At 70.2% G+C, this 55794-nt stretch carries 58 protein-coding genes (1 of these 58 only partly in view); 27 read left to right on the forward strand and 31 right to left on the reverse strand.

Annotated features, from left to right (window positions below):
* Both ADX84_RS09870 and ADX84_RS09875 read right to left on the reverse strand, forming a co-directional pair.
* Nucleotides 1-1424, reverse strand: a 1424-nt coding sequence (locus ADX84_RS09870) for a trehalase-like domain-containing protein (RefSeq protein WP_234003903.1), incomplete at its 3' end; no start/stop codon positions are given.
* Between the two features lie 410 nt (nt 1425-1834).
* Nucleotides 1835-2551 (reverse strand): class I SAM-dependent methyltransferase, encoded by a 717-nt coding sequence (locus tag ADX84_RS09875; RefSeq protein WP_049570986.1) that lies wholly within the window; start codon nt 2549-2551, stop codon nt 1835-1837.
* Nucleotides 2552-2723: 172 nt separating this feature from the next.
* Between ADX84_RS09875 and ADX84_RS09880 the strand changes: the two genes are divergently transcribed.
* The 3 genes from ADX84_RS09880 to hisG all read left to right on the forward strand — a co-directional run bounded on the left by ADX84_RS09880 (nt 2724) and on the right by hisG (nt 4859).
* Nucleotides 2724-3554 (forward strand): SDR family oxidoreductase, encoded by an 831-nt coding sequence (locus ADX84_RS09880; protein WP_049570989.1) that lies wholly within the window; start codon nt 2724-2726, stop codon nt 3552-3554.
* A 99-nt stretch (nt 3555-3653) separates the two neighbouring features.
* Nucleotides 3654-3917 carry a phosphoribosyl-ATP diphosphatase gene (locus ADX84_RS09885; RefSeq protein ID WP_017546893.1) on the forward strand — a complete coding sequence of 88 codons (264 nt, stop codon included), beginning with the start codon at nt 3654-3656 and terminating at the stop codon, nt 3915-3917.
* An 87-nt stretch (nt 3918-4004) separates the two neighbouring features.
* Nucleotides 4005-4859 (forward strand): ATP phosphoribosyltransferase, encoded by an 855-nt coding sequence (hisG, locus tag ADX84_RS09890; RefSeq protein WP_049570993.1) that lies wholly within the window; start codon nt 4005-4007, stop codon nt 4857-4859.
* Nucleotides 4860-4874: 15 nt separating this feature from the next.
* Here the strand turns inward: hisG and ADX84_RS09895 are convergent, their stop codons facing one another.
* Entirely contained in the window at nt 4875-6341 is a 1467-nt protein-coding gene (locus tag ADX84_RS09895) for a cellulase family glycosylhydrolase (RefSeq protein ID WP_049570998.1), read from the reverse strand.
* A gap of 33 nt (nt 6342-6374) precedes the next feature.
* Between ADX84_RS09895 and ADX84_RS09900 the strand changes: the two genes are divergently transcribed.
* Nucleotides 6375-6923: a hypothetical protein gene (locus tag ADX84_RS09900; RefSeq protein WP_049571000.1), complete on the forward strand. Its 549-nt coding sequence runs from the start codon at nt 6375-6377 to the stop codon at nt 6921-6923.
* Between the two features lie 106 nt (nt 6924-7029).
* Nucleotides 7030-7542: a hypothetical protein gene (locus tag ADX84_RS09905; RefSeq protein WP_049571002.1), complete on the forward strand. Its 513-nt coding sequence runs from the start codon at nt 7030-7032 to the stop codon at nt 7540-7542.
* Between the two features lie 59 nt (nt 7543-7601).
* Here ADX84_RS09905 and ADX84_RS09910 read toward each other — a convergent pair whose 3' ends face one another.
* Entirely contained in the window at nt 7602-8009 is a 408-nt protein-coding gene (locus ADX84_RS09910; RefSeq protein ID WP_049571006.1) for a DoxX family protein, read from the reverse strand.
* A 95-nt stretch (nt 8010-8104) separates the two neighbouring features.
* Between ADX84_RS09910 and ADX84_RS09915 the strand changes: the two genes are divergently transcribed.
* Nucleotides 8105-8824, forward strand: a complete 720-nt coding sequence (locus ADX84_RS09915; RefSeq protein WP_234003908.1) for a spermidine synthase — start codon at nt 8105-8107, stop codon at nt 8822-8824.
* Between the two features lie 2 nt (nt 8825-8826).
* On the opposite strand, the gene ADX84_RS09920 is transcribed toward ADX84_RS09915, so the two are convergent.
* From ADX84_RS09920 to trxA, 7 genes are all read right to left on the reverse strand, one after another.
* Nucleotides 8827-9045, reverse strand: a complete 219-nt coding sequence (locus ADX84_RS09920) for an EF-hand domain-containing protein (RefSeq protein WP_049571013.1) — start codon at nt 9043-9045, stop codon at nt 8827-8829.
* Nucleotides 9046-9353: 308 nt separating this feature from the next.
* Nucleotides 9354-10262, reverse strand: coding sequence for a phosphate ABC transporter permease PstA (gene pstA / locus ADX84_RS09925; protein WP_049571015.1), 909 nt, complete (start codon nt 10260-10262; stop codon nt 9354-9356).
* Nucleotides 10259-11269 (reverse strand): phosphate ABC transporter permease subunit PstC, encoded by a 1011-nt coding sequence (gene pstC, locus ADX84_RS09930; RefSeq protein ID WP_049571018.1) that lies wholly within the window; start codon nt 11267-11269, stop codon nt 10259-10261. Before pstC ends, pstA begins: the two co-directional genes overlap by 4 nt.
* 105 nt (nt 11270-11374) lie before the next feature.
* Nucleotides 11375-12520, reverse strand: coding sequence for a phosphate ABC transporter substrate-binding protein PstS (gene pstS, locus ADX84_RS09935; protein ID WP_049571020.1), 1146 nt, complete (start codon nt 12518-12520; stop codon nt 11375-11377).
* 401 nt (nt 12521-12921) lie between these two features.
* On the reverse strand, nt 12922-13707 hold the full coding sequence (locus ADX84_RS09940) for a response regulator transcription factor (protein ID WP_049571024.1): 786 nt from the start codon (nt 13705-13707) through the stop codon (nt 12922-12924).
* Between the two features lie 56 nt (nt 13708-13763).
* Nucleotides 13764-14636, reverse strand: a complete 873-nt coding sequence (pstB, locus tag ADX84_RS09945) for a phosphate ABC transporter ATP-binding protein PstB (protein ID WP_049571031.1) — start codon at nt 14634-14636, stop codon at nt 13764-13766.
* A gap of 304 nt (nt 14637-14940) precedes the next feature.
* Nucleotides 14941-15315, reverse strand: coding sequence for a thioredoxin (gene trxA / locus ADX84_RS09950; protein ID WP_049571034.1), 375 nt, complete (start codon nt 15313-15315; stop codon nt 14941-14943).
* A gap of 273 nt (nt 15316-15588) precedes the next feature.
* Between trxA and ADX84_RS09955 the strand changes: the two genes are divergently transcribed.
* Together ADX84_RS09955 and ADX84_RS09960 are read left to right on the forward strand one after the other, a co-directional pair.
* Complete coding sequence (locus ADX84_RS09955) at nt 15589-15936, forward strand: YidH family protein (protein WP_049571037.1); 348 nt, start codon at nt 15589-15591, stop codon at nt 15934-15936.
* Entirely contained in the window at nt 15933-16304 is a 372-nt protein-coding gene (locus tag ADX84_RS09960) for a DUF202 domain-containing protein (protein WP_049571040.1), read from the forward strand. The genes ADX84_RS09955 and ADX84_RS09960 overlap by 4 nt, the downstream gene beginning before the upstream one ends.
* Nucleotides 16305-16403: 99 nt before the next feature.
* On the opposite strand, the gene ADX84_RS09965 is transcribed toward ADX84_RS09960, so the two are convergent.
* From ADX84_RS09965 to ADX84_RS09975, 3 genes are all read right to left on the reverse strand, one after another.
* Nucleotides 16404-17387: an NAD(P)-dependent oxidoreductase gene (locus ADX84_RS09965; RefSeq protein WP_049571043.1), complete on the reverse strand. Its 984-nt coding sequence runs from the start codon at nt 17385-17387 to the stop codon at nt 16404-16406.
* Nucleotides 17388-17495: 108 nt separating this feature from the next.
* Complete coding sequence (locus ADX84_RS09970; protein WP_049571047.1) at nt 17496-18209, reverse strand: PIG-L deacetylase family protein; 714 nt, start codon at nt 18207-18209, stop codon at nt 17496-17498.
* Nucleotides 18210-18314: 105 nt separating this feature from the next.
* Nucleotides 18315-19025, reverse strand: a complete 711-nt coding sequence (locus tag ADX84_RS09975; RefSeq protein WP_049571179.1) for a WbqC family protein — start codon at nt 19023-19025, stop codon at nt 18315-18317.
* 376 nt (nt 19026-19401) lie between these two features.
* On the opposite strand from ADX84_RS09975, the gene ADX84_RS09980 reads away from it, so the two are divergent.
* Both ADX84_RS09980 and ADX84_RS09985 read left to right on the forward strand, forming a co-directional pair.
* Nucleotides 19402-20946 carry a glycosyltransferase gene (locus ADX84_RS09980; protein ID WP_049571051.1) on the forward strand — a complete coding sequence of 515 codons (1545 nt, stop codon included), beginning with the start codon at nt 19402-19404 and terminating at the stop codon, nt 20944-20946.
* Nucleotides 20947-21065: 119 nt separating this feature from the next.
* Nucleotides 21066-21500: a DUF3817 domain-containing protein gene (locus tag ADX84_RS09985; protein ID WP_199776542.1), complete on the forward strand. Its 435-nt coding sequence runs from the start codon at nt 21066-21068 to the stop codon at nt 21498-21500.
* On the opposite strand, the gene ADX84_RS09990 is transcribed toward ADX84_RS09985, so the two are convergent.
* The 3 genes from ADX84_RS09990 to ADX84_RS10000 form a co-directional block, all read right to left on the reverse strand.
* Nucleotides 21476-22246 carry an SURF1 family protein gene (locus ADX84_RS09990; protein WP_049571055.1) on the reverse strand — a complete coding sequence of 257 codons (771 nt, stop codon included), beginning with the start codon at nt 22244-22246 and terminating at the stop codon, nt 21476-21478. The genes ADX84_RS09985 and ADX84_RS09990 overlap by 25 nt on opposite strands.
* Before the next feature lie 442 nt (nt 22247-22688).
* Nucleotides 22689-22886 (reverse strand): type II toxin-antitoxin system VapB family antitoxin, encoded by a 198-nt coding sequence (locus ADX84_RS09995; RefSeq protein WP_049571059.1) that lies wholly within the window; start codon nt 22884-22886, stop codon nt 22689-22691.
* Nucleotides 22887-22977: 91 nt separating this feature from the next.
* On the reverse strand, nt 22978-23508 hold the full coding sequence (locus tag ADX84_RS10000) for a DinB family protein (RefSeq protein ID WP_049571062.1): 531 nt from the start codon (nt 23506-23508) through the stop codon (nt 22978-22980).
* A 147-nt stretch (nt 23509-23655) separates the two neighbouring features.
* Here ADX84_RS10000 and ADX84_RS10005 point away from each other — a divergent pair, with 147 nt between their 5' ends.
* On the forward strand, nt 23656-24423 hold the full coding sequence (locus ADX84_RS10005; protein WP_049571065.1) for an alpha/beta fold hydrolase: 768 nt from the start codon (nt 23656-23658) through the stop codon (nt 24421-24423).
* Between the two features lies 1 nt (nt 24424).
* Here ADX84_RS10005 and ADX84_RS10010 read toward each other — a convergent pair whose 3' ends face one another.
* The gene (locus tag ADX84_RS10010; RefSeq protein WP_049571066.1) at nt 24425-24835 is read right to left on the reverse strand and encodes a VOC family protein; all 411 of its coding nucleotides are present in this window, start codon (nt 24833-24835) and stop codon (nt 24425-24427) included.
* 276 nt (nt 24836-25111) lie between these two features.
* On the opposite strand from ADX84_RS10010, the gene ADX84_RS10015 reads away from it, so the two are divergent.
* Genes ADX84_RS10015 through ADX84_RS10025 form a run of 3 tightly spaced genes read left to right on the forward strand, consistent with a single transcriptional unit; the run spans nt 25112 to nt 27184 of the window.
* A complete protein-coding gene (locus ADX84_RS10015) occupies nt 25112-26077 on the forward strand; it encodes an ABC transporter ATP-binding protein (RefSeq protein ID WP_049571070.1) in 966 nt (321 codons plus the stop codon).
* Entirely contained in the window at nt 26074-26928 is an 855-nt protein-coding gene (locus tag ADX84_RS10020) for an ABC transporter permease (protein WP_049571072.1), read from the forward strand. Before ADX84_RS10015 ends, ADX84_RS10020 begins: the two co-directional genes overlap by 4 nt.
* A complete protein-coding gene (locus tag ADX84_RS10025; RefSeq protein WP_049571074.1) occupies nt 26918-27184 on the forward strand; it encodes a helix-turn-helix transcriptional regulator in 267 nt (88 codons plus the stop codon). The genes ADX84_RS10020 and ADX84_RS10025 overlap by 11 nt, the downstream gene beginning before the upstream one ends.
* Before the next feature lie 55 nt (nt 27185-27239).
* On the opposite strand, the gene ADX84_RS10030 is transcribed toward ADX84_RS10025, so the two are convergent.
* From ADX84_RS10030 to ADX84_RS10040, 3 genes are all read right to left on the reverse strand, one after another.
* On the reverse strand, nt 27240-27905 hold the full coding sequence (locus ADX84_RS10030; protein WP_049571079.1) for a class II aldolase/adducin family protein: 666 nt from the start codon (nt 27903-27905) through the stop codon (nt 27240-27242).
* A gap of 103 nt (nt 27906-28008) precedes the next feature.
* A complete protein-coding gene (locus tag ADX84_RS10035) occupies nt 28009-28662 on the reverse strand; it encodes a response regulator transcription factor (RefSeq protein WP_049571082.1) in 654 nt (217 codons plus the stop codon).
* The gene (locus ADX84_RS10040) at nt 28659-29795 is read right to left on the reverse strand and encodes a sensor histidine kinase (protein WP_049571184.1); all 1137 of its coding nucleotides are present in this window, start codon (nt 29793-29795) and stop codon (nt 28659-28661) included. Before ADX84_RS10040 ends, ADX84_RS10035 begins: the two co-directional genes overlap by 4 nt.
* Before the next feature lie 178 nt (nt 29796-29973).
* Between ADX84_RS10040 and ADX84_RS10045 the strand changes: the two genes are divergently transcribed.
* From ADX84_RS10045 to ADX84_RS10075, 7 genes are all read left to right on the forward strand, one after another.
* Nucleotides 29974-30912: an alpha/beta fold hydrolase gene (locus ADX84_RS10045; RefSeq protein WP_049571084.1), complete on the forward strand. Its 939-nt coding sequence runs from the start codon at nt 29974-29976 to the stop codon at nt 30910-30912.
* A gap of 281 nt (nt 30913-31193) precedes the next feature.
* Complete coding sequence (locus tag ADX84_RS10050; protein ID WP_049571087.1) at nt 31194-32720, forward strand: aldehyde dehydrogenase family protein; 1527 nt, start codon at nt 31194-31196, stop codon at nt 32718-32720.
* 208 nt (nt 32721-32928) lie between these two features.
* On the forward strand, nt 32929-34506 hold the full coding sequence (locus tag ADX84_RS10055; protein WP_049571091.1) for a GMC family oxidoreductase: 1578 nt from the start codon (nt 32929-32931) through the stop codon (nt 34504-34506).
* Nucleotides 34503-35675, forward strand: coding sequence for a glycine betaine/L-proline ABC transporter ATP-binding protein (locus ADX84_RS10060; RefSeq protein WP_049571093.1), 1173 nt, complete (start codon nt 34503-34505; stop codon nt 35673-35675). Before ADX84_RS10055 ends, ADX84_RS10060 begins: the two co-directional genes overlap by 4 nt.
* A gap of 1 nt (nt 35676) precedes the next feature.
* A complete protein-coding gene (locus tag ADX84_RS10065) occupies nt 35677-37638 on the forward strand; it encodes a proline/glycine betaine ABC transporter permease (protein WP_049571096.1) in 1962 nt (653 codons plus the stop codon).
* Nucleotides 37631-38602, forward strand: a complete 972-nt coding sequence (locus tag ADX84_RS10070) for a glycine betaine ABC transporter substrate-binding protein (protein ID WP_049571100.1) — start codon at nt 37631-37633, stop codon at nt 38600-38602. The genes ADX84_RS10065 and ADX84_RS10070 overlap by 8 nt, the downstream gene beginning before the upstream one ends.
* Before the next feature lie 112 nt (nt 38603-38714).
* On the forward strand, nt 38715-40619 hold the full coding sequence (locus ADX84_RS10075) for an endonuclease/exonuclease/phosphatase family protein (RefSeq protein ID WP_049571102.1): 1905 nt from the start codon (nt 38715-38717) through the stop codon (nt 40617-40619).
* A gap of 31 nt (nt 40620-40650) precedes the next feature.
* Here ADX84_RS10075 and ADX84_RS10080 read toward each other — a convergent pair whose 3' ends face one another.
* From ADX84_RS10080 to ADX84_RS10090, 3 genes are read right to left on the reverse strand one after another with little or no spacing between them, the layout of a single operon-like run.
* Nucleotides 40651-41655 (reverse strand): GNAT family N-acetyltransferase, encoded by a 1005-nt coding sequence (locus tag ADX84_RS10080; protein WP_156208059.1) that lies wholly within the window; start codon nt 41653-41655, stop codon nt 40651-40653.
* A 20-nt stretch (nt 41656-41675) separates the two neighbouring features.
* Entirely contained in the window at nt 41676-42722 is a 1047-nt protein-coding gene (gene tdh, locus ADX84_RS10085) for an L-threonine 3-dehydrogenase (RefSeq protein WP_234003904.1), read from the reverse strand.
* The gene (locus ADX84_RS10090) at nt 42719-43228 is read right to left on the reverse strand and encodes a pyridoxamine 5'-phosphate oxidase family protein (protein WP_049571108.1); all 510 of its coding nucleotides are present in this window, start codon (nt 43226-43228) and stop codon (nt 42719-42721) included. Before ADX84_RS10090 ends, tdh begins: the two co-directional genes overlap by 4 nt.
* 280 nt (nt 43229-43508) lie before the next feature.
* On the opposite strand from ADX84_RS10090, the gene ADX84_RS10095 reads away from it, so the two are divergent.
* The gene (locus ADX84_RS10095) at nt 43509-44237 is read left to right on the forward strand and encodes a class I SAM-dependent methyltransferase (RefSeq protein WP_049571111.1); all 729 of its coding nucleotides are present in this window, start codon (nt 43509-43511) and stop codon (nt 44235-44237) included.
* 115 nt (nt 44238-44352) lie between these two features.
* Here ADX84_RS10095 and ADX84_RS10100 read toward each other — a convergent pair whose 3' ends face one another.
* Nucleotides 44353-44598: a hypothetical protein gene (locus tag ADX84_RS10100; RefSeq protein WP_049571120.1), complete on the reverse strand. Its 246-nt coding sequence runs from the start codon at nt 44596-44598 to the stop codon at nt 44353-44355.
* Nucleotides 44599-44729: 131 nt separating this feature from the next.
* Between ADX84_RS10100 and ADX84_RS10105 the strand changes: the two genes are divergently transcribed.
* Complete coding sequence (locus tag ADX84_RS10105; protein WP_049571122.1) at nt 44730-45239, forward strand: hypothetical protein; 510 nt, start codon at nt 44730-44732, stop codon at nt 45237-45239.
* 78 nt (nt 45240-45317) lie between these two features.
* Here the strand turns inward: ADX84_RS10105 and purL are convergent, their stop codons facing one another.
* From purL to purS, 5 genes are all read right to left on the reverse strand, one after another.
* Nucleotides 45318-47612, reverse strand: coding sequence for a phosphoribosylformylglycinamidine synthase subunit PurL (gene purL / locus ADX84_RS10110; protein WP_049571127.1), 2295 nt, complete (start codon nt 47610-47612; stop codon nt 45318-45320).
* 81 nt (nt 47613-47693) lie between these two features.
* Nucleotides 47694-48218, reverse strand: a complete 525-nt coding sequence (locus ADX84_RS10115; RefSeq protein WP_049571129.1) for a hypothetical protein — start codon at nt 48216-48218, stop codon at nt 47694-47696.
* Between the two features lie 43 nt (nt 48219-48261).
* The gene (gene purQ / locus ADX84_RS10120) at nt 48262-48951 is read right to left on the reverse strand and encodes a phosphoribosylformylglycinamidine synthase subunit PurQ (protein WP_049571132.1); all 690 of its coding nucleotides are present in this window, start codon (nt 48949-48951) and stop codon (nt 48262-48264) included.
* A 346-nt stretch (nt 48952-49297) separates the two neighbouring features.
* The gene (locus tag ADX84_RS10125) at nt 49298-49777 is read right to left on the reverse strand and encodes an ATP-binding protein (RefSeq protein WP_049571136.1); all 480 of its coding nucleotides are present in this window, start codon (nt 49775-49777) and stop codon (nt 49298-49300) included.
* 224 nt (nt 49778-50001) lie between these two features.
* On the reverse strand, nt 50002-50244 hold the full coding sequence (gene purS / locus ADX84_RS10130; protein WP_017546939.1) for a phosphoribosylformylglycinamidine synthase subunit PurS: 243 nt from the start codon (nt 50242-50244) through the stop codon (nt 50002-50004).
* A gap of 277 nt (nt 50245-50521) precedes the next feature.
* Here purS and ADX84_RS10135 point away from each other — a divergent pair, with 277 nt between their 5' ends.
* Nucleotides 50522-51157: a sigma-70 family RNA polymerase sigma factor gene (locus ADX84_RS10135; RefSeq protein WP_049571140.1), complete on the forward strand. Its 636-nt coding sequence runs from the start codon at nt 50522-50524 to the stop codon at nt 51155-51157.
* Between the two features lie 268 nt (nt 51158-51425).
* On the opposite strand, the gene ADX84_RS10140 is transcribed toward ADX84_RS10135, so the two are convergent.
* Nucleotides 51426-52526, reverse strand: a complete 1101-nt coding sequence (locus ADX84_RS10140; protein ID WP_049571142.1) for a CPBP family intramembrane glutamic endopeptidase — start codon at nt 52524-52526, stop codon at nt 51426-51428.
* Nucleotides 52527-52925: 399 nt separating this feature from the next.
* On the opposite strand from ADX84_RS10140, the gene pdhA reads away from it, so the two are divergent.
* The 3 genes in view from pdhA to ADX84_RS10155 are tightly spaced (at most 19 nt apart) and all read left to right on the forward strand, a layout consistent with a single transcriptional unit that may run on beyond the window.
* Nucleotides 52926-54041, forward strand: coding sequence for a pyruvate dehydrogenase (acetyl-transferring) E1 component subunit alpha (gene pdhA / locus ADX84_RS10145; RefSeq protein ID WP_049571145.1), 1116 nt, complete (start codon nt 52926-52928; stop codon nt 54039-54041).
* Nucleotides 54042-54044: 3 nt separating this feature from the next.
* Complete coding sequence (locus tag ADX84_RS10150; RefSeq protein WP_049571150.1) at nt 54045-55025, forward strand: alpha-ketoacid dehydrogenase subunit beta; 981 nt, start codon at nt 54045-54047, stop codon at nt 55023-55025.
* A gap of 19 nt (nt 55026-55044) precedes the next feature.
* Nucleotides 55045-55794: the 5' portion of a dihydrolipoamide acetyltransferase family protein gene (locus tag ADX84_RS10155; RefSeq protein WP_049571153.1), read on the forward strand. It continues 681 nt past the right edge of the window; 750 of the gene's 1431 nt are visible here — the first part of the coding sequence; it begins with the start codon at nt 55045-55047; its stop codon lies off the right edge, out of view.

A 55794-nucleotide genomic window follows, 5' to 3' on the forward strand; every position in this document is an offset into this window, starting at 1 on the left:
CCGTCGCGGAGCCAGCAGTAGCGGTAGTCCCAGTTACGGACGCCGCCGATCTCCTCGGGCAGGGAGGTGGTCGCGGCGGCCATGACACCGCCGGTGGGGGTGCACAGACCCCGCAGAGTCAGCGCGGAGCGCGCGGCGAGGACGTTCTCGGTGCGCGGCAGGTCCAGGTCCCGCACCCAGGAGGACCAGTGGAGGGCGGCCTGTTCCTGGCGCTGCGCCTCGGTGGCCTCCTCGGCGGTCAGGGAGTCGGTGCCGCAGCGCAGCTCCAGCACCACGGGGCGCTCGGACCTCGGGTGGACGGTCGCGCGGGCGACGTCGTCGGTGCCGTCGTGGTCCACCCGCCACTCCACGCCGGGGGAGCGCAGGACCATCGGGAAGTCGGCGCCCTGGACGCGCAGGCCCTCGGGCTCGACGGTGATGCGGATGGGGGCGCGGCCGAAGTCGGGACGCGGGGCGAACTCGACGGTGGCGGGGGTGACGCCGCCGATCACCCGGACGAGGTCGGTGCGTCCGGGCTCGGTGTCGTGGGCGAGGTAGTCGGTGACCTCCAGGCGGGACCAGCGGGTGCGCACGGTCATCGTGCCCGGTAGGTAGCGCTGGCCGAGGGGGAGGCCGCCGTGGGCGGGCGAGATCGCGAAGACCCCGGCCTGACGGCCACCCAGGACCTCGGCGAACAGGGCGTTGGAGTCCGGCTCGGGGTGGCAGAACCAGGACAGGCGCGCGTCCGGGCCCAGCAGTGCCACGGAGGCCTGGTTGGAGAGCATCGACATGCGCTCGATGGGGGTGGGGCGCTCCCCGAAGACCCAGGAGCGGCGTTCGGTGGCCAGGAGGGTGAGCAGGGCCGCGGCGGTGGGGGTGTCGGGGACGCTGTGCGCGGCCACCGTGTGCTCCTCGCCGACCCGCACGCCCGCGTCGGCCCCGGCGTTCAGGTTCGCGAACACCGGCTCCTCGCCCTCGCCGCCGCCGATGTAGAGGATCGCGGTGGCCTCGACCTGCTCGCGCAGGAGTTCGAGCGCGGCGGACTTGTCGGCGGGCGGGGCGTCGGGGCCGGTGCCGGGGTGACGGGGGTCGATCGTGAGATCGGTGTCGAACTCGGTGCCGTAGGCGCCCACGAGGCGGACCTCCGAGGGCAGCCTGGAGAGGGCGGCCAGGTCACGCAGGGCCCTGGCGGAGATGACCGCGCACACGGTGCCGGGCAGGTCCGCGAGGTCGCGCAGGGCCCTGACGGCCTCGGGGAGGGGACCCCGGTGGTCGGATGCCACCGGTGCGAGAGCACCGTCGTAGTCGCAGGCCACGAGCAGGCGCGAGGTGCGGGCCAGCGCGGAGACGCGCTGCCGGACGTCGAGGGGCATGGTCTCCAGGGTCGTGTCCGTTGGTCCCTGCGGGACCGCCGGAGTCGCCTTGACCACCTGGGTGAGCGTCACGTTGCCTCCTCCACTGGTCCATTACCGACCTGGGAAATAGGTGAGATGTAGGACTCCGCGCGCATGTGTCTGGATCACATGGATCTCGTAGGGAAAACGTAGACCCAGGGACGTATGGCGCGGGATGAACTTCACGGGCCTTTGAGTAGACCTAAAGAACATTTGGCATTCAAACGGATAAACCGGGCATCCGTGCTGTTCTGTAAAAGGTCAGGTGCCTCAGAAGTCAACGCGAGACTACCCGCGCCGCGCACGTGCGCGTGCACGAGAAGCAAGTGATGCAGATCACTCATACGGAACGGGTCCGTATGTGCCAGACCCCGCCCGCGGGCCGTGGAAGGGAGTCCACGGCCTGTGGACGGGGTGAGCGGAACCGGGGAGGTGTGGGGGGTGCGCGCCGAAGCGCCGGGTCAGGAGCTCGACGACTCCCATTCCGGCTTGCGCAGATGGTGCACCCACGCGGGCGGGAGGTTGGCGAACACCTTCTCCGAGCCGATCCCGTAACGGTCCAGCCAGTCCTGCACCACCCAACTGGTCCGCGCCTGGCGCAGGTAGTCCTCGCGGCGGGCGATCACCGCCTTGACCTCCTTCGTGTACAGGTAGCCGTAGAAGGAGAGCGTCCCGCCCGGGCGGAGCACGGTGAAGTAGTAGTCGAGGATGCCGCGCACGGTGTCGGCGGTGAAGTTGGCGAACGGCAGGCCGGAGACGATCACGTCGTAGGTGCGGTCGGTGCCCATCTCGTCGACCAGACAGGCGTGCACCTCCGCACTGTCCGCGATCGGCGACATCTGGGGGTCGGTCTCCAACAGGTGCTCGACGTAGGCCGCGAACTCCGGGTTGGCCTCCACGAGGTCCACGGTGTCACCGGGGCGCATCGCGTCGGCGATCCCGCGGCTGATGGCGCCGGTTCCGGCGCCCGCCTCCAGAATGCGCAGCGGTTCGTCGGGATCGGGTCGGTGGCGGATGTGCTCGGCCATGGCGTGCGCCAGGGCACTGCTGCTGGGCACGATGGAACCCGTCGCATGGAAGGTGCGCAGCGCCTGGCTGAAGAAGAGTCTGGTGTCACGCAGACGTTCCTCCAGCCTGAGGGCGGCCAGGGGTCCGGTGGGGCTCTGGGTCTCGGACATGACTGAACGCTAACGCGTCGGTGTGCCCCTGGGGAGACCGCGCGGCCCTTTGTCCCGGAAACACCGCGTGGCCATGAACACCGCCGGGATGGGAACCCCGGCGCCGGGTCCGCGCCCCGAGGGGCGCTCCCGCCCCCGGACGGCCACGGCGCCACGCCCTACTCTGAGGGGCATGAGTGACGCCGACGCCACCCCCGAGACCCCCGCCCACACCCGGACCGCGCTGGTCACCGGGGCCTCCGGCGGGATCGGGGAGGAGTACGCCCGGCGTCTCGCCCAGCGCGGGTACGCCCTCGTCGTGGTCGCGCGCCGCCACGACCTCCTGGCCGACCTCGCTGACGACGTCCGTGAGCGGTACGGGACCGCGGTCGAGGTCCTGCGCGCGGACCTCGGCACATCCGAGGGCGTCGCAGCCGTCGCCGCGCGGCTGGTCGAGGATGGCACCGGCGAGCTCGCGCCCGTGGACCTGCTCGTCAACAACGCCGGGCGCGGCGACGGGGGCACCTTCGCCGAGCAGGATCCCGCCGAGATCGACGCGATGATCGACCTCAACGTCCGCGCCGTCCTCAAGCTGGCCCGCGCCGTCCTGCCCGTGCAGATCGCCCGTCGCGCGAACGGGTACAAGGAGGGGCTGGGCGTGGTCAACGTCGCCTCGATGGCCGGGGAGATCCCCGTCAACCCGGGGGGTTCCGTGTACGGCGCGGGCAAGAAGTTCGTGACCCTGTGGAGCGAGAGCGTCGCCGCCGAGGTGCGCGGACACGGCGTCCACGTCACCGTGGTCCTGCCCGGATTCGTGCGCACCGACATGACCCGCGGCGTCCAGGAACAGGGGATGCCCGCCTTCGCGTTCGTGCCCAAGGAGCACATCGTCCGCGACTCCCTCATCGCCTGGTCCGCCGGGCGTTCGGCGGTCGTCTCCGGACCCCAGTACAGGGCCGCCGACGGCCTCCTGCGCCTCCTGCCCCGCCCGCTGATCCGCGCCGTCGCCCGCCGCATGGCCTGACCTGGCCCTCTCACATACTGGGACATTCGGTCCCCGGTTGGTCACCGGGCGTCGGTTGCGCCTACCCTGGTAGCGCACTGTCGGTCGAGGAAAGAGACCATGAAGACCTTCGAAGAGCTGTTCGCCGAGCTGTCCGAGAAGGCACGCTCCCGCCCCGAGGGGTCCGGGACCGTCGCCCAACTCGACGCTGGCGTCCATGCCATCGGCAAGAAGGTCGTCGAGGAGGCCGCTGAGGTCTGGATGGCCGCCGAGTACGAGTCGGACGAAGACGCCGCCGAAGAGATCTCGCAGCTCCTCTACCACCTCCAGGTCCTGATGCTGGCCCGTGGCCTGCGGCTCGAGGACGTCTACAAGCATCTGTAGGCCGGTACCGCGCGCCCCTCGCCGGGCGCGTGCGCGGACCGGCCCACCGACGTCCCCGAACCACGCCAGAGCTGACAAGGAATCCCAATGCCCGACATGCTCCGCATCGCCGTGCCCAACAAGGGCCAGCTGTCCGAACCCGCCGTCCAGATGCTCCGCGAGGCCGGGTACCGGCAGCGCAAGAGCAGCCGCGACCTCGTGCTGGTCGACCCGGACAACAACACCGAGTTCTTCTTCCTCCGCCCCAAGGACATCGCCGTCTACGTCGGCGAGGGCATCCTCCAGGCCGGGATCACCGGCCGCGACATGCTGCTGGACTCCGGAGCCCCGGTCGACGAGGTCCTCGCACTGGGCTTCGGCGGCTCCACCTTCCGCTTCGCCGCGCCCGGCGGCGGCGGGATGGACGTCTCCGACCTCAACGGCAAGCGCATCGCCACGTCCTTCGACGAGCTGCTCCGCGCGTACCTGGAGGAGCGCGGCATCGACGCGCGCGTCATCCACCTGGACGGGGCCGTGGAGAGCTCGGTACAGCTCGGCGTGGCCGACGCGGTGGCCGACGTCGTCTCCACCGGCACCACGCTGCGCAACGCGGGGATGGAGACCTTCGGCGACCCGATCCTGATCTCGGAGGCCGTGGTCATCCGGCCCACGGACGCCCCCGAGGACCGGCAGATCGACCAGCTGCTGCGCCGCCTGCGCGGCGTCCTCGTGGCCCGCGACTACGTGATGATGGACTACGACGTGCACGCCGAGAACCTGGAGGCGGCTGTCGCCCTCACTCCCGGCATGGAGGGGCCCACGGTCTCCCCGCTGCACCGTGAGGGCTGGGTCGCGGTTCGCTCGATGGTGCCCCGCAAGGATGCCCAGCGGATCATGGACGACCTCTGGCAGCTCGGCGCCCGCGCCATCCTGGTCACCGACATCTACGCCTGCCGCCTGTAGCCACGGCGGCCCCGGTCAGGAGGGGGCGACGGTCAGGACGGTCTCGTCGCCGTCGGCGGCGCCAGTGACGGTGACGTGCAGGATCCGTCTCCCGCCGTCCCAGCGCGACGTCCAGCCGTCGTCCCCGGCGGGGGTGTCCACGGTGAGGTCGAACCCCTGCCCAAAGACGTCCTCGGGCAGGTAGAGCTCGGTCGCCCCGGACGCCCCGTTCTCGGCGTAGCGCACCGACAGCGCACCGTCGGCGTCGTGGGGTCCCAGTTCCAGGGGTCGGCCCGCCACGGCGCGCGGGTAGGCCCGGTTCATCACGTGGGCGAGCGGGCCGGGCGTGAGGTCCTCGCCCTCCGCCCGCTCCTCCCATGGTCCCCAGCCGTCGTGGTCGTTGGACCAGTAGACGCGTCCGGCCGCCATCGACTCGGTCTCCGCCAGCATCCGGGAGACGAACTCCGGCGCGCCCGGCCCGGACATGTCCAGGCCGAACTCGCCCAGCACGATCGGTGCCTCCAGGCGTTCGCCCACCACCCGGACGTTGCGCGACCACAGTTCCACGCTGGCGTCGATCCGCTCCAGCGCCGCGCCCTCGTAGGGCTGGCCCAGGTCCATGGGCAGGGCGTACATGTGCGGCGCGTAGACGATCCTCGGTTCACCCTCGCGGGGGTCGTCCAGCCTGGGCAGAAACGAGGGCAGGCCCCAGTTCACGCCCACGGCCTGGCCCTCCACGAAGATCCACGTGTCCTGGTCGACCTCCCGGACCCGTGCGACGGACCGGCGGTACAGCTCGGCCAGCGGACCGGCCTCGAAGTCGGGTCCCTGGAGGCTGCCGCCGAACGGTTCGTTCATGAGGTCGTAGCCGATCACCGCCGGATGGCCGGAGAAACGCTCGGCCACGTGGCGCCAGGCGTCGGCGTAGGCGTCCATCAGCCCGGGGTGTTCGCCGGTGGTCCCCCAGAAGTGGTCGAAGGAGCGCACCACTCCGGGCTCCAGGTAGACCAGTTCCCACATCTCGTGGCTCTCCACCCGCAGGCCGTCGTTGTGGGTGGCCCACTCGGGGGCGCCGTTGCCGGAGTGCTCCTCGGGGCTGGTGTGGCGGCCGTACAGGTCCTGGTGCATGTCGAGCAGCACGTGGTAGCCGCGGTCGGCGTACCACTCGACCCGCTCGGCGACGGCGTCCAGGTACGCCTCGTCGTAGACGCCCTCTTCGGGTTCCAGGGCCTGCCACTGGATGAGGAAGCGGACGAAGTTGGTGCCCATCGCGTCGTACTCGGCCTGGACGTCGTCCTCGGTGATCCACGGCAGCCGGTCGGGGTCGCCCTTGGCGGAGCCTGAGGTGTTGAGCCCGTGGAGGAAGAGCGCCCTGCCCCGGTCGTCGGTGAGGTACCGGGTGGGCCCCGGCTCGTGCCGGGTGAGCGCGGCGACGAGGCCGAGCACCAGCACGAGCACTGTCAGTGCGGCCGTGACGAGCCCGCGCTTGCCGGTGCGCTGCAATCTCGCTCCTGGGGTGAGAGCTGGATCACTATCATGCAGAAGGTGAATGTTGTTCGCAATGCCCCCACCGCCCTCGTACCGTCCGTCGCAGGGGTCACGACCCTCCTCCCCTGCCTGCTCTTCGGGAGCGCAGCGTTCCTCACCTGGCTGGGGTCACGCGCCGCCTGGCTGACCCTGCCCACGGCACTCGGCGTCCCCTTCGCCTTCCCCAGGCTCAGTCTCACCACCGTCGTCGGACAGCCCGACTGGCACCTGGCGACCGAGATCGTCGCCGCCGCGGCACTGGCCGCCGTCACCGGGTGGTGGGTCCGACGGGCACTCCGGGTGCGTCCCGAGGCGAACGCCTGGCGGGTCCTGCTGTCCGCCTGGGCCGGTGTGCTCCTTGGGTTGGCCCTGGCCAACGCCCTGCGCGCGGTCGCCGCCGTGCTGGCCGTGGGCGCCGGGCCGGTGGCCCTGTTCGCCTACGCGCTCGCCGGGGCCCTGACGGGCCTGCTCTGGGCGGTCTGCCTGGGTTGGGTCTGCGCGGTTCCGGCGGCCCTGGTACACCGGTTCACCGCGCGAACCAGCGCCGACTCGGCGTAGTTCCCTCAGTCACCGTCGCGCCGTCCCCCCGGGCCCCGGGGGGACGGTTCGACCGCGTCCTCCGGGGGATCAACCCCACTCGCCCCCCACAGGAAGCAGGTCTTCGGTGGACACTGATCCGAGCATCCTTCCCACCTGGACCCCCTGGGTCCTCGTCGTGGCGACCACGGTCCTGGTGACGTTCGCCGTCCGCATGCGGGTCACCCCCGAGCGCGGATACACCCGGGGCCAGGTCCACCGCGAACGCCTGATCGACCGGGCCCCGTACTTCTCGCGGCTTCGCCGCAGGGCCGCGCGCGTGATCCGTGCGGGCGAACGGGTGAGCGATCCGGAGCTGGGCCGGGTGGTCTACCTGCTGGCGTGGGAACGCCACTGGTACACGTTCAACCCCTGGCAGCCGCGTGGAATCGGGTCCCTGACCATCGCGATGCTGGCCCTGTCCCTGGTCGGCGCCGGGTTCGCGACCGATCCCGCGTACGGGACGCTCGCGGCGGTCCCAGCCCTGCTCCTGGCGGCGTACGCGGTCTACGAGATGGCGGTCCCCCGACGACGGGCCGCCGAGTCGATGGCCGCCCACCGGGGACACGCCACGGCCGAGGATCCGGAGCCCGGGGTCTGAGGTGCACCCACCCGGACCACCGGACCGCTCGCCACAGGTGCCCTAAGGGTCCTCAGCGGTCAGCCACCGGGGTTGTCCCGCTTGGGGCGGGACTGGAGGGCGGCCCAGATCAGGGGGGCCTGGAGCGGGACGCGGCCCCAGGCGACCGCCTTGTTGTCGGCCACCGACGGCAGCCGTCCCGACCCCGAGTCCAGCGCCATCTGGACGTTGGCGGGCCACACGGCCAGCAGCAGTGCGGCGCTGGCCGGTCCGGCCCACCTCCGGCGGGTCAGCAGGCCCACGCCGCAGGCCAGTTCGGCCGCGCCGCTCCCGTAGACGAACGCCCGGTGAGCGGGCAGCCGACGCGGCATGATCGACTCGAACGGCCTCGGGGCCACGAAGTGCAGCACCCCCGAACCCACGAACATCGCCCCCAGCGCGAGCGGGGCCGCTCCGCGCAGCCTGTCCAGGCGTTTTCCCATGGTCATGCACTCCTCTCGTGACGCGCCGGAACCCAACCTACTGATGAGTCAACAAGTGGTACTTCACCGGCCCGCCGCGCGGGAACATGATCGGGGGCACAATGTGGTGCATGAACCAGCCAACGCGAGACCCCGAAGTCGAGGGTGAATCCGTCACCGTCGCCAGAGTGACGGGTGAGACCGGCGGTGACCTGGTACTTCGCCAGGTGGGTGCCCACTACGAGATCTATTCCAACGGCCTTTTCCTCATGGACACCCGCGACGGCACCTCCGAGCGCGAGATGGTGCGCCTGAGCCTGGCCGAGCTTCCCCCGGGGCGCTCACACGCCCGCGTGCTGGTCGGCGGGCTGGGCGTGGGCTTCTCCGCCCGAGAGGCGCTCGACAACCCCCGGGTGTCCCGCGTGGACGTGGTGGAGCTCGAACCCCAGGTGATCGCCTGGCACGAGGGCGAGCTCGGTGAGGCCGCCGAGTACGTCCACCGCGACCCCCGCTGCCGAGTGCACAACGCCGACATCGTCGCCTGGATCGCCGAGGCCTCGGCCGCCGACCAGCCCGGCCGCTTCGACGTCATCTGCCTGGACACCGACAACGGCCCGGACTGGACCGTGGTCGAGAACAACAACCGTCTGTACGAGGCGGCCGGGCTCGAACAGCTGACCCGGCTGCTCACCCCCGGCGGGGTGCTCTCCTTCTGGAGCGCCAACAGCGTGGACAGCTTCGAGGCCCTGCTGCGGACCCGCTTCGGCACGGTGGAGGTCGCGGAGGTGGTGGTGGCCCGGGGCATCCCGGACGTGGTCTACCTGGCCTCGAACCCCCTCTGAGATCAGCCCTGGTCGCGGGACATGTAGCGGGCGAACTCCTCCAGGGAGATCCGCTCGTCGCCGTCGCTGTCCATCGCGCGCACGACCTCGGCGGCCTGCTCGTCGGTGGTCTGGTCGCCGAGGTTGCGCATCAGCGAGGCCAGCTCCTGGGCGGAGATGAGGCCGTCGTTGTCTGTGTCCACGAGGGTGAAGGTGGCGGCGTACTCGGTGGTGTCGGCCATCGGGGGCTCTCCGGATCTGCTGGGGAACGAACTCGCGCCAGGCTATCGAGGCACGCCCCGCCGGGGCCACCGGGAGGCCCCGGCCGCCGGGCGGTTGGCCGTCCCATGCCTTCCGGGTGACGGTGCCGACGTGCGGGTTCGGGGGCGGTCGTGTGTCGGAGACGGCACGAAGAGAGCCCGGGTCGCAGGGAGCCGGGCCTGTGACCGCGTACCGCGGCAGGAACGCGCGAGAGGGGCCGTGCCCCGTCCGGTGGACGGTGGCGGCGGCCCCTCTGGGGGAGACGTGCCTGACAGCGGGTCAGCGGGGGTCAGTGCGTGTTCGTGGAGGCCTTCGAGCCGACCCAGCGGGCGACCACCGTGAAGGCCAGCACCAGGATGAACAGGCACAGCGCGGCGCCCCAAGCGCGGTCGATACCGGACTCGAAGGGCTGCGTGGCGCCCCGGTACAGCTGCATCGGGACGGCGCCCTGCGGGCTGCCCTGGAAGCTCGTCACGATCAGACCCGTACCGAAGGCCGTCAGCAGCAGCGGCGCGGTCTCACCGATCCCGCGCGCGATCGCCAGCATCGAACCCGTGGTCAGACCGGGCGCGGCGGCGGGCAGCACCGTGTGCACGATGGTCTGCCACTTGCGCGCCCCCAGACCGTAGCTGGCGTTGCGCATCTCGTTCGGAACCAGCCGCAGCATCTCCTCGGAGGACCGCGTCACGATCGGCAGCATCATCACCGCGATGGCCACCGCGCCGACGAAGGTACCGAAGCCCATGCCGCCCCAGCCGATCACCAGCAGGCCGTACACGAACAGACCCACGAAGATCGACGGGATGCCGGTCATCACGTCGGTGAAGAAGCGGATCGCGGAAGTGAGGCGGTTGGGCCCGTACTCCACGATGTACACGGCGGTGGCGATGCCGAAGGGGATCGACATCAGGACGGCCAGCGCCATGATGTACAGCGTCCCGAAGAACCCGGCCGCGTAGCCGCCGCCTTCGCGCCGGGGCGGCGGCTCGGTCTGGGTGACGAAGTCCAGGTTGACCACGCCGATGCCGCGACGGGTCACCTCGAAGACGATGAGGACCAACGGGATCATCGCGATGACCATCGCGGCGGTCAGCACCACCGTGGCGCCGCGGTCCTTCAGGCGCCGCAACGACGAACCCGGGGGCCGCTGGCTCAGGGGGGCGTGCCTGCTGGGGGGAGTCTCGGTCATGGTGCTCATACGGCGGCGTCTCCCGTCATGCGTCCCAGACGCCAGACGATGACGCGGGCGAGGATGTTGACGATCATCGTGACCAGGAAGAGGGCCACACCGATGGCCATCAGCGCGGTCCTGGACTCGGGGGTGGCCTCGCCGAAGGTCGCGGCGATGTGCGAGGCCATGCTGCTGCCGGTCCCGAAGAGGCTCGCGCCCCAGGACTGGGAGCCGCCGATCAGCATCAGGACCGCGATGGTCTCGCCCAGCGCGCGGCCCAGGCCGAGCATGGCGGCCGCGACGATGCCGGAGAAGCTGGCGGGCAGGACCACGTTGCGCAGGACCTCCCAGCGTGTGGAGCCCAGCGCGTAGGCGGCCATCCGCTGTTCAACCGGGTGCACCGCGATGACCTCGCGGATGATGGCGGTCATGATCGGCAGGATCATGATGGCCAGGACGATCCCGGCGGACAGGTAGCCGACCCCGCGGATCGGGCCCTCGAAGAGGAAGAACCAGCCGAGGACGCCCTCCAGGAACTCGAAGAACGGCCGCAGCACGTTCGGCAGGAACCAGTGCAGGCCCCACAGGCCGAAGATGACGCTGGGAACCGCCGCGAGGAGCTCCACCGTGTAGGAGAGCGGCTTCGCGATCCGTCGGGGCGCCAGGTGGGTGAGGTAGAAGGAGACCATGATCGCCAGCGGCAGCGCGATGACGATGGCGATGGTCGCTGTCACCAGGGTGCCGTAGATGAACGGCCAGGCGCCGTAGGTGCCGGTGATCTCGGTCCGGGAGTTGCCCGACTGCCACTGCTCGCCGGTGAGGAAGCCGAAGAAGCCCTCCTTGGCGAAGACGGGCCAGGCCTCGGTGGTGGTGCGCAGGACCATCAGGGCCAGGATGACCAGGACGATGGTGCCGCAGGACGCTACCGCCCACTTGAAGAGGGGGTCGGCCATCCTCCCCTTGCTCGACCTCAGCGTCGTGCCCCGCCGGGGTTCCTCCGGGGCCGGGGCGGCCTCTGGGGCCTCAGTGGACATGGAGCTTCTCCTCTTGATGGCTTTCGTGGGAGTGGGAGACGCGGTGGCGCCCCGGTCGGGGCAGGGAGCGGGGCCGGGGCGCTCCGGCCCCGGCCCCTGTGAGGGCTAGCCCTCGGAACCGTCCTCGGTGTCGGCGTCAGCGTCGGCCTCCGCGTCGTCACCGCCCTCGTTCTCGGAGTTGGTGCGCTCGATCTCGGCGAGCACGCGCTCCTTCAGCTCGTCACCCAGGGGGGCGTAGCCCAGCTCGGCGACGATCTCGTTGGCGCCCTCGTCGGTCAGGGCCCAGGTCCAGAAGTCGATGATCGCGTCGGCCTCGGCCTGCTCGTAGCCGCAGGTGTAGGTGAAGATCCAGTTGGTACCGGCGATCGGGTAGCCCGCGCCGCCGATGCCGTCGATGCTGAAGCGGAAGTCCTCGGGGATCTCCGCCTCCTCGGAGGCGGCCGTGGTGGACTCCAGGGTCGGCGCGATGGGCTCGCCGTCCGCGTTGATCACCTGGGCGGAGGCCAGACCGGCCTCCTGCGCGAAGGCCTGGTTCACGTAGCCCACACCGCCCGGGTTCTGGCTGATGCCCTGGGCGACACCGTCGTTGCCCTGGCCGCCGACCAGGCCGGGGGCCCAGTCGATCTCGCCGCCGGAGCCGTACTCGTCGGCCCACGACTCCACCTCGGTGGAGAGGTAGTGGGTGAAGACCTCGGTGGTACCGGAGCTGTCGGAACGGTGGACCGGGATGATCTCGTCGTCCGGCAGGTCCACGTCCGGGTTGAGGTCGGCGATGGCCGGGTCCGTGTACGAGGTGATGTCACCGGAGTAGATGCCGGCGATGGTCTCGGCGTCCAGGACCAGACCGTCGAGGTCGGGGTTGTCGAAGGCGATGACGACCGAGCCGAACACGACCGGGAACTGGATGGCCTCGCAGCCGCGGCCGTCGGCGGCGGTGGCCAGGTCCTCGTCGGTCAGGTAGCGCTCGGAGGAACCGAAGTTGACCGTCTGCTCAAGGAACTGCTCGATACCGGCACCGGAGCCCACGCTCTGGTAGTTGATGCTGACGCCGGGCTGCACGTCCTGACTGTAGGTGTGCATCCAGTCCTGGAAGAGCGGGTCGGGGAAGCTGGCCCCGGCACCGGTCAGCGAGGCGCTGAGATCGGCACCGTCGGCGGAGCCGTTGTCCGCGCCGTCGGAGCCGCTGCCGCACGCCGTGGCGAGCAGGGGGATGGCCGCCAGGACGGCGAGCTTGGAACGCCCGTTGCGCATGTCGTGGTTCTCCTCGTTGAATGACCGCTGTCGGGGCTGACGTAAAACGACACTAGGCGCGTAGAAAGTCGCGGTGTCATCGAAATAGAGGCGGTTGGGTAGAAGAACAGTGAATGGCAGGTGAATGGGGGTTACTTTTTGATAACGGCCACGGTGTGCGATGGTGTGCGCCCCGGCGGGTGTCTGCGGTCGCGTCGCGGAGGTGTGTGCTCTGACCTGCTGTGATGATCACGTGTCCGAGCGTGCTGCCGGGGGGTGTGGTTCAGGGGGATGACAACTTCGCATTCCCGGGGAGTCACCCTTCCGTGGGAATCCGAAAAAGGTGACGCGCACATGAATGGGGGGCCGGTCCCGTGTCAGACGGACGGCCCTCGAAAAAGTACGCGATTTCCCTTGTCCGCCTACCCGCCGCTCACCGTGTCCAGCCGGTAGCCGATGCCCCGGACCGTGTGGATGAACCGGGGCTGGGCCTCGGAGTCACCCAGCTTGTGCCGCAGGCGCCGTATGTGCACGGCGATCGTGTTGTTCACCGGCGGAAGCGGCTTGCGCCAGACCTCGGTCCACAGCTCCTCCCGGCTCACCACCCGGCCGCTGTGCCGGAGCAGGAAGTCCATGATCCCGAACTCCCGCAGGGCCAGGTTGACCGGCTGCCCGTCCACGAACAGCCGGTGCCCCAGGGCGTCCAGCTCCAGGTCGCCCGAGCGCAGCGCCACCGGACCGCCCGCGTTCGGCGGCGGGGCGACCTCGTTCCCGGGAAGCGAACCGCGCAACAGCGCCGCGAGCTCCGGGATGCGGTAGGGGCGGTTCACACAGGCGGTGGCCCCCGCGGAGAGGGCCCGCATCGCCCTCTGCGAGTCGCCCGCGCCCACCCCGATCAGGATCGGGATGTCCATGGCCCGGCGCGTCACCCGCACCAGCGTCTCCAGGTCCACCTCGGGCGGAGCGGCGTTGGTCAGCAGCGTGTCGGGCCGCACCATCCCCACCCGGAGCAGGGCCTCGGCACCGTCCACGCACACCGTGATGTCCACGTCGTGTCCGCTCAGCGAGAGCACCAGCTGGTGTGACTGCTCGGACTCGGGCTCCACCAGCAGGACCCTCAGCGGACCCTCCGCGCGCCGCGTTCTCACCTCGTCGTCCGGCGCGCCGGTGGGCGGGGGGACCGGGGCGGAGGAGGTGAGCGCGGGCATGGGCGGGTCCACTTCGTCGAGAACGGCGGGGGGGGGGGGAGCTCGACCGGGTCGGGTTACCCGAAGCGGCCCGAGATGTAGTCCTCCGTGCGCTGGTCGGAGGGCTTGCTGAAGATCGTCGCGGTCTCGTCGTACTCCACGAGGCTGCCGTAGCGGTCGCCCTCGCCGTCCACGCTCGCGGTGAAGAAGGCCGTGCGGTCCGAGACGCGCGCCGCCTGCTGCATGTTGTGGGTGACGATGACGATCGTGTACTCGGCCGCCAGCTCGTACATGAGGTCCTCGATCTTGAGGGTGGCGATCGGGTCGAGCGCCGAACAGGGCTCGTCCATGAGGATGACCTCGGGGTTCACCGCGATGGTGCGGGCGATGCACAGGCGCTGCTGCTGGCCGCCGGAGAGGGCGAAGGCGCTCTCCTTCAGCTTGTCCTTGACCTCGTCCCACAGGGCGGCCTTGGTCAGGGTCTCCTCGACCAGGTCGTCCATGTTGCCGCGCGTCCCGTTGATCCGGGGTCCGTAGGCGACGTTGTCGTAGATGGACTTGGGGAACGGGTTGGGCTTTTGGAAGACCATCCCGATCCGGCGGCGGACCTCGATCGGGTCCACGTCGGACGCGTACAGGTCCTCGCCGTGGTAGGTCACCCGACCCTCGATCCGCGCGCCCGGAATGAGGTCGTTCATCCGGTTGAGCGTGCGCAGGACCGTGCTCTTGCCGCAGCCGGACGGGCCGATCATCGCGGTGATCTGGCGCGGGCCCACCTGCATGTTCACGTCACGCACGGCCTTGTTGGACCCGTAGTGGATCGACAGGTCGCTGATGTCGAAGACGGGGTCGCCCAGGCCGGGAACCTCGCGGTTGTACCGGACGGTGTCGGGGGCGATGCCGCGGCCGGACTCGGTGCCTCGCGGGGTCGCGGTGTTGCTGACAGACATGGGGCCACTTCCGGGTCGGACGGAGCTCGGTGTGCACGAGGGGATGAAACCCGCGGAGTGCGGTCGACTCCCATGCAAATATGTCCGTGTGAAGCCCGGGTGAACGAACCCCGTGGCCAAGATGAACGTGCGCGGTGGAGTGGGAAGCCCCCGGTGACCTCCCGGTGTCCTTCCCGGTCAGGGTGGCGACCGCCGGCGACGATCGGGTGTCCTCCGCCGTGGCGCACACGACCGCCCCGACGGTTCCGTGCCGGTCGTGGCACGGTCGTCGGGGCGGTCGGTGAAACGGGGGCGGTGGGGCGCCCTACTCCTTGGCGTCCGCGCCCTGCTCGGAGATCTTCTGCTTGACCTCGTCCATGTCCAGTTCCCGGGCCTGGGTGATCAGGCTCTCCAGGGCCTCGGAGGGGAGGGCACCCGGCTCGTTGTAGATCACCGTCTGGTCGCGCACGATCATCAGGGTCGGAATGGACTGGATCTTGAACTCGAAGGCGAGCTCTCGCTGGGCCTCGGTGTCGACCTTGGCGTGCACGATGTCCGAGTGCTTCTCCGAGGACTTGTCGAACACGGGGGCGAACTGGCGGCAGGGACCGCACCAGTCAGCCCAGAAGTCGATCAGGACGAAGCTGTTGTCCTTCAGCGTTTCCGCGAAGTTGTCTTTGGTGAGTTCGACGGTGGACACGTGGTCTCCTGCTCTTCGTTCGTTGTTGGTGTCGACCGGTGGCCAACTGCCATCCTCTTGGGTGCTACAGCGGTAGTGCCCACTCGTTTGTTCCACATGCCTCGGAGGTGGTCCACGCACGTCCGCCGGACCGGTGGTTTCCGACACAACACGTGTTGCATACCTGTTTGGGAGGAAAGAGCGAACACGGTTAGTGTCGGCCTGCGGGGCACGGGTTCATTGTCGTGACCGGAGCTTCCGTTGTGGGCCGAACGCCGAAAACCGGGGGGACCGATGAGCTCCGAGGCGCCGGAGGACGAGCAGGGCGTGGACTACCGCTTCACCCTCGCCAACGAACGTACCTTCCTCGCGTGGATCCGGACCGCCCTGGCACTGCTCGCGGGCGCGGTCGCCGTCCTCCACCTGCTTCCGCTGGGCTGGGACGAGACGCCGCGCACCCTGGTGGGGCTGCTGCTGGCCGTGCTCGCGGGTGTCGTCACCGTGTACGCGCCGCTGCGCTGGTACCGCGTGCAGCGCGTGATGCGCCTGGGCCAGCCCCTCCCGATGAGTCTGCTGCCGCTGATCACCACGTTCGCGGTGGGCGTGGTCTGCCTCATGGTGCTCTTGGGGAACCTGCTGTGAATCCGGGGGAGGTGCGCCGCGACCCGGGGCTCCAGCCCGAGCGCACACTGCTCTCCTGGCAGCGCGTGCTCATCCTGCTCACCGTGGTGGGCCTGGTCTACCTGCGGGGGCCGCTCGACCCCGGCTCCACCGTCGTGCCCGAGGTGTCGCCCGCGCTCCGGGCGGGAGTCATGGCCTTCACCCTGCTGTTGGGCGCCGGACTCGGGCTGCACCTGTGGCTGCGGTGGCGTCACACCCGGCACGGACTCCGCGAGCCGGGCACGGGGCGGCCACCGCTGAGCGTGGCCCGGCCCTGGGCGATGGTCCTGCTCAGCGCTGGCGTGCTCGCCCTGACCCTGTTCGTGGTGGCGACGGTGCTGCTGCCGTGAGGCGGGGGCCGGGCCTCGTGACGTCCCCGTGCCGGGGCCGGGGCCGTCGCCGCCGCGCGGGCGGACGACGGGTGGGAGGAATGATCCAAAAAACAGGGCCTAGGCGGGTGCCGGGACCGAGCGGGCCGAGCGGCGGTGCTCGACGATCGACCCGATGATGGCGTTGAGGTCGAGTGTCGGCTCGTATCCGATCAGGCGCCCGGCCAGGGAGGTGTCCGGGTAGCGGCGCTGCATGTCCTCGTACCCCTCGCCGTAGGCCTCCTCGTAGTCCAGGAAGGTGATCGAGCTGCCCGACCCCGTCAGCTCGACGATCCTGTCCGCCAGGCCCCTGATCGACACCTCCTCGTGCCCGCCCAGGTTGACCGCCTGGTTGTACGCCTCGGGGGTGTCCATCAGCCGGGTCATCGCGGGCACCACGTCGAACACCGAACCGAAGCAGCGGCGCTGGGTGCCCGTGCCGTAGACGGTGATGGGCTCGTCGGACAGGGCCTGGTCGACGAACCGGGGCACGACCATGCCGTATCTGCCGGTCTGCCTGGGCCCCACCACGTTGAAGAAGCGGGTGATGACGCAGGGCACGCCGGACTCCACACCGTGGACGTAGGCGACCAGTTCGTCCAGCCCCTTCGCGGCGGCGTAGGACCAGCGGCTCTTGGTGGCCGATCCGTAGATCCGGTCGTCACCCTCCTTGAGGCCGTCCGCGTCGTTCTTGCCGTAGACCTCGCTGGTCGAGGCGATCATGTACGGGACACGGTGCCGCACCGCGGCCTCCACGACGTTCTCGGTGCCGTGCAGGTTGATCCGCAGCGAACGGAGCGGGTTGTCGACGATGTTGTAGACCCCCACGGCGGCGGCGAGGTGGAACACGGTGTCCGCCTCCGCGACGAGTCGGTCCACGAGTTCCCGGTCCAGGATGTCCCCCTGGACGAACCGGAAAGCGGGAGAACCCTTCAACTGGGACAGGTTGGACAGTGAACCTGTCGAGAGGTCGTCCAGGACGGTGACCTCGTGTCCCCGCGCGACCAGGTGGTCGCACAGGTGGGAGCCGATGAACCCGGCTCCACCGGTGATGACGGCCTTCATGGTTTTCCCTCCACTACGGGTGGTGTAGGTGATCCGTACTTCACGGGGGGTGGGCTTCGTGTGACAGGTGAGGGAGCAGATGGGGGAGTCGGCGAGTCGTCGCTCCGGTCAGGCCAGGTGGCGCAGGACGTGGTAGCCCTCGCCGAGGGCCACCCCGGCCTGCATGCCCCTGAGGACGGCGAGGCTGCGCAGGGTGAGTTCCGAACGGGTGTGGGGGTGTTCGTGACTCTGGGAGCCGTACAGCTCCATGGCCTGGAGCTTGGCCTCCAGGTCCTGCTCGTCGAGCTCGACGATGAGGTTGGGGGAGCCCACGGGTTCGAACCGCCACTGGTCGGCGGCCTCCTCGTAGGACAGCACCATGCGGGGATGGTGGCGCAGACCGTTGTTCGAGGGCCGCAGCGCGGTGTGCACGGCCTCCGCCACGGCCTGGTGGTCCTGGTTGTAGCTCGTGTGGTGCGGCACGAGCACCACGGTGGGCCGCAGGGCAGCGACGGAGAGCGGGCTGTCCCGCTCGATCAGCCGTGTCAGGTCCACCCGGGGGACCGAGTCCAGCCTCAGGTGGTGCTCGTCGCCCGGGAGCGCCATGTGCCAGTCGTCCCAGCGGAAGTGCTCCGAGACCTTCTTGATCTCGGTGTGGCGCTCCTCGGCCGTGGAGAAGCCCTTCACGGACTGGTCGGCGGTGTCGCCGACCGTCAGGAACTGGACGAAGACCTCCGCGCCAGCGCGCTTGGCCTTGTGCATCAGGCCGCCGCAGCCGAGGGTCTCGTCGTCGGGGTGGGGGGAGTAGACCAGGAGGCGCTCCTGTGACCAGTCCGTCGTCATGCCTGTTTCCCGTCCTTTGCCGAAGTGGGGCGATCGGTCGTCACCCGGGCCGCCGGGGCCACCGCCCGTTGGCTCGGGCGGACGGTGCCCGCTCGCTGATCGGTGTCAGCCGCGCGTTCTCGCCTGACGGAGCACGCGCGGCGCGTCCGGTCCGGCGTTGAGCAGGAGGTCGATCGCCGACAGGCGGGGCACGAAGTCGTCGGCGGGTCCCCGCGTGTGCTGGCGGTACACCGGGTGGCGGAAGTCCTGCCACTCGATGGCCACCCCGTAGCGGTTCAGCACCTCGGGGTCGAGGTAGTCCCTCGCGCCGTCGCCCGAGAGCATCGTGTCCGCTCCCGCCTTGGCGCAGATCTGGGCCAACAGCTCACTCTTGTGCCCGGGGAAGTCCCCGAGCTCGCTCGCGCGCAGGACGGGTGTGTCGACACCGAACGCCCGTGTCAGCAGGCGGGTGGTGGCGATGGCCAGGTCCGCGAGGCCCTCCCACTCCGTTTCGTACAGTTGGGCGATTTCTTCCCGGTAAACGTCCCAGTAAGGCGCTTTGCGGTAACAGTGTTCAGAGAGTGCCCTGAAGTGCTTGTTGCGCCATTTCTGTGTGTTGTCAATCTTCTTGTCCAGGATGCGTTCGTCGCGACTCGCCTGGGTGACGGGCACGGAGAGAAGGACCGGATCGCCCTGTCCGGCAACGTAGTTTCGGTTCTGCCAACCCCGACGTTCGAACTGAACCGTGTCAAGCATGATGAATCGGTCAGAACGGTCGATCTTGTCGATCAGTCCCAGCCAGGGCCAATAGTGCGGCTGATGGACGGCCACGCGCAGGCGCGCGCCGTCCGGGCTGTTCGGGAGGGGGCTCCCGAGGTCAGGACCCGGGCCGCCGTGCGCGGGATCTGGCGCGGGGGATCGTGGCTCGCCGATCACGCCGGGCGTTCTCCTTAACTCGTCGGTCGGCCGCGAGGGGGATTTACCGGGGCCCCATGAGGCCTCGTATAAACCGGGGGTGGTGGCCCCTCCGGCACCTCGCCGCAAATATCTTCTAATGGGTACCACCTCACGCAAGCCCGTGTATACGATTTGCGTGGCCTACATAGGACGCGAACCCGGGTGAACCCACCAGTCGTGTAGGACGTCAACCTATCGCCGACTTTGCGGGTTAATGTCGGTCCGAAACCGATAACATTCGGAGGTTCGCAGGGCTGTGCGTATCGTGCGTTTCATCGGTGGGCTACTGACCGGGCTGATCGCCCTGGTGCTGGCCGTCGCGCTGTTCGTCTACTGGTTCGACTTCGCGTCGACCATGGCCGCCGCCGCGGGGATCGGCGCCCTCGGGTACGTCTTCCTGTGGATGGCCTTCGGCCTCAACCTGCTGCTGTGGACCGTGGTCGGCCTGATCAGGCTGGCCGAGGGCGGGGCGCGTGCCGCCCTGCGCCGACGTCCCGAGGACCGGCGGCGGAGCGTCACCGGGGGCCGCGAACGGCAGCGGCTGCTCGTGGGTGCGGGCGCGCCCGGGGGCGCTGCTTCGCCGGCCGAGGGAACGGGGCACGCAGGGAGGCGCGCCGTCGACACCGTGGCCCCGGGAGGGGCGTTGGTGGCGGAGGACCCCGAGGACATCACCCTCGCCGTCATCATCCCGGCCCACAACGAGGAGCCGGTGATCGACACCGCGATCTCCTCCGCCCTCGGCCTGTTCGCCCGCTGGGACGTCTACGTCGTCTCGGACTCGTCCCGGGACGCGACCGCCGACATCGCTGCCAGGACCGGCGTGAACGTCCTCGAACTCCTCACCAACCGGGGCAAGGCCGGGGCCATCGAGGCGGTCATCGAGGAATTCTCACTGACCGAAAACTACGACGGTGTCCTGATTCTGGACGCCGACACGGAACTCGACGCAGGGTACGTGGAGGGCGCCAAACGTCAACTCCAGGACCCCGGTGTGGCCGCCGTCGCGGGCTTCGTCGTCTCGGAGTGGAAGCCCGGGGAGCGCGGCCTGGTCGGGCGGATCATCTCGGCCTACCGGGACCGCCTCTACTTCATGCTCCAGTACTTCATGCGCTTCGGGCAGACCTGGAAGCGGGCCAACGTCGCCTTCATCGTGCCGGGGTTCGCGAGCGTGTACCGAAGCCGCGCCCTGAGGGAGATCACCGTCAACCCCCCGGGGCTGGTGATCGAGGACTTCAACATGACCTTCGAGGTGCACCACAAGCGCCTCGGCCGGGTCTCGATGCGGCCGGACACCAAGGCCTACAGCCAGGACCCGTTCACGTTCCGGGACTACCGCAAGCAGGTGGGCCGCTGGACCCTCGGCTTCTGGCAGACGGTGCGCAGGCACAAGGTGTGGCCGAGTCTCTTCTGGGTGGCCCTGGCCCTGTACATCGTGGAGGTCGTGCTGGTCTCGGTGCTGTTCCTGGTGACGGTGGCGATCGCCCTGTTCGTACTGCTGGGCACGTTCGGCGGTGAGGTGCTGGCGGGGGTGCCGTTCCTCTCCGACGGGTTCACGGCGGTGACCGCGTTCCTGCCGCTGACGGCCCTGGCCATCGGCCTGCTCGTCCCGGACTACGTGCTCACCTGCGTCATGACCATGGTCCGACGGCGGCCCTCGTACCTCTTCTACGGCCTGTTCTTCTTCCCGATCCGGATCGTGGACTCCTACCTGGCCCTGCGGATGATCCCCAAGGCCTGGACCGCCGAGTCCGACGGCCGATGGAGCAGTCCCACCCGGGTCTCCCAGAAGGGCCCCAGGTAGCCCTCGCTACCTGCGCAAATGTGAGATTCTCCGAGCATGCCCACCCCAGGGGCCCACTGTGCGGGACACCGCTTAGCCTCGATGGAGGGGACCCGACCTCCTCGGGGCGCAGTCGTTGAATGGGTGAGATCGCAGTGGACAAGAGGCGTGTGTCGTTCGCGTTGTACCGGGTGCTCGCGTACATCACGGGAGTCTTCCTGTTGGGTCTGACCTTCCTGGCCATGCCCGCGAAGTACCTGGTGGGTGAGGACTCGATGTTCCACCTGGTCGGAGCCCCCCAGGGATGGGAGCACTGGTTCGGCCCCGAGTCGCCGCTGATGCTCTACATCGTCATGCCGCACGGCTACATCTACATGGCGTACGTGCTGGTCGTGCTGTGGGTGGCCCTGGACCGCCGCTGGGGCGCGGGCCGCACCCTGGGCGTCGTGCTCGCGGGCACCATCCCGGTCCTCGGCTTCGTGGTCGAGCACCGGGTGGTCAGGTCCGAGCAGGCCAGGGACCTGGCCGCCGGAAGGCAGACCGGGCAGGCTCAGGAGCCCGCGACCACGGGCTGATCCCCGGTCTTCCGGGTGCGTCCCTCCGCCAGTTCGCGGCGCATCAGGATGATCCAGAAGACCACGGCGGAGACGCCGAACATGGCCCACTGCACGGCGTAGCTGAGGCTGCGCCAGTTGACCGTGAACTCCGTGGGCGGCTCGGGCGGAGGCACCGGGGTGAGCCCGTCGACGGCGGGCTCGCTCTCGGGCAGGGTGACGTAGGCCGCGTAGAGGCGCTGGTCCCACTCTCCGACCAGAACGGACGGGGCGATCCGCTCGACCGTCCCCACCTCGGGTGAGCCCATGGGGACGACCCCCTCCGCGGCGTCCTGCGGAGGCTGGAGCCAACCGGTGACGGTGACGTCCCCCTCGGGGACGGGCGGGAGCCCGGTGCCGTCCTCCGTCCAGCCACGGCTGACGGTCATGGCCACCCCGTCCTCGGTGACGAGGGGAAGAACCAGCACGTAGCCCTCGACCCCGTCCAGGCGCCGGGGCACGAGGAGCTGGGACTCCGCGTCGAAGTGTCCGGACACCTCGACCGCCGTGTTGGTCGTGAGGTTGGGGTGCAGGAACTCGCCGGGTTCACCCAGGTCGGAGACGGGGATGGCGTCGGCCAGGTCCTCGACCGGGTTGGTGATGACGTCGCGGTCGGGTTCGAAGGCGCGGGTGCCCTGCCAGTAGGTGCCGGCGACGCACACGACGACCACGAGGACGGCCAGCAGGTGCAGGCCGACCCAGCGCGGGCTCAAGAGCGGAGATCTCACCCGACCAGGCTATGTCCGCCCTCCGAGCGGCCGCTCATGACCCCGTGTTGACGATGCCCACACCCCGCTTGGCCGGGCCACGCCCCAGGAATGACGATCACTTTAAGTAGTTTCTCGTGACACAGGGTTGTTATTCGTGGGTGTGGTGGGTAGTGTCTCTAACAACGCGGAACGACAAGATCGCTTCCACGTGGCAGACCTTTCAGGCCGCGACTCCAGGGGGGAGGAGTCGCAGGCCGCTTCCCAGAGCGAGGGTTGCCTCCGTACTTTGAGGGGGGATGCGGAGGCGACCCTCGCCACCTCGTGGACGGGGACGTTTCCACTGTTTCAGTGGGAACGTCCCCGTTTTCCTGTGCCCCACCAGAGTGCGTCCGGATCCCGGGCTCCGGTTGGTTCCGCGCTGACCAGAAGGGGGCGGGGCCACCGATTGGTGACCCCGCTCTCAGGCCTGCTTCCCCCGGCGGGCCCCGGGCGCGGGCTCACTCCGTTTGCGCTCCCGGAGGGTCTCCGTCCGGCTCCGGTGGCGCGCCGCGTACACCCGCAGTGCCAGGTTGACCGCGTCGTCCCGGGTGCGGGCTCCGGAGAAACGCATGGTCTCCCGGAGTGCCTCGTCGTCGATGTCGATCCAGGTCGCGCTCACGCCGCGCTCCTCGCCGCTCGGGGATGGGGTCAGCCCATCGTCCCGCACGCGGAGCGTGACCCGTGCACTACCGGGCGTGTCGTGTTGCTCGTCAGCCCATGGTCTTCTGACCGTCCAGGGACTCCCGGATGACGTCGGCGTGGCCGCAGTGCTGCGCGGTCTCCCGAATGAGGTGGATCAGCACGTCACGGGCGGTCCAGGAGGCGTCCTCCGGGAACCACGGCGCGGGCGGGAGCTTCTGGCTGATCTCCAGGTGGGGCAGGGAGCGGAAGTAGGCGTCGGTCTCCTCGGCGCCCCTTTCGTAGGCGGTGAGGGTCCCCTCAAGGGTCTCCTCGCCGATCAGGCGGAAGCTGTTCTCGTGGAACTCCTGTGTCTCCTGGGACTCGTAGTCGACCTCCTGCGGGCCCTCCTTGACGAAGGTCCGCCACCCGTTCTCCACCGAGCTCAGGTGTTTCACGATCCCCGCGAGGGTGAGCTCGCTCGCGGTGGTGCGCCGGGTGGCCTGCTCCTCGGTCAGCCCCTGGAGGGTGGTGAGCAGGAAGGCCCGCTGCTGGGCCAGGAAGGCCAGCAGCGCCTCCCGCTCGACCTCGACCTGGTTCTTCTTCTCGCTGACCTCAACCATGGGAACTCCTCCGCGTCCGTCTCGTCGCCTCGACTCTAGGAAGCGTGGCGGTCAGGCACTGGCCTCCATTGGCTGGGCATGACCGGGTTTTCTGGCCTCATTGAAAGCACTGTGGATAACCTGGCGGTCTGGCGACCCGGAGGTTCCATGGCCCTGATTCCGCTCCAGTACCGGCTCGACGGCCCCAGGCACGCGCCCGTCGTGCTGCTCGTGCCGCCGTTCGGAACGAAGATGTCGGTCTGGGAACCCCAGATGCCCGAGCTGACCCGAAGCCGCCAGGTGCTGCGGATCAACCACAGAGGTCACGGGTTCTCCCCGGCGCCCGAGGGGCCCTACTCGGTGGAGGACCTGGCGCTGGACGTCCTCGGGATCCTGGAGGACCGCGGATTCACGCGGGTCTCGGCTGTCGGCGCAGGCATGGGCGGCTCCCTGCTGCTGTGGATCGCCGCCAACTCACCGCGCACCCTGGAGCGGCTCGCCCTGCTCGCCGGAACCTCCCGCACCCCTCCCACACACCGCTGGGGCCGCATCGCCGCCCAGGTGCGTGAGAGCGGGATGGACTCGGTCACCGCCGACGTGGTCCTGCCCTGGTTCACCCCCGACCTCACCGAGGACCGACCGGAGGTGGCGGGTCGGTTCACGGAGGACTTCGGCACCGTCGATCCGGGCGCCTACGCGTCGATCTGCGACGCCCTCGCCGGGATGGACCAGCGCAACCTGGTCTCCGGTGTGCGCGTGCCGACCCTGGTCGCCTCCGCCGCGCACGACCCCCTGCTGCCTCCCGGGCACGGGCGCCGCCTGGCCGACGGCATCTCCGAGGCGCGGTTCGAGGTGGTCTCCGGCGCCGCGCACCTGCTGGGGGTGGAGCGCGCCGACCGGGTCAACGAGCTGCTCATGGAGCACGTCGCGGCCTGAGTCAGACCCCTTCGGGCAGCGGGATCAGGGGGCTGTTGACCTCCAGGAGGTAGCCGTCCGGGTCGCGGAAGTGCGCGGCGCGGATGCCCCACGCCGTCCAGTCGCGCGGCTCCATCACCTGACGGGCGCCGTCCGCGACCAGCCCCGCGGCGGTCTCGTCCACGTCGTCCACCTCGAAGATCACCGCGAGCCGGTCCTGGTGGGGCAGGGCCGGATCCGCGGTGTCGGTCTCCAGCGCCTCGGCCATCACCTCGCGCTGGTTGAGGGCCAGCCGCGTGCCCGACCGCACGTCGAACTCGGCGTAACGGCTCTGTTCGTCGCCCCACAGCACGGGGAGTTTGAGGGTGTCGGCGTAGAAGCGGAAGCAGGCCTCGTAGTCGTTCACGAGGAGCCTGATGAAGCTACAGCGCATGGGGGCCTCCTGCCGTGCGGGTTGGGTAGTCGGCACCATTCTCAGGTTCGAGCATGCCGCATGCCTGAGTACCCGTACCCGGATGCGGCATGGCCGGATGCGGTCACCCCGTTTTCGTCCCCGGCGTTGACCTGCGTCGCCACGGGTCGGACCCACCCCTGCTCCTCCTCGCGGTCCTGTCGCCCCGGTGATATTCACCATGCTCTCTTATGTAGTACATGTACTATCAAAGATCCAAGGAAGGCGACGAAGAGGAGGAGTTCCATGACAGGCCACATGGCACCGGGTCTGGCCAGGGCCGCGGCCCTGGCCTCCGGAAGCCGGGGCGAAGCCGTGGTACGGGTCAGCGGGCTGCGCATGGACTACGGCGACAACCGGGTCCTGCGCGGGGTCGACCTCACCGCCCGGCGCGGCGAGATCCTCGCGCTCCTGGGACCCAACGGCGCGGGCAAGACCACCACCGTCGAGATCCTGGAGGGCTTCCGCCGCCGCTCCGCCGGGGAGGTCGACGTCCTCGGCTCGGACCCCGACCACGGCGACGAGGAGTGGCGTGCGCGGATCGGCGTGGTCCTCCAGTCCTGGCGCGACCACGGTTCCTGGAGGGTGCGCGACCTCCTCCACCACTTCGGCCGGTTCTACGCCCCCCACTCCTCGGCCGAACGGGTCCGCCCCCACGACACCGACGCCCTCCTGGAGCTCGTCGGCCTCAGCGAACACGCCGCCAAGCGAGTTCGGAACCTCTCGGGAGGGCAGCGCCGCCGCCTCGACGTCGCCATCGGTATCGTCGGCCGCCCCGAACTCCTCTTCCTCGACGAACCCACCGCCGGATTCGACCCCCGGGCCCGCCGCGACTTCCACGACCTCGTGTTCCGGCTCGCCGACGAGGAGGACACCACCATCGTGCTCACCACCCACGACCTCGACGAGGCGGCCAGGATCGCGGACCGCATCCTGCTCCTCGCCGGGGGCCGGATCGTCGCGGACGGCAGTCCCGACCAACTGGCCTCCCTCGTCGAACAGGACAGTGAGGTCACCTGGACGGTCGACGGACAGCGCCACCTGCACAGCACCGACAGCCCCGCCCGGCACATAGCGGAGCTGTACGCCGTCCACGGGGAAGGGATCACAGAACTGAGAGTCACCCGACCGTCCCTGGAGGACGTCTACCTGGCCATGGTCCAACGCCATGAGGCCGGGGAGGCCAGCCGGCCCGCCGAAGAGTTCGCCAAGGAGATCCGATGAACGCCCGACTCAACGCGGTCCGCGCCGGTCTCTCCCGGGGCCGGATCGAGTTCAGGCAGTCCTTCCGCAGCGGCCAGGAGATGTTCAGCTACCTGTACGTGCCGGTCCTGTTCGTGGGCATGGCCGTGGTCTTCGACTCCTTGGGCGTGGAGGGCGACGCCTCACCGATCGGAGCGGTGGTACTCAGCGGGGCCGTCGCCTTCACCCTGGTCATGCTCGGTGTCACCGCCGTCCTCCAGGTCCTGGCCACCGAACGCGAGGACGGCACACTGCTGCGGGCCAAGGCGGTCCCCCACGGACTGGTGGGATACACGGTCGCCAAGGTCGTGCACATGACGGCGATGTCGGTCACGGCCATCGCCCTCATGGTCGTTCCGGGGGTCCTGTTCGTCGAGGGCTTCGGGTTCCGGAGCAGTGCCGACGGGGCCACCCTGCTCTGGGTGTGCGTGCTGGGCATGTTCGCCCTGGCACCGGTCGGGGCGATCCTCGGGTCGCTCATCGACAACCCGCGTCTGGGGGCCTCCCTCGCGATCGTCCCCTCGATCGCCGTCGTCATGGTCTCCGGAGTGATGTTCCCCCTCGGGATCCTGCCTGACTGGGTCCAGGCCCTCGGCCTGCTGCTGCCCGTGTACTGGCTCGGCCTGGGAATTCGTGCCGCGGTTCTTCCGGACTCCCATGCCGCCTACGAACTCGCCGGTTCCTGGCAGTTGCCCCAGGTCGCCGGGGTTCTGGCAGTCTGGGCGCTGGTCGGGTTCGCGGTGGCGCTGTGGCTGCTGCCGCGGATGGCCCGGCGTACGTCGGGGTCGCGGGTACAGGCGGCCCGAGAGGAAGCGATGAAGCGTGCCCACTGAGAAGACCAACGGACGCTCCGCCAGGGCGCCTGGATCCGAGACGATCCACAACCGGATCGCGATGCTGCGAGCCGAGCGCGGCGTCTCCCGTCGGGAGCTGGCCGAGGCCCTCGGGGTCCACTACCAGACCGTCGGCTACCTGGAACGGGGCGAGTACAGCCCCAGCCTCCACCTGGCGCTGCGCATCGCGCGGTACTTCGAGGTCCCGGTCGAGGTCGTCTTCTCCACCGAACCCTTCCCGCGCATCGGCCAGTGACCGGCTGACGGCTGACCGGCCCTCCGACTGACGGTCCGGGGCCGTGCCCTTCGGCCTAGAGGAACGGGTCGGGGCCCGCCCAGCCGAAGGTGTCGCGCTGACGGGCCTCGGCGAGTTCGTCCTCACTCAGGACCCGGGGCTGGCCGAGCTGGCGGGCGCGCAGGTAGGTGGCGCAGAGCCAGTCGAGCAGCCGCAGGTTGTCCAGGGCGTGCTCCAGACCGCGCCCCAGGGCCACCCCGCCGTGGTTGGCGAGCAGAGCGGCGTCGCGGCCCTTGAGGGCCTTGACCGCCTGGTCGGCGATGTCGCCGGTGCCGTAGGGCATGTACGGGGTCACGCTCACGGCGCCGCCCAGCCCTGCGGCGCGGTGGTGGATCGGGGGAAGCTCGGGGAGCACCGAGGACACCGCGGCGGTGTCGGCGGTGAACGCGTTGACCACCGCGAGGGCCTCGCGTCCGTGCTCGGCGGCGTGGCGGTGCACGGCCAGGTGGAGCGTGGTCTCGGCGGCGGGGTCGCGCCGACCCTCCAGCATCCGGTCGTCCAGGGACATCACCGGGCAGTCGATCGGCTGGAGCTGGTCCAGGGGGACACCGTGGGGGGTGACGACCACAAGGTCGCCGCTGCGGACGCTGACGGTACCGGCCTCGCCGGGGGCCGCGCCCGGGTGCTGGGCGATGGCGCGTGCGGTCAGGCAGACGTCGCGGCGTTCCTGTTCAAGCAGCATGAAATCCTCGGTTGGTGCGCGGGCGGCGGTCCCTAGGGGAGCCGGAGCAGCCGACTTAGGTACACCTAATGTACGTCACGTCGTCCGATTTGTATGCCCCCCGTCAGGCGACGAGACCGTGCCGGTAGGCGTACACCACCGCCTGGACGCGGTCGCGCAGGTCGAGTTTGGTCAGGATGCGCGAGACGAAGGTCTTCACGGTCTCCTGGCTGATGAACAGACTCGTGGCGATCTCGCCGTTGGACAGCCCGTTCGCGATCAGCCCCAGCACCTCCCGCTCGCGGGGGGTGAGGGGCAGGTGCGTCTTCGGAGCGTGGGTGGGGCGGATGCGGGCGGCGAACCGGCCCACCAGCTGGCGGGTGACCTCGGGGGCCAGCAGGGCCGCGCCTGAGGCGACGGTACGGATACCGTTCAGCAGTTGGTCCGGGGGAGCGTCCTTGAGCAGGAATCCGCTGGCACCCGCGCGCAGCGCCTCGTAGACGTACTCGTCGAGGTTGAACGTGGTGACCACCAGGACCTTCACGGGGTGCTCCACCCCCGAACCGGCCAGCCGTCGGGTGGCCTCGATCCCGTCGAGTTCGGGCATCCGCACGTCCATCACCACGACGTCGGGGCGCAGCCGTCCGGCGAGCTCGACGGCGGTCCGACCGTCACCGCACTCACCGACGACCTCCATGTCCGGTTGGGCGCCGATGATGGTCACCAGCCCGGTACGGATCAGCATCTGGTCGTCGCAGACCAGGACCCTGGTGCTCATCGCCGCGCGGGGATGCGCGCGTGCACGGTGAAACCGTCACCGTGCGGGCCGGCGGAGAAGTCGCCGCCCATGACCTCGACGCGTTCGCGCAGTCCGACCAGGCCCCGCCCGCTGCCCCCGGGGGAGACCCCCTCGGGTCCGGGGCGCTCGGTGTCGACGTTCACTGTGATCTCCTCGGGGCGGTGGCGCACACGCACCGTGGTGGGGCTGCCGTGCGCGTACTTGAGTGCGTTGGTCAGCGCCTCCCGCACGACGCGCTGCGCGACGAGGTCGGCGCCGTCGAGGGTCCCGGTCGGCGCCCCCTCCTCGCTGAACCGCACCGGCTGACCGGCCCGGCGGGTGCGCTCCACCACGTCGAGCATCCTCTCGCCGTTGGCTGGGGCGGGATGGGCGGGGTCGAGCACGTCGAGGAGCTGCCGCAGGTCGGTGATGGCCTGGCGTCCGGTGTCGGAGACCGTGCCCAGGGTCTGGTCGAGGCGTTCGGGCGCGGCGGTCAGGTAGCGCGCGGCCTCGGTCTGCACGACCATCGCGGTCACGTGGTGGGTGACGACGTCGTGGAGTTCGCGGGCGATGCGGGCGCGTTCGGCGGCCAGGGTGTCCGCGGCCAGGCGGCGGCGGCGTTCGGCCTCGGCCACGCGGGTGGAGCGCAGCCACGATCCGATGCCCCAGGCCAGACCGTGCGCGAAGTAGAAGATCACCCATTCGGCCGGGGTCTCGCCCTCACCCAACCGGGTGAGCGCCAAGGCCAGCGCCACGAACGCCACCGTGCCGACCAGCAGGGTGGTGCGCCGGTACCGGTCGAGGTGGACGCCCGCGCTCATGAGCGCGATGGGCATCGCGGTCCCGGCGATCAGGTGGTACCCGCTCAGCTGGTCGAGTGCGAAGCCCGCCGCCACCAGGGCCAGGGTCAGCGCGGGCCACCGCCGCCGACCGGCCAGGGGCAGGCACTGGAGGGTGAGCGCGAGCACGCCCAGGGCGTCGAGGGGGCGGTCCGGCACGCCGCCGACCTGGGTGCCGTATCCGTGCAGCGCCGGAACGCAGGAGACGGACAGGAGGATCAGGGCCAGGGGCAGGTCTCGGACGGTGACGTCGAGCCGCCGCCACAGCAGGGGAGGACGTCGGAGCCAGGTCACGGACGAATTGTAGTGGCGCAGGGCCACGGCCCCGCTCCCTTTGTCCCCCATGCGAGCTACGAGCAGGTGTCCACTCAGAGGTGACGACCCGGGGCCCCGGTTTCCGTAGCGTTCTGCACGTACCGACTTCCCCTTCCGACCGCCCCACGCGGTCGGCCCCGCCGCCTGGAGGCACCCCATGTTCCGCACCATCCGGACGACCGCCCTGTCCGCCCTGTGCTGCGCCGCGGCGATTCCCGGGCTGGTCGGGTGCGGTGTGCTCTCCGAGGTGGGCAGCGAGCTGGGCTCGGCCGCCGACGAGGCGCGGTCGGACCTGGAGGACGCCGCCTCGGAGGTGCTGACCGAGGGGCAGCTGTTCACCGGGAGCAAGGCGCTCGACATCGACGGCGTCTCCGTCAACGTCTCCTGCTCCGGGACGCCGTCTGACGGCAGGCCGGTCATCGTGCTGATGGCGGGGATGGGCGACGGTCTGGACACCCTGGCCGGGGTGCAGGAGACCCTGGCCGAGGACGAGCGGGTCTGCTCCTACGACCGCCTCGGCGAGGGGGCGAGCGACCAGCCGGAGGGGCAGCAGAGCATCGACGACGCCGGGGAGACGCTGACGGCCGTCCTGGAGGACGTCGCCGGTGACGGCCCCGTGGTCCTGGCCGGTCACTCGCTGGGCGGGCTCATCGCCGCCCGCTACGCCCCGGACCACCCGGACAGGGTCGGCGGGTTGGTGCTCCTGGACGCCACGTCGCCGACGATGATCGACGACATCACCGGGGTGATCCCCGAGTCGGCCACCGGTGAGGGCGCCGAGGTGCGCGCGCAGAACCTCGCCATCTTCCAGGGCGAGAACCCGGAGAACATCGTGATCGACAGCGACCCGCGGGTCGGCTCGGCCGGTGACGTCCCGGTGGAGGTCATCCAGCACGGGGTCCCCTACCTCGGTGAGATCGCCGAGTACGGCGACGACCTGGAGCGGGTGTGGACCGAGGGCCAGGAGCAGTGGCTGGCGCTCTCGGACCGCAGCCGACTCAGCACCGCGCAGGAGAGCGGTCACCACATCCACGTGGACCAGCCCGACGTCGCCGTCGAGGCCATCCGGCGCGTCACCGAAGAGGCCGCAGCCTGACCCTTCCCGCGGGGGCCGTGCCGAAAGTCCGGAACCGTCGGAGTTCCACACAAACACACGTCAAAGAGTCGTCCCGGTCTTGCCCACGGTGGTGTGTCCACTCACCCGAGGGGAGGGCCGGGGCGTAGGTCTGTCCAGACGGGCTGGTGATATGAGCCACGGCCGAGACGTGCCGTAACGCGCTGTTCCGCCTGGCCAGCGAGGGTTATGGGAACGTTGTGGCGTATGTGACCTACGAGACGAGGCTGTTTGTGACAAGCGATCCTGGGCAGAGAGGGTCCGTGAACCAGACCCATGTAACCCTGCCGACCGTGCCGTACCTGTCCGAACCGGGAGCGGCCACCGCCACCAGCCTGTATGTCGACGGCGAGTGGCGGGCGGCGCAGAACGGACGCGTTCGGGAGATCCTGGACCCGGCCGACGCCTCGGTCCTGACCATCGTCAGCGAGGGCGGCAGGGCCGACACGGAGGCCGCCATCGCCGCCGCGCGCCGCGCCTTCGACCACGGTGAGTGGCGCCGCACCTCCGCCGACGAGCGCGGCCGCGTCCTCGAACGGATCGCCGACCTGCTCCAGCGCGACCGCGAGGAGATCGCGGTCATGGAGTCGCTGGACACCGGCAAGACCATCGAGGAGGGCGGGATCGACGTCGACGACGTCACCAACGTCTTCCGCTACTACGCCGGGCTGGCCGACAAGGACGCGGGCCGCCTCGTGTCCGCGCCCGAGGGCGTGCACAGCAAGGTCGTCTACGAGCCCGTCGGCGTCTGCGGCATGATCACCCCCTGGAACTACCCGCTGCTCCAGCTGGCCTGGAAGATGGCCCCGGCGATCGCGGCGGGCAACACCATGGTGATCAAGCCCAGCGAGGTCACCCCGGTGACCACCGCCAAGCTGGTCGAGCTCACCACCGAGGCGGGCGTACCCGCCGGAGTGGTCAACCTCGTCCTTGGCAGCGGCCCCGACGCGGGCGCGCCCCTGTCCGAGCACCCCGACGTCGACCTCGTCTCCTTCACCGGCGGCCTGGTCACCGGGCGGCGGATCATGGCGTCGGCCGCCGAGACGGTCAAGAAGGTCGCCCTGGAACTGGGCGGCAAGAACCCCAACATCATCTTCCCCGACGTGGACCTGGACACGGCCGTGGACTACGCGCTCAGCGCCGCGTTCTTCCACTCCGGCCAGGTGTGCTCGGCGGGTGCGCGCCTCATCGTGCACAACGACATCCACGACGCCTTCACCACCGAGCTCGCCCGCCGGGCCGAGGCCATCCGGATCGGCCGGGGCCAGGAGGAGGGCGTGCGCTGCGGTCCCCTGGTCTCCGCCGAGCACCGCGCCAAGGTCGAGAAGGCCGTGGCGCGCGGCGTCGAGGAGGGCGCTCGGATCATCGCGGGCGGCAGGCGCCCCGACGAGGCCGACCTCCAGGACGGCTACTTCTACCGGCCCACCGTGTTCGTGGACTGCGACCGCTCCATGGACATCGTGCAGACCGAGGTGTTCGGCCCGGTCGTGACCGTCGAGCGCTTCGAGACCGAGGCCCAGGCCGTCGAGCTGGGAAACGACACCGACTACGGGCTCTCCGGCGGCGTGTGGACCAACGACACCGCCCGTGGCGAGCGCGTGGCCGCGGGCCTGCGCCACGGCACCGTGTGGATCAACGACTACGGCCCCTACTTCCCCGGCGCCGAGTGGGGCGGCTTCGGCCGCAGCGGGGTCGGCCGCGAGCTCGGCCTGGCCGGTCTGGACGAGTACCGCGAGGCCAAGCACGTCTACCGGAACCTTTCGCCCGAGCCGCAGCGGTGGTTCGGCTAACGCCTCTCTCCGGGTTCCGGGCGTAGGGGGCGCCCGGGACCCGCAGGCCACCCGTCGGCGCGGGTCCGTCCTCCGCGTCGGCGGGTGCCCTCCCTCAGCTCGTGTGCCACGAAGGCCGTGGCACCCGGAACGCACATGCCAACCGAGAACACGCAGGTCGGTTCCCCCCGGCATCCCCCAGAGCCACACGAACGAGAGGATTCGGCCCGTGTCCACGAACGAAACCACCTACGACTACGTCATCGTCGGCGGCGGTACGGCGGGGTCGGTGATCGCCAACCGGCTCACCGAGGACCCCGGCACCAGCGTCTGCGTCATCGAGGGCGGGCCGGACGACCGGGACCTGGAGCACGTGCTCCGGCTCCGCGACTGGCTGAGTGTCCTCGACAGCGACCTCGACTACGGCTACACCACCACCGAGCAGCCCAACGGCAACTCGCACATCCTGCACTCGCGCGCCCGGGTGCTGGGCGGCTGCTCCTCGCACAACACGCTCATCAGCTTCCGGCCGTTCGCCGAGGACCTGAACGACTGGGTGGCCGCGGGCGCGGAGGGCTGGGACAACGCCACCGTGCAGTCCTACGCCGACCGCATCAAGTGCAACATCATCCCCATCGCGGAGAAGGACCGGAACGCGATGGTCAGGGACTGGGTGTCCTCGGCCTCCGAGGCGGCGAACGTCCCGGTCATCGAGGACTTCAACGCCCTGACCTCCCACGGCGGCGGCTTCTCCGAGGGCGCGGGCTTCCTGTCCATCGCCTACGACCCCTACACCGGCTACCGCTCCTCGGCCTCGGTGGCCTACCTGCACCCGGTCATGGACGTGCGGAAGAACCTCACCGTGCTGCTGGAGACCTGGGTCGGCCGGATCCTGTTCGACGGGGACCGCGCCACCGGCGTCAGCGCCACCACGAAGGACGGCGAGCGGATCACGGTCAACGCCCGCCAGGAGGTCGTCGTCGCGGCGGGCGCCGTGGACAGTCCCCGCCTGCTGATGCTGTCCGGCGTCGGCAACGCGGAGGAACTGGGCGCCGTCGGCATCCAGAGCCACCACCACCTGCCCGGTGTGGGCGAGAACCTCCAGGACCACCCCGAGTCGATCATCATGTGGGAGACCAGCCAGCGGGTCCCCGAGAACACCGTGATGGACTCCGACGCGGCCCTGTTCGTACGGCGCGAGGACGGTGACGACCCCCGCCCGGACCTGATGTTCCACATTTACCAGATCCCCTTCGACGACAACACGAAGCGGCTGGGCTACGACTCGCCCGAGGACGGCTGGGCGGTCTGCATGACCCCGAACATCCCGCGCTCGCGCTCGCGCGGCAAGCTCTACCTCACCAGCAGTGACCCGGCGGCCAAGCCCGCCCTGGACTTCCGGTACTTCACCGACCCCGACGGATACGACGAGAGGACCATCGTGGACGGGCTGAGGATCGCTCGCGACGTCGCCGCCACCGAGCCGTTCCGATCGTGGATCAAGCGCGAGGTCGCGCCCGGTCCGCAGGTCCGGACCGACGAGGAGCTGTCCGAGTACGGGCGCCGCGCAGCACACACCGTGTACCACCCTGCGGGCACGTGCAGGATGGGCGCCGCGGACGACGAGACCGCCGTGGTCGACCCCCGCCTGCGGGTGCGCGGACTGCGCGGACTCAGGGTCGCCGACGCCTCCGTCTTCCCGACCCTGCCCACCCCCAACCCCATGGTGATGGTGCTCGCCCTGGGCGAGCGCGCCGCCGACCTCATCCGCGAGGATCGGTCCGCCACCGCGGGGGAGGCCCGATGAGCGCCCCGGCCGCCGAGGCGGTCCCCACCCCGGGCTCCACCGACGTCACCTTCTCCGTCCGCAACCTGTGGAAGATCTTCGGCAGGAACGCCGACGACATCATCGGCACCGAACTCGAACGGGCCGACCGTGACCGCATCAAGGACGAGACCGGCTGCACCGTCGCGGTCCGCGACGTCTCCTTCGACGTGCGTCCCGGTGAGACCTTCGTGGTCATGGGACTGTCCGGGTCCGGGAAGTCGACGCTCATCCGCTGCCTCACCCGCCTGATCGAGCCCACCTCGGGCTCGGTCACGCTCGACGGCGAGGACATCGGGGACGCCACGGAACAGCGCCTGCGCGAACTGCGACGCCACAAGATGGCGATGGTCTTCCAGCACTTCGGACTCCTGCCCCACCGCAGGATCATCGACAACGTCGCCTACGGGCTGGAGGTGCGCGGGATGCCGCGCGCCGAACGCTACGAACGGGCCCAGGAGATGATCGAGATGGTGGGCCTGGCCGGTTACGAGCGGTCCCGGCCCGGTGAACTGTCCGGCGGCATGCAGCAGCGCGTGGGCCTGGCCCGCGCCCTGGCCGTCGACCCGCAGGTGCTGCTGTTCGACGAACCGTTCAGCGCCCTGGACCCGCTGATCCGCCGCGACATGCAGAACGAGGTCGCGCGGCTCCAGCGGGAACTGAACAAGACCTCGGTCTTCATCACCCACGACCTCCAGGAGGCCCTCAAGCTGGGCGACCGCATCGCGATCATGCGCGACGGCGAGCTCGTCCAGGTGGGTACCCCGGAGGAGGTCGTGGGCCGCCCGGTCAACTCCTACGTCGCCGACTTCACCTCCGACGTGGCCCGCACGACCGTGCTCACCGCCCGGTGGCTGGTCCGCGACGCCTACCCGGACGAGCGCACCGACGGCCCGACCACCGAACCCGGCACCGTCCTGGCCGAGGTCCTGCCGATGCTCGCCGCCAGCACCGCCCCGGTCCGGGTCGTGGAGGGCGACACCCTCCTCGGCTACGTGGGCCGCGACGACGTGCTGCGCGCCATCGCCGAGGACCAGTTGGAGGGCGCCGAGCAGGTCGACGCGATGGTCGAGGAGGCGGTGGAGGAGATCCCCGACGACGCCGTCGACCACGGCGGCACGGACACCGACCCCACCGGGAACGGTGGGTGACATGGCCACGGTGACCGAACCAGCCGGGGCGAGCGCCTCCGGCAAGGAAGGCACGAGGGACACCGACGGCGGACTGCTCCGCAGGAGCTGGTTCCAGGCCCTGCTGGTCGTCGTGGTCCTCGTCGCGGGCTACCAGCTGACCCGCCTGGCGGGCTCCCCGTCCTGGGCGGGCGGCTTCCCCACGAGCATCGGCAACGGCTTCATGGCCTGGCTCGACGGGGTCTACGCGTGGATCGTCGCCAACCGCAACGACAGCCCGCTGTTCCTGTACTTCTTCAACTACATCTCCGTGGGGCTGGGGTCGGCCGTCGTGCTGATCAACCAGCTCCTGAACTCGCTGACCTGGCTCGGCGTGACCGTGATCGGGGTGGTCGCCTCCTGGCGCGTCGCCGGATGGCGGGTGGCGCTGCTGGTCCTGGCCACGTTCGCCGTGTTCGCGCTGACGGGGCTGTGGAACGAGTCGATGACGACGCTGTCGCTCATCATCACCTCGGTGTTCATCGCCCTGCTGTTCGGTGTCCCGCTCGGCGTCCTCGCCGGGCGCAGCGAGGGGTTCTACCGGTCCATTCGCCCGGTCCTGGACTTCATGCAGATCATGCCGGCCTTCGCGTACCTGCTGCCGTTCGTGCTGCTGTTCGGCATCGGCAACGCGTCGGCCGCGGTGGTGACTGCGGTGTACGCGCTCCCACCGGTCGTACGGATCACCGCCCTGGGCATCCGTGAGGTCAACAAGGCCGCGATCGAGGCGACCACCTCGCTGGGCTCCACCCCGTGGCAGATCCTCACGAAGGTGCAACTGCCGCTGGCCAAGCGCACCATCCTGCTCGGCGTCAACCAGACCATCATGCTCGCGGTCTCCATGGTCGTCATCGCGTCGGTGATCGGCGCTGGCGGACTCGGCGACGCCATCTACCAGGCCCTGTCCAAGATCAACGTCGGCCAGGCGTTCCAGGCCGGTCTGGCGATCGTCATGCTGGCGATCGCGATGGACCGGGTCACGGGCGCCGTCGGCCACGGTTCGCGCACGCCCCAGGTTGAGGAACGGTACCGGTTGCCGCTCCTGGGGCTCATGCTCGCCCTGGCTGTCGGGGCGACGGCCGTGGGACGCCTCTTCGGACTGGGAGGCTGGCCGCGCGACCTTTCGCTCCGCGTCGACATCCCGGTCAACGCGGTCGACAAGGCGGTCGAGTCGGCGATCGGGCCGGCCACCGCCGCGCTGGGTTCGTGGACACAGAGCTGGGTCCTCGGTCCGCTCGACAACCTGCTCAGCGGATCGCCGTGGTGGCTGGTGACACTCGCCGCGGCCGCACTCGGCCTGATCTTCGCGGGGAAGCGGGTCGCGGTGGTCTCCGCGCTGTGCTTCCTCGTGATCGGTCTGCTGGGCGTGTGGGACAACGCCATGGACACGCTCTCCCAGGTGCTGGTGGCCACGGTGGTCACCATCGCGCTGGGCGTGGTCGTCGGTGTGCTGATGTCACGCAGCGACGTGTTCGCGCTGCTGCTCCGGCCGGTGCTCGACTTCATGCAGACCCTGCCGCCGTTCGTGTACCTGATCCCGGCGGTGGCTCTGCTGGGGCTGGGCCCCGTACCCGCCCTGGCGGCCGCGGTCATCTTCGCCCTGCCGCCGGTGATCAGGCTGGTCAACGACGGTATCCGAGGGGTCCCACCGGGCACCGTCGAGGCCGCGGCCTCGCAGGGTTCCACCAAGTGGCAGCTGCTCACCAAGGTGGAGCTGCCCATGGCGCGCGGTTCCCTGCTGCTGGCGGTCAACCAGGGGATCATCCTGGTGCTCTCGATGGTGGTCATGGGCGCGCTGGTGGGCGCGGGCGCGCTGGGCAACGACGTGGTGCTCGGCCTGGCCCAGAACGAGCTGGGGCTGGGTATCGCCTCGGGTCTGGCGATCGTGTCCCTGGGCCTGTTCCTGGACCGGGTGACGCAGGGAAGGAGGGCACCCCGTGCCTAGGTTTCTGAGGAGGAGCGCCCTGCTCCGGTTGTTCGCGGCGGGGCTGGCCCTGGTGATGGTGAGCTCGTGCGCGGTGCGCACCGACCAGATCGCCCGCGACCCCAACACCGTGCGGATCGCCGTCAACGGGTGGGTGGGCTACGAGGCCAGCGCCGAGGTGCTGGCCAGCATCCTGCGCGAGGAGATGGGCTACGAGGTCCAGCTCATCCGCGTGGACGAGCAGCCCTCCTGGCAGGCGCTCGACCAGGGCGTCATGGACGTGATCGTGGAGAACTGGGGCCACGAGGACCTCTACGAGCTGTACGGTCCCGACGGCAACGGCACCGCGGTCGACGGCGGTCCCAACGGCAACGAGGGGGAGATCGGCTGGTACGTCCCCGCCTACCTTGCGGAGGAGATCCCGGAGATCACCACCCTGGAGGGGCTGAAGGCGAACACCGACCTGTTCCGCACCGCCCAGACGGGTGACAGGGGCGAGTTCCTCGCGGGGGCCCCGGGGTTCGTCAGCCAGGACCAGGGGATGATCAACGCCTTCGACCTGGACCTGGAGATCATCTACGCCGGTTCGGAGGCCGCGCAGATCACCGAGGTGCGGCGCCGGTACGCGAACGAGGAGCCGGTGCTCTTCTACTTCTACGATCCGCAATGGTTCCAGGAGGAGGTGGACCTGGTCAAGGTCGAGTTCCCCGAGTACCACGCCGGTTGTGACGCCAACCTGGACGACGTGCCCTGCGACTACCCGGTCTACGACCTGAACAAGATCTTCCGGACCGGTTTCGTGGAGGAGGACGACTACGCGTACCGCTTCCTCAAGAACTGGAAGTGGAGCAACTCCGACCAGAACGCCGTGGCGCAGAAGATCGCCGACGAGGGGGTCTCCCCGCCCGAGGCCGCGGAGGCCTGGGTCGACGCGAACCGTGACGTCTGGGAGAAGTGGCTGCCGGAGGGCTACGAGAACCGCTGACGGTAGAGGGGGGCGGGGCCTGCGAGGGCCTCGCCCCTTTCGCGTCCCGCCCTTGCGCCGCGCCGCCGGAAAAGGTGAGAATCGTTCACTTACCCCCGACGGCTGGAGCGACATGCACCAGGGACGACTGGTCACGGCGTTCGGAACGGTCCTCCTCCTGGACGTGCTCCGAGTGTTCCTGCCCTCCCTGATCACCCTCTTCGGGCAGGCGGGTGCGACCAGCCCGGAACTCATGGGTGCCTACGCGCTCGCCTGGTTCCTGGTCCCCCTCCCGTTCGTGGCGCTGGCCCGGCGCCTGCCCCCGCTCGGTGTCGCCCTGGCCGCCGGTGCGGCGCTCGCGGTCGGCCGGGTCGGGCTCCAGTTCACCGACGGCGGCGACCCCCAGCTGTACCTGGCCTCCGCGCTCGTCGGCCTGGGCGCCGTGTGGCTGGTGTGCACGGCCATGGCCACGGCCGTGGACGGCCGGGCGACCGGCCACGGGGTCATGGTCGGACTCGTGGCCGGGATGGCGGCCTCCACCGCCGTGCACACCGCCCTGGGCACGGTGGACCTGGTCTGGCGTGAGGGCCCCGCCACCTGGGTCGCCGTGTTCGTGGCCCCGCTGGGTCTGCTGCTCACGGCGGCCCGGACCTGGCGAGCGACCCCCGGCGACCCGGCCCCGATCCGCCCCCGCGGCTGGCTCGCGCTGGGACCCCTGCTCTTCCTGGCCGGGCTGTACACCGCCAACCCGGCCGTGGCCCAGACCATCGGCGGTACCCCCTTCGCGGCCGCCGCGCTCAGCGTGGTGGCCGTCCTGTCCGTGCTGGTCGCCGCGGACCCACGGCGCTACACACCCAACCCGCTCCTGCCGCTGGCCGTGCTGTTCGCGATCCTCACCACGCTGTGGCTGGCGCCGCTGCTGCCAGGGGAGGCGCAGGGGACCCTGCCCGCGTGGTCGCTGGCGGCGCTCCTGCTGGGCCCGCCCGCCCTGGCCGCCTGCGCCGGATGGGCGGCCGCGGCGGGGCCGAGCGCACCCGCCCGGACCGGTCTCCTCGCCGCGTCGGGCCTCCTCCTCTTCGTGGTGCTGGTGTTCGCCTTCTACGCCGCCTACGACCTGCACGCCCCCAACGACCATGTGCCCTTCGTCGCGCTGGCCGTGCTCGCCGCCGCGATCCTGCCCCGCGCGACCGCCGCGCGACCCGCACCTGGGGGAGGGCGAACGCTCCTGCGGACCACCACGGGGGCCGCCGCGCTCACGCTGGCCACCACGGTCGTCGCGCCGATCGCACGCACGGACGCGCCCGCCGCCGGATCCGGAGCCGAAGGGCTGAGGGTGGCCGCCTACAACGTGCGCATGGGCTTCGGGATGGACGGGCGCCTCTCCGTGGCGGAGCAGGCGGAGGTGCTGCGCGCCCTGGACGCCGACGTCGTCGCCCTGAGCGAGGTCGATCGGGGCTGGCTGCTCAACGGGGGCCATGACGGCCTGTCCATGCTCGCCGAACGGCTCGGCATGACCGCGTACTGGGGCCCCGCCGACGGCCCGTTCTGGGGGGACGCCGTACTCACCAGCCTGCCGGTCACGGAGGTGCGCGGTCACGCGCTCCCCGCCAGCGGCCCCACCGGGGCGCAGGCGCTGGCGGTCACCATGGAGTGGGCGGACACCGAGGTGAGCGTGATCGCGACCCACCTCCAGCCCGAGGGGTACGACCTGGGGAACCCGAGCGCCAGCGATCAGATGAGCGAGCTGATGCTCCTCGCCGAAGAGACGAGGTGGACGACCGGCGCCCCCGTGGTGATCGCCGGGGACCTCAACTTCGAACCGGAGGAACTCCCCTTGGAGGGCTGGTCCGGGGGCGACTACCAGGACGCCTTCGCGCAGGTGCGGCCCTTCCCCACGATGGTGGCGGACGCCCGCTCCGACCAGCAGATCGACCACATCCTGACGAGTGACGACCTGGTTCCGAGCGATCCCGCCAACCCCGACGTGCCCCACTCGGACCACCGCCCGATCGCGGTCACCCTCAGCCTCGCCGAGTAGGGGCGTCCCTTGCCCGCGCTGTCCCGGGCTCCTAAGAGAGAAAGACCTGGAGTTCGGTGGAGTGGAAACCGTAGCGGGCCTTGAACCAGCCGTTGCGCCTGCCCGCTGACACGGTCGGCCGACCTTCGGCGAACGCGAACCTGAGGGACTGGGCGAGCAGGACGTAGGTCGGGCTGAACCCGTTGCAGGCGCCGTCGTCCACGCCCAGACACCACAGGTGGTACCGGGTGTTGTCCACCAAAGACGCCATGGCCGCGACCAGCCGCCCGTCGACGCGCAGTTCGATGACGCTCGCGCAGCTCCCCAACGCGCCCAGGAACCCCTGGAACACCCCGGGCAGGTAGTAGTCGGCGTTGTCGTGCTTGCTTCCCGCAGTGGCGCGCGCCAGCCGGACGAACCCGTCCAGGTCCGCCTCGTCCACCCCGAGCTCCCGGGCCCGGACACCGGCCTCCTCGGCCCTGCGGAGTTGCCGACGCATCTCCCTGCGGGGCTTGCCCCCCAGGCTCTCGAGGTAGGCGTCGAACCCGTCCAGACCGGAGACGTCCATGCTCCACATCCGGTCGAGGGGGGTTCCGGACAGCCCCGCGGCGCCGAGCAGACGCGCCGCGTCGCTGTCCGCCCCGACGTTGGCCGCCCCGTACAGCGAAGCGCCCCACTCCCCGGCGAGGTCACCCATCGCGTCGACCGCCAGACGTGCCGCCTCGGGGCTCAGGGCAGGGATCGTCGTCTCGTAGCAGTGCCAGACGTGGGAGAGCAGGACGGGGTGGTCCAGCGCTCCCGGCCGGTTGGCCGCCAGCGCCCCCATCGGATCCACGCCCCGCTGGAGGTAGACCGGCAGAACCGCGTGCGCCCTTCCCGCCCCGTCGTGGACGAGGATGTGGGCGCCGCGTTCGACGGAGTGCAGGGGGAAGGCCTCGAAGGCGCGCAGGAAGGCCGGTGAGTAGAACACCGGCGCACCGGTCTCCCTGACCAGCCGCTCGCAGGCACGGGTGTCCAAGGTGCCGGTGTCGGATTCGATGGCCACGTGTAACGGCATGGTGTGGACTCCTCGCGGACCTAGGTCCAGTCCAGCAGCACCTTGCCGGCTCTCCCGCTGGCCGCGGTGGCGAAGGCCTCGGCGTACTGGTCGTAGCGGAACGTGTGGGTGATGACGAAGGAGGGGTCGAGCCCGTTGGCGACCAGCGCGGCGACGCTGCGCCACGTCTCGGGGATGCGCCGACCGCTCACGCCCTGGATGCTGAGCATCCGGGTGGAGATGTCGGCCCAGTCCACGGAGGTCTCACGGGAGGGCAGGCCCAGCGCCACGATCCTGCCGCCCGGGCTGACGGCGTCGAGCATGGTCTGCAGGGCCTCGGGCGCCCCCGACATCTCCAGCCCGATGTCGAAGCCCAGCGGGGTGTCACCCGCCTCGCGCAGCTCCTCGGAACCCGATTCGGGCGCGGCGGCGGGGACCACGTCGATGTTCTCGGCGAGCAGCAGGCGAAAGGAGCTGACGTCGGTGACGACCACCGACCGCGCCCCCATGCGCGCGCAGATCTGGGCCGCCATCAGCCCGATCGGACCAGCGCCGGTGATCAGGACGGACAGTCCGCTGACGGGGTGGGTCGTGGCCGCGTGCACGGCGTTGCCCAGGGGGTCGAAGATCGAGGCGACCTCCAACGGCACCCCCTCCCCGTGCACCCACACGTTGGCGGCGGGGACCACCACGTAGCGGGCGAAGACGCCGTCGGTGTGCACGCCGAGGTTGATGTTGTTCAGGCACAGGTGGCGGGCCCCGGAACGGCACTGCGCGCACCGGCCGCAGGTCAGGTGTCCCTCGACACCGACGGTCTGTCCCTCGCGCAGCCCCCTGACGCCGCTCCCGGTCTCGACGATCCGCCCGACGCACTCGTGCCCGGGGATGAGGGGTGTGCGGACCGAGCTTTGGGCCCAGTCGTCCCACTGGAGGATGTGCAGGTCCGTTCCGCAGATCCCCGTCAGCAGGACGCGGATGAGCACCTCGTCCGCTCCGGGCCGCGGAACGGGAGCCTCGACCAGCTCCAGGCCCGCCCCGGGGCCGGACTTGTACAGGGCGGGCATCGTCTCGGCGCGCGTCCCGTTCATTTCCGTCCCAGCGGTGCGAGCGGGACGGCGACGCGCTGGTCGTTCATGTCCACGAGCCACTGGTCGAGGTCGAGCAGCCACCAGGAGTCGATCTCGACCACATAGAAACGACGGTGCCCGTCCCCGTGGAATTCGGATAGGGGGAGGCGCCATTTCTGGCGGGTCTCGTCGTCGGGAAAGTTTCTTTGGTAATAGAACTCCGCGACGTGCTCGAGGTCGTCTCCGGTCACCGGGGAGGCCCTTCCGGTGAACTGGGCGCCGTCCAGGCCGAGGCCGGGAAGTCCGGTCACGAAAATCGATCCGGAGACCGTCGGGCGGGCGTGGATGTTCTGTGAATGTCGCGCCTCGCGCAGCGAGTACCAGAGGAGACGCAGTGGCTCGCGCAGGGGGACGTAGTTGACGGTCGACGCCCAGGCGCCGTCGGGCGACTGCGTCGCGAGCGTGACGAAACGCCCGTTCTCGATGAGGAAATTGCTTCGGTCGATCAGTTTTCTGGAAACCTGCATTGCTCTCTCCGTGGGATGCCGACGACCATGCCCGAAGCATAGGAGGGCAAACAGGATGTCCTATGAATCTTTTGGTGTTTCCGGAGAATTCACCACTTCCCCAACAAGGGAGGACAATGGCCCCACGCTTCGCAGGAGTTTGGTTGCCTTCCGGAATGGATGCCGTATTCTCCGTGTCCGACGTAGGGGATTCGGCCCACGCGTACAGTCGGTGGTGAGGGGACGAACAGCACGCCCCGCCTCCGGTCGTGGGGCGGACGGAGGGACGGAGTCGGCCACGATGGCCCAGTTCGACGCACTAGGCGACATCTACGACGACTTCGCCCAGACCGCGTTCCGCAGACACCTCGAACTCCCCAGCATCGTCCGTGCTCTGGGGGACGTGACGGGGCTCCACGCGCTCGACCTGGGCTGCGGAACCGGCCCGCACAGCCGGACGCTGGCGAGGCTGGGCGCGGAGGGCGTGGTCGGAGCCGATGTCGCGGAGGGGATGCTGGAGCACGCCCGCCAGGCCGAGCGAGAACACCCCCTGGGGGTCCGCTACGAACGGGCGCCCCTCACCGACGGGTTCGCCGGACGCTTCGACCTCGTCCTGTCCGTCTACGTCATGCCCTACGCAGCGGACCGGGACCAACTCGACACCCTGTGCGCCCAGGCGTTCGCCGCCCTGAAACCGGGTGGCCGACTGGTCGCCCTCCCGGCCAACCCGGACCTGAGCACCGTCCCCGGCTACTACCGGCCGTACGGTTTCGACCTGGCGGTGCCCGAACCCCTGGCCGACGGCTCCCGGATCACCCTGCTCATGGGCGAGGAGCAGATCGCCGCCCGGTACTGGACCAGAGACGCGCTCGACCAGGCGCTCACCCGCGCGGGCTTCACGGCGGTCCGCGGCCTCGGACACCACGTCTCACCCGAGGGCGAGCGCGAGTTCGGTCCCGGTTTCTGGCGCGACTACCTGGACCGGCCGCACGCGCTCATTCTGGAGGCCCGGCGCCCCGCGCAGGGCTGACGGGCAGTCGCCGCACCGGGTCGCTCCTGATCGGGGTCGCTCCTCACAGGGCCTCTCCCCGGGGCGCGGTTGCGTCCGTGAGCCGAGGTGTTCCCTCGCTCCGAGCGGTGGTCGTTTACGCGGGCCGTTCGTAGTGGAGACGGCGGCTCACCCAGTACACGTTCACGCAGGCGGCGACGAACCCGACCCCCAGGACGACGACCAACCACGTCTGGTTGGTCAGCACGATGGCCGCCACCGTCCCCAGCAGCAGGACCAACGCCCCGAACACCGCCAGGACCAGCCGGAAACCCAGTGCGCTCGCCGGGCGGTCGTGGGTCCCCAGGGCCCCCTTCAACCTGCCGCGTCTGGCACGTTCCATGTCGTTGACACCTCCCTGTGAACAGTCCTACCCCAACGGGGCCGCACGCACGTTCCAGGGTGCCTTTCCGGTGGTCCCCGCGGCCGGGAGAATGAGGCCGAGCGCTCCGCCCCGTCGTCCGAAGGAGAAGGTTGTCCCACCGAGAGGGCCGTGCGCCCGGTCCCCTGATCCTCGCCCTGCCGCTCGTCCTGATCCTGACCGGCTGTTCCACCCCCGACACCGGGGCCGGAGCCGAGCCGGAGGTGACCACGCCCCACGTCTCGGTGTTCTGGGTGGAACGTGAGGTGCGGATGCGCACGCTGGACCGCATGTTCACCGAGGGCGACTCCGACGCGGTCATCGCGAACACCGGCCGCACCAGGGACGTGTTGTTCGACGCCGGGGTCGTCCACGAGGAGGGCGACGGGTACCGCGTCGAACTCGACACGGACACGTGGGACACCTCGCTCAACCTGAGCCGGATCGACGGTGCCCTGGGAAACGCCATGCGTCAGAACGAGGTCACCTGGTGCGGCGACGCCGTGGAGGCCGAGGATTTCGTCGAGGACTACATGGGCGAGTTCTGGGAGACCCTCGACACCTTCGACGCCTACGAGGCGAGCGTCATCGACTACGTCGACTGCGGCACCGGGAGGGTCTGACCCCGCCTCGGGCCCGCGAGGCGGCCCCGGGTACACGAAAGGGGGCGCCCACCGGGCGCCCCCTCGTCGTTCGGGTGGCTACACGCCGTTCATCAGGGCGGGCAGCGTCTGCTCGTAGGTGGTGCGGAGCTCGTCCAGGCCGATCTCCACCACGCCGCCCGAGTGGCTCACCGACAGGCTCTCGCCGCCGACGGTGCCGATCTGCGTGACGGGAACGCCGTGCTGGGCGGCCAGGGCCACGAAGGCCTCCTCCTGGCCGGGCCGCACGGCGACGATCGCGCGGGCGGCGGACTCGCTGAACAGCGCCGTGAAGGCGTCGCCGTCCACCTCGACCCGCAGCCCCCGGAGGCCGCGCAGGGCCGCCTCGGCGAGGGCGACGGCCAGGCCGCCGTCGGACAGGTCGTGCGCCGCCGCGGCCAGACCCTGCTCGGCGGAGCTGGCCAGCACCTCGCCGAGGGCGGCCTCGGCGGGCAGGTCCACCAGCGGCGGGAGCCCGCCCAGGTGACCGTGCACGACGTCGGCCCAGGCGGAGCCGCCGAACTCGGCGCGGGTCTCTCCCAGCAGGAAGACGCGGGTGCCGTCGTCCTCGAAGGCGGAGCGCAGCCGGGTGTTGACGTCGTCGATCACCCCGAGGACGCCGATCACCGGGGTCGGGTTGATCGCCACGTCGCCGGTCTGGTTGTAGAAGCTGACGTTTCCACCGGTCACCGGGGTGCCGAGCTGCTGGCAGGCGTCGGCCAGACCTCGGGTGGTCTCCGCGAACTGCCACATGACACCGGGGTCCTCCGGCGAACCGAAGTTGAGGCAGTTGGTGACCGCCAACGGGCGGGCGCCGGTGGCGGACACGTTCCGGAAGGCCTCGGCGAACGCCAGCTGCGTTCCCGCGTACGGGTCCAGGAGGGTGTACCGGCCGTTGCCGTCGGTGGACAGGGCCACGCCGCGGTCGGAGTCGTCGGAGATCCGGATCATGCCGGAGTCGTGCGGGGCGGACACGACCGTGTCGCCGCGCACGTAGCTGTCGTACTGCTGGGTGACCCAGGTCGGGTCGCCCACGCCGGGGGCGCCGAGCACCTTCAGGAGCTGGGCGCGCAGCTCGGCGTCGCCCTCGGGGCGGGCCAGCTTCGCGGCGTCGTCGGCCTGGAGCGCGTCCTGGAACTCCGGGCGGGCGTAGGGGCGTTCGTAGACCGGGCCCTCGTCGGAGGCGGTTCGCGGCGGCATGTCCACCACGGTCTCGCCGTGCCAGGTCATCACCAGGCGGCCGCCGCGCTCGGCCTCCTCGGGGGTGACCTCGGTGACCTCGCCGATCTCGGCGGCGAGGATGCCCCACTTGTCGCAGACCGCGAGGAAGTCGGGCATCTTGGCGGGTTCCACGATCGCCATCATGCGCTCCTGCGACTCGCTCATGAGGATCTCCTCAGGCGTGAGCCGGTGGTCGCGCAGCGGTACCCGGTCCAGCTGGATGCTCATGCCGCCGGTGCCGCCGGCTGCGAGCTCGGTGGTGGCACAGGAGACACCCGCGGCGCCGAGGTCCTGGATGCCGACGACCATGTCCTGGGCGTACAGCTCCAGGCTGCACTCGATGAGCAGCTTCTCCATGAACGGGTCGCCGACCTGGACGCTGGGCCGCTTGGACTCCAGTTCCTCGTCGAAGGAGGCGCTGGCCAGAACGGAGGCGCCGCCGATGCCGTCGGGGCCGGTGGTGGAACCGAACAGGACCACCTTGTTGCCCGGGCCGGGTGCCTGGGCGAGCTTGATGTCCTCGTGTTTGAGCACGCCCACGCACAGGGCGTTCACCAGCGGGTTGCCGAGGTAGCTGCGGTCGAAGCCGATCTCGCCGCCGATGTTGGGCAGACCGAGGCAGTTGCCGTAGAAGGAGATGCCGGAGGTCACGCCGGGCAGCATCCGCTTGGTGTCGTCGGCGTCGGCGGGGCCGAAGCGCAGGGCGTCCATCACGGCCACGGGGCGGGCGCCCATGGTGAGGATGTCGCGGACGATGCCGCCCACACCGGTGGCCGCGCCCTGGTGGGGCTCGACGAAGGAGGGGCTGTTGTGCGACTCGATCTTGAACGTGACCGCGTTGCCGTCGCCGACGTCCACCACACCCGCGTTCTCGCCCATGCCCACGAGCAGGGCGTCGTTCTCCGGGGCCTTCTCACCGAACTGGCGCAGGTGCACCTTGGAGGACTTGTAGGAGCAGTGCTCGCTCCACATCACCGAGTAGATGGCCAGCTCGGCGGCGGTGGGGCGGCGGCCCAGGATCTCGCGGACCCGCTCGTACTCGTCCCTGGGCATGCCCAGTTCGGCGTACGGCTGGGGTGTGTCCGGACTGGCGGTCGCGGTGGCGACGGTGTCGAGACCGGGTGCTTCAGACATGCGGTGCTTCCGTTCGGGTGTCGCGGAGTTGCGCGGAGGGTGGAGGCCGAGCCTTGGCTGTGTCCGCCGCCCGGCACCGGATCAGTCGGCGGGATTTCCCGCGTTGCCGAGCATGAGCACCGGCAGGGCACCGGGTTCGGAGGCGGTGGAGTCGGCCACCAGGGTCGTGTCGTCGGTGAGGACGCTGTCCACGAGTTCGACGTCCTCCTCGGACTCGGCGCCCGGGATCTCCTGGCGCCAGCCGTTGGAGACGAGGTGCTCGTACACCGACCGGACCGCCTCCTCGGGTTCGCCGTCGAGCTCCTCGCCCTCCTCACCCGCGATCACGATGAGGCGGAAGCACTGCCCCTGGGAGCAGTGGGCCTCGTCCTGGTCGACGTAGGTGAAGCCGGACGGAGGGCTGCCCAGAGCCCCGACATCGGGCGGGGGAGTGCCCTGCTCGCCCTGCTGCCCGGGGCCCTGCTGCCCCTGGCCGTCGCCGGGGGTGGCCATGGGGGGCGAGTTGAACGACTGGAAGAGGCCGATGGCCCCGGAGACCACGAGGCCGACCACGACCAGCCCCACGAGCACGTACAGCAGTTTCCGGGAGCGCAGCAGCGCCATCATCGCGAGGATCGTCTCCCTGTCGGGTGAGTCGGGGCGGGATGTGTCAGACCTGGGCCGGGGCGGCCAGGTGGCCAAGGATCGAGGTGAAGAACCCCAGCCCCTCGGTGGAGGGTCCGGTCAGGGCCTCGACGGCGTGCTCGGGGTGCGGCATCAGCCCGACCACGTTGCCGTGTTCGTTGGTGACGCCCGCGATGTCACGCCGCGAACCGTTGGGGTTGCCCCCGACGTAGCGGGCGACGACCCGGCCCTCGGACTCCAGCTGGTCCAGGGTCTGCTCGTCGGCGACGTAACTGCCCTCGCCGCTCTTGAGGACGACCAGGATCTCCTGGCCCTCGTCGTAGCCGTTGGTCCACGCGGTCCGGGTGTTCTCCATCCGCAGGACCTGGTCGCGGTTGACGAACCGCAGCGAGGAGTTGCGGGTGAGGGCACCCGGGAGCAGGTGGCTCTCGCACAGGATCTGGAAGCCGTTGCAGATGCCCAGGACCGGCAGTGCGCCCGAACGCGCGGCCGGGACCAGCTCGGACATCAGCGGGGCGAACTGGGCGATGGCGCCGCAGCGGAGGTAGTCCCCGTAGGAGAAGCCGCCGGGCAGTACCACCGCGTCGACCCCCTTGAGGTCGTTGTCCGCGTGCCAGAGCGCGACGGGTTCGGCACCCGCCAGGGAGACCGCGCGAGCGGCGTCCTTGTCGTCAAGGGAGCCTGGGAAGGTGACGACGCCCACACGGGCTGTCATGAGCACACTCCGAGTTGGTTGTTCGACGGGGAGGAGTCGGCGGCAGGCCCGTCGCCGGGACGGCGGGAGGTGGCAGCCTGGCGACGCGAGCGCGGAGGATTCCACGGAACACGCCCCACATCCGCAGCGTACCCGCTCACCTGTGCTCGGGTACGACCGTCACCCCCATTGAGGGGGCCCGGGCTGTGTGATCCTCCCAAGGAAGGCCCGTCTGGGAGGGGTGCGGGTGTGTGACTCGACAGTTCACGAGGCGTACGTCACTGGCGCGGGTGGCCGGATGCGCGCACGCCGCACCCCGCGCGGACGGTGCGCGGGGCGCGCGGACCCTGGGGTCCGGGCGGTCGGTCTACAGGAGCGCGAAGCGCGTCGACGGCTGGCCCCGTTCGGAGGCCCCCCGATGGGCGGGGTCGCAGGTCGTCACGCGTTTGCGCAGGACGACGGTGGTGTGGGGTTCGGGATGCAGGTCGACCTCGTCCATGAGGTAGCGCATCAGAGAGATGCCCCTGCCCGATTCTGACGTGAGACCCGGGAGGGGCGTGTGTTCCGAGGCGAATCTGCGCGCGAGCGCCCCGGTGTCGGGCGCCTTGCCCGGCTGTGAGATCTGGAGCTCGCACCAGTTGGCGGCGAGCTCGACCCCGACCTCGTAGTCGGGGGACCTCTCCCCGTGTTCGACGGCGTTGGAACAGGCCTCCGAGGCGGCCAGGAGTATGTCGTCGACACATCCGGCACACAGGCCCGATCGGCGAAGCAGCGCGCCGAGGACGTCGCGTACGACGGCGACCGTGTACGCCTGCCTTGGGAGGGAGATCGAGAAAACGGTGTCCATCCGTGTACCTCTCGTGCTCCGTGTCGGTTACCAGCTCGGCACGTTAGGAACCCTTCCCGAGGCCGCTGCAGGTAAAACGAACAGCCGCGCCCCCAAGGGGACGCGGCTGAACATTCGGGACACTTCCGACACTCAGGGGGCCTGGTGGCGCGGTTGGCGCCGACCGTTTCCCGGCCGAGTGCCGTTCCTCACCCGTGGCCTCCGGTGCCGGTGGTGACCGGGGATCAGGCGGGGCGAACCTCGAAGTCCTCGATCACGGTGTTGGCGAGCAGGGTCTCGGCCAGACGGCGGACGTCGGCGAGCTTGGCCTCGTCCACCTCGCCCTCGACCTCGACCTCGAAGCGCTTGCCCTGGCGGACCTGTTCGATCCCCTCGAAACCGAGGCGGGGGCAGGCGCCGGCGATGGCCTGGCCCTGCGGGTCCAGGATCTCGGGCTTGAGCATGACGTCAACCACGACGCGGGCCACAGGTCCTCCACAGGAAAAATGGGTATGCCACTGGTCCGCCGTTCTGTAGGGCGCCTCGTCCGGACGCGCCTGGCGGGCGTCGCCAGCGTATGACACCCGGAGGCGCACACGGGTCCTGGCCAGGTGCCACGCGGGCTCTTTGCCGCGTCGTTGCCGGGACAGGTGACGGACTCGACGAGTCCGTGACCCGTATCACCACAATTGATGTCATCATTGGGAGCGTGTGGCTGCGTCTTACAGGGTGGAAGAGATCATTCGGTCGTCCCGAGGGGGAATCTTGACGACTCTCGAAAAGGATCAGATCTCCACGACCGGTGGGGCCCGTGACGAGGCACAGACGCTGGACTTCGCCACCGAGGTGACACCGTTCGCCGACCAGTTGTACCCGACGGCCCTGCGGATGACCCGCAATCCGGCCGACGCCGAGGACCTGGTCCAGGAGACGTTCGCCAAGGCCTTCGCGAATTTTCACCAGTTCCGTGCCGGAACCAACCTGCGGGCCTGGCTTTACCGGATCCTCACCAACACGTTTATCAACAGCTATCGGAAGAAGCAGCGGGAACCGCGTCAGGAGACCACTGACGAGATCAAGGACTGGCAGCTGGCCGCGGCCGAGACCCACACCTCGTCCGGGATGCGCTCGGCCGAGACCGAGGTCCTCGACCACCTGCCCGACTCCGACATCAAGCAGGCCCTGGCCCGCCTCCCCGAGGAGTTCCAGGAGGTCATCTACCTCGTGGACATCGAGGGGTACGCCTACAAGGAGGTGGCCGAGCGCATGGGCACGCCCCTGGGCACGGTGATGTCGCGTCTGCACCGGGCACGCCGTCAGCTCCGCGAGATGCTCGCCGACTACGGCCGTGAGCGCGGAATGCGGGTCCCCGCACAGGAGGCGCGGACCGCGTCCGAGTAACTGCCCGATGACCGGTCGCGACCGTGGCCGGAACGGGGACCCGAAAGCGCCCGGAGGTCATGCCGCCGGGGCGTTCGGCGGGCCGCCAACGGCGCCCGAGAACACGCCGAGAAGCGCTCCCGGTGAGATCGGAAGAGCCCCGGGCCGAGCGCGGGAACGGGTGGGACCGTCCGCCTTCGGCCACTCACCGGACTTCTGACGGAAAACGCACCGGCAGCGACCCGGAGTCGGCACCGGTGCATTCTCCGTGTTCGGAACCAGCGACGCTTCAGGGGCCCCAGGTGCCGTTTTCCTCCGCCCGCCCGGATTCCCCGTCACCCGCCGTTCCTGAGGTATCCGGCGCCGGGCCAGCCGTGGCCCGGGGGTGCTCCGTCGGGGTCAGCTCCGGCCCCGTCCGCCTGGTGCGGAACCAGACCACGGCCGTGATCGCCACCAGCAGCACGCACGGAACCAGCATCGCCGCCGACCCGGCCCCCGTGGAGCGGTCGAAACCCTCGGCGAAGTCGCTGCGCAGGACGACCGACAGCAGGAAGGCGACCGTGTTGTTCACCGCGTGGATGACCACCGCGATCTCCAGGCCCCCCGTGCGCCACGTGATCAGGCTCAGGGCCACGCCCATCGTGAAGTAGTACAGGTTGAGCCACGGGTCGAGCGCCAGGTGCGCCGACGTGAACAGCAGGCTCGACACCACGACGCCCAGCGCCAGCGCCGTGCGCGGCCCCCGGCCCCAGCTCGCGGCCACCCGGAAGGCCAGACCGCGGAACCCGTACTCCTCACCGGCCGACTGGAGCGGCGCCAGCAGCAGGGTGAGGGCGAAGATCGCGACGATGTCCCGGAACGGCCAGTCCGCCTCGGGGACGGACGGACCCACCACGGTGAAGACGGCCATGTAGAGCGTCCAGAGCGGCAGGATCACCAGGAGCGCCCGGCCGAAGACCTCCATGCGGAAGAGCGACAGCACGGAGTGCAGCGAGGCGCCGCGAACGCCGTAGAGCCACCGCTGGATCAGCATGCTCCACGGGAGGAGGAGGGCGAGGCCGAGCAGGGTCGCGCCGTGGAGCACCGGCGTGTACTCGTCGCCGCCGGTCATCAGGCTGTCCCGGCCGAGCAGCAGGTCGACGACCATGCCCAGGATCGCGAACCCGAAGGAGAAGACCAGCATTCCGCCCATGAGGAGCGCGAGCGCTGCGATCCCCCGCCAGATCTGACGCTTCTCGGTGGCCAGGACCCGGTGGTACTCCCGCCCCGGGGGAACCGGGCGTGGACCGCGACGCTTCCTCCGGCCCGCCGGAGTCGCGGCTGGGTGGGGCCCGGGCAGGGGCGGGACCGGTGCGGGGCGCGGGGGTGTGTGGTCGTCTTCGGGGTGCATACTCCGAACCTAGGTCCGCGGCCCCCGCGCGGGGCAGTCTCCGGAATCACGCGTTTTCGCTGCGGATCACACTGCCCGCCGTATGACAGGTGTCATCCCGCGCGCCGGATCGAGGCCCTGGCGGAGGCGAATCGCCCTGTTGAGGACAAGTTGCCACAAAGTAGTTGGAAGACCTTGTAAAAGCTAGGAAGCCCTGGTAGTTGCGCTGTGGCCAGGGTTCGGGATCATGGGTCGGGCAGGGGAAAAGGTGTCGCTGGGGGCTTGCGCTCTCCATAGTGAGTTCTGTCACGATATGGGGAGGGCTGTCCGCACCCGCCCAACACCCCGGGTGGACGGACCGTGATCCGGCCGATCAGCGTTCACCCACGCGAAGTCGGCCCCGAGAACCCGAGGAGCGACGTGTCGCACATCGCCGCGCACGAGGAACCGGAGCTCATTCAGCTCCTGACACCGGAAGGGGAGCTGACCCAGCACCCCGACTACCCCCTGGACATCAGCGCGGAGGAGATCCGCGCGCTCTACCGTGATCTGGTCCTGGTCCGCCGGGTCGACAGCGAGGCGATCACCCTCCAACGCCAGGGCGAACTGGGCCTGTGGGTCTCGCTGCTGGGTCAGGAGGCCGCGCAGATCGGCTCCGGACGCGCGCTCCGCGAGGGCGACATGGCCTTCCCCTCCTACCGTGAGCACGGCGTCGCCTGGTGCCGCGGGATCCAGCCCAGGGAACTGCTCAGCATGTTCCGCGGGGCCAGCAACGGAGGCTGGGACCCGCACGAGCACGGCTTCCACCTGTACACGATCGTCATCGGCAGCCAGGCGCTGCACGCCACCGGCTACGCCATGGGCGTCCAGCGCGACGGCGCGGTCGGTGAGGACGGCACCGCCGTCATCTCCTACTTCGGGGACGGGGCCACCAGCCAGGGCGACACCAACGAGGCGTTCAACTTCGCGTCGGTGAACAACGCCCCCGTGGTCTTCTTCTGCCAGAACAACCAGTGGGCCATCTCCGAGCCGCTGGAGCGCCAGTCCCGCGTGCCGATCTACCGGCGCGCCGCGGGCTTCGGCTTCCCGGGCATGCGCGTGGACGGCAACGACGTCCTCGCCTGCCTCGCGGTCACCCGCGCCGCCCTGGAGAACGCGCGGACCGGGAACGGACCCACGCTGGTCGAGGCGTTCACCTACCGGATGGGCGCCCACACGACCAACGACGACCCCAACCGCTACCGGGACAAGGCCGAGCTCGACGAGTGGAAGGCCAAGGACCCGATCCTGCGCGTCCGCCGCTACCTGGAGCTCAACGGCCTCGCCGACGACGCCTTCTTCGCCTCGATCGAGGAGGAGGCCGACAGCGTCGGCGAGACGGTGCGCGCCCAGTGCCGCACCATGCCCGACCCCGAGCCGCTGGACATCTTCCACGAGGTCTACGCCGAGCCCAACGTCCACATCGACCAGCAGCGGTCCGAGTTCGCCGACTACCTGTCCTCCTTCGAGGGTGCGGGCGCGGAAGGGGGCCGCTAGGCCATGGGAACCAACCTCACCATCGGCAAGGCCATCAACGCCGGCCTGCGCGCCGCCATGGAGCACGACCCCAAGGTCCTCATGATGGGCGAGGACGTCGGCAAGCTCGGCGGCGTCTTCCGGGTCACCGACGGCCTCCACAAGGACTTCGGCGCCGACCGGGTCATCGACACCCCGCTGGCCGAGTCCGGCATCGTCGGCACCGCGATCGGCATGGCCATGCGCGGCTACCGGCCCGTGGTGGAGATCCAGTTCGACGGGTTCTTCTTCCCCGCCGCGAACCAGACCTTCACCCAGCTCGCCAAGATGCGCCGCCGCTCGGCGGGCAAGCTCGCCATGCCCGTCGTCATGCGCATCCCCTACGGCGGCGGGATCGGCGCGGTGGAGCACCACAGCGAGTCCCCCGAGGCCTACTTCCAGCACACCGCCGGTCTGCGCGTGGTCACCGTCGCCAACCCGGAGGATGCCTACTGGATGATCCAGCAGGCCATCCGCTCCGACGACCCGGTCATCTTCCTGGAGCCCAAGCGGCGCTACTACGAGAAGACCGAGGTCGACACCGAGGCCTCCATCGAGGAGGTCACGCCGATGGGCGCGGCCCGGATCGCGCGCCCCGGCACCGACTGCACGCTGCTGGCGTACGGCCCCATGGTCAAGACCGCACTCCAGGCGGCCGAGGCCGACACCGAGCACTCCATCGAGGTCGTCGACGTGCGCTCGCTCGCGCCGGTCGACTACGCGACCATCACCGAGTCGGTGAAGCGCACCGGCCGACTGGTCGTGGCGCACGAGGCCACGCTCACCGGCGGCCCCGGCGCGGAGATCGCCGCCCGGGTCACGGAGGAGTGCTTCTACCACCTGGAGTCGCCGGTCATCCGCGTGGCCGCGTTCGACACCCCCTACCCGCAGTCCAGGCTGGAGGAGCACTACCTGCCGGACCTGGACCGGGTCCTGGACGGCGTCGACCGGGCGTTCGCGTACTAGATCGGGGATACCGCAAGACATGGCGATTCAGAAGAGCACGCCCGCGGTTGACGGCGTGCACGCGTTCAAACTGCCCGACGTCGGTGAGGGCCTGGTCGAGGCCGAGCTCCTGACCTGGTACGTCAAGCCGGGCGACACGGTGGCCGACGGCCAGATGGTCTGTGAGATCGAGACGGCCAAGGCCGTGGTGGAGCTGCCCTGCCCGTTCTCCGGGACGGTCCGGGAACTGCTGGCCGCCGAGGGCGAGACGGTGGAGGTCGGCTCGGTGATCATCACCGTGGACGACGGCACCGGAGGCTCCGGCTCCGGCTCCGGCTCCGGCGCGGGCTCCGACTCCCGCTCCGGCGACGCCGCCGACACCGCGGAGGAGGCCGCCCCCGAGGCGGCCGAGACCGAGGCCCGTGAGAAGCCCCTGGTGGGCTACGGCGAGAAGGCCGCCGCCACGCAGCGCCGAGCCCGCCGACGTCCGACCCCCTCGGGCCCGGTGTCGCCGCCCGCGCCCAGGCCCACCGAGCCCGCACCGACGGCTGTTCCCGCGTCCGGGCGGCCGTTGGCCAAGCCGCCGATCCGCAAGCTGGCCAAGGACCTCGGGGTGGACCTCGGCGCGGTCGCGCCCACCGGCAGGGACGGGATCGTGACCCGTGATGACGTGCGCGCCGCCGCTGGCGGCGAGGCCACGGCCGCTCCGGTCTCCTCCGAAGAGACGGCCGTCGTCCCGCAGACCGCGTCCACGACGGACCGGTCCGCCCGCGAGCGGCGCGTCCCGATC

Source organism: Nocardiopsis sp. SBT366, from assembly GCF_001083815.1.
Lineage (GTDB): Bacteria > Actinomycetota > Actinomycetes > Streptosporangiales > Streptosporangiaceae > Nocardiopsis > Nocardiopsis prasina.

Bases quoted from the DNA above. Each gene is read 5' to 3' on its own strand.
- ADX84_RS09875 (WP_049570986.1), bottom strand. From the start codon at position 2,551: ATGTCCGAGACCCAGAGCCCCACCGGACCCCTGGCCGCCCTCAGGCTG.
- ADX84_RS09880 (WP_049570989.1), top strand. From the start codon at position 2,724: ATGAGTGACGCCGACGCCACCCCCGAGACCCCCGCCCACACCCGGACC.
- ADX84_RS09885 (WP_017546893.1), top strand. From the start codon at position 3,654: ATGAAGACCTTCGAAGAGCTGTTCGCCGAGCTGTCCGAGAAGGCACGC.
- hisG (WP_049570993.1), top strand. From the start codon at position 4,005: ATGCCCGACATGCTCCGCATCGCCGTGCCCAACAAGGGCCAGCTGTCC.
- ADX84_RS09900 (WP_049571000.1), top strand. From the start codon at position 6,375: ATGCAGAAGGTGAATGTTGTTCGCAATGCCCCCACCGCCCTCGTACCG.
- ADX84_RS09910 (WP_049571006.1), bottom strand. From the start codon at position 8,009: ATGACCATGGGAAAACGCCTGGACAGGCTGCGCGGAGCGGCCCCGCTC.
- ADX84_RS09915 (WP_234003908.1), top strand. From the start codon at position 8,105: ATGTGGTGCATGAACCAGCCAACGCGAGACCCCGAAGTCGAGGGTGAA.
- ADX84_RS09920 (WP_049571013.1), bottom strand. From the start codon at position 9,045: ATGGCCGACACCACCGAGTACGCCGCCACCTTCACCCTCGTGGACACA.
- pstA (WP_049571015.1), bottom strand. From the start codon at position 10,262: ATGAGCACCATGACCGAGACTCCCCCCAGCAGGCACGCCCCCCTGAGC.
- pstC (WP_049571018.1), bottom strand. From the start codon at position 11,269: ATGTCCACTGAGGCCCCAGAGGCCGCCCCGGCCCCGGAGGAACCCCGG.
- pstS (WP_049571020.1), bottom strand. From the start codon at position 12,520: ATGCGCAACGGGCGTTCCAAGCTCGCCGTCCTGGCGGCCATCCCCCTG.
- ADX84_RS09940 (WP_049571024.1), bottom strand. From the start codon at position 13,707: ATGCCCGCGCTCACCTCCTCCGCCCCGGTCCCCCCGCCCACCGGCGCG.
- pstB (WP_049571031.1), bottom strand. From the start codon at position 14,636: ATGTCTGTCAGCAACACCGCGACCCCGCGAGGCACCGAGTCCGGCCGC.
- ADX84_RS09955 (WP_049571037.1), top strand. From the start codon at position 15,589: ATGAGCTCCGAGGCGCCGGAGGACGAGCAGGGCGTGGACTACCGCTTC.
- ADX84_RS09965 (WP_049571043.1), bottom strand. From the start codon at position 17,387: ATGAAGGCCGTCATCACCGGTGGAGCCGGGTTCATCGGCTCCCACCTG.
- ADX84_RS09970 (WP_049571047.1), bottom strand. From the start codon at position 18,209: ATGACGACGGACTGGTCACAGGAGCGCCTCCTGGTCTACTCCCCCCAC.
- ADX84_RS09985 (WP_199776542.1), top strand. From the start codon at position 21,066: ATGGGTGAGATCGCAGTGGACAAGAGGCGTGTGTCGTTCGCGTTGTAC.
- ADX84_RS10000 (WP_049571062.1), bottom strand. From the start codon at position 23,508: ATGGTTGAGGTCAGCGAGAAGAAGAACCAGGTCGAGGTCGAGCGGGAG.
- ADX84_RS10005 (WP_049571065.1), top strand. From the start codon at position 23,656: ATGGCCCTGATTCCGCTCCAGTACCGGCTCGACGGCCCCAGGCACGCG.
- ADX84_RS10010 (WP_049571066.1), bottom strand. From the start codon at position 24,835: ATGCGCTGTAGCTTCATCAGGCTCCTCGTGAACGACTACGAGGCCTGC.
- ADX84_RS10015 (WP_049571070.1), top strand. From the start codon at position 25,112: ATGGCACCGGGTCTGGCCAGGGCCGCGGCCCTGGCCTCCGGAAGCCGG.
- ADX84_RS10020 (WP_049571072.1), top strand. From the start codon at position 26,074: ATGAACGCCCGACTCAACGCGGTCCGCGCCGGTCTCTCCCGGGGCCGG.
- ADX84_RS10030 (WP_049571079.1), bottom strand. From the start codon at position 27,905: ATGCTGCTTGAACAGGAACGCCGCGACGTCTGCCTGACCGCACGCGCC.
- ADX84_RS10035 (WP_049571082.1), bottom strand. From the start codon at position 28,662: ATGAGCACCAGGGTCCTGGTCTGCGACGACCAGATGCTGATCCGTACC.
- ADX84_RS10045 (WP_049571084.1), top strand. From the start codon at position 29,974: ATGTTCCGCACCATCCGGACGACCGCCCTGTCCGCCCTGTGCTGCGCC.
- ADX84_RS10060 (WP_049571093.1), top strand. From the start codon at position 34,503: ATGAGCGCCCCGGCCGCCGAGGCGGTCCCCACCCCGGGCTCCACCGAC.
- ADX84_RS10065 (WP_049571096.1), top strand. From the start codon at position 35,677: ATGGCCACGGTGACCGAACCAGCCGGGGCGAGCGCCTCCGGCAAGGAA.
- ADX84_RS10075 (WP_049571102.1), top strand. From the start codon at position 38,715: ATGCACCAGGGACGACTGGTCACGGCGTTCGGAACGGTCCTCCTCCTG.
- ADX84_RS10080 (WP_156208059.1), bottom strand. From the start codon at position 41,655: ATGCCGTTACACGTGGCCATCGAATCCGACACCGGCACCTTGGACACC.
- tdh (WP_234003904.1), bottom strand. From the start codon at position 42,722: ATGAACGGGACGCGCGCCGAGACGATGCCCGCCCTGTACAAGTCCGGC.
- ADX84_RS10090 (WP_049571108.1), bottom strand. From the start codon at position 43,228: ATGCAGGTTTCCAGAAAACTGATCGACCGAAGCAATTTCCTCATCGAG.
- ADX84_RS10095 (WP_049571111.1), top strand. From the start codon at position 43,509: ATGGCCCAGTTCGACGCACTAGGCGACATCTACGACGACTTCGCCCAG.
- ADX84_RS10100 (WP_049571120.1), bottom strand. From the start codon at position 44,598: ATGGAACGTGCCAGACGCGGCAGGTTGAAGGGGGCCCTGGGGACCCAC.
- purL (WP_049571127.1), bottom strand. From the start codon at position 47,612: ATGTCTGAAGCACCCGGTCTCGACACCGTCGCCACCGCGACCGCCAGT.
- ADX84_RS10115 (WP_049571129.1), bottom strand. From the start codon at position 48,218: ATGATGGCGCTGCTGCGCTCCCGGAAACTGCTGTACGTGCTCGTGGGG.
- purQ (WP_049571132.1), bottom strand. From the start codon at position 48,951: ATGACAGCCCGTGTGGGCGTCGTCACCTTCCCAGGCTCCCTTGACGAC.
- ADX84_RS10125 (WP_049571136.1), bottom strand. From the start codon at position 49,777: ATGGACACCGTTTTCTCGATCTCCCTCCCAAGGCAGGCGTACACGGTC.
- ADX84_RS10140 (WP_049571142.1), bottom strand. From the start codon at position 52,526: ATGCACCCCGAAGACGACCACACACCCCCGCGCCCCGCACCGGTCCCG.
- ADX84_RS10150 (WP_049571150.1), top strand. From the start codon at position 54,045: ATGGGAACCAACCTCACCATCGGCAAGGCCATCAACGCCGGCCTGCGC.